This window comes from Streptomyces sp. NPDC048416 (assembly GCF_043200435.1).
Lineage (GTDB): Bacteria > Actinomycetota > Actinomycetes > Streptomycetales > Streptomycetaceae > Streptomyces.
This window is the reverse complement of record NZ_JBICXU010000026.1, coordinates 57,672-112,971: the sequence shown is the minus strand read 5'-3', so window position 1 is coordinate 112,971 and position 55,300 is coordinate 57,672. Positions and strand designations below refer to the sequence as shown.

At 71.8% G+C, this 55,300-nt stretch carries 50 protein-coding genes and 1 rRNA gene; 25 read left to right on the top strand and 26 right to left on the bottom strand.

From position 1 onward, the window contains the following. Nucleotides 1–85, top strand: a 5S ribosomal RNA gene (rrf, locus tag ACGFW5_RS27175); the annotation flags it as partial. Between the two features lie 185 nt (nt 86–270). On the opposite strand, the gene ACGFW5_RS27170 is transcribed toward rrf, so the two are convergent. Next, nucleotides 271–663, bottom strand: a complete 393-nt coding sequence (locus ACGFW5_RS27170; RefSeq protein WP_393836906.1) for a VOC family protein — start codon at nt 661–663, stop codon at nt 271–273. A 58-nt stretch (nt 664–721) separates the two neighbouring features. Here ACGFW5_RS27170 and ACGFW5_RS27165 point away from each other — a divergent pair, with 58 nt between their 5' ends. From ACGFW5_RS27165 to ACGFW5_RS27155, 3 genes are all read left to right on the top strand, one after another. After that, complete coding sequence (locus ACGFW5_RS27165; protein ID WP_393836905.1) at nt 722–1,354, top strand: nucleoside/nucleotide kinase family protein; 633 nt, start codon at nt 722–724, stop codon at nt 1,352–1,354. Between the two features lie 41 nt (nt 1,355–1,395). Further along, nucleotides 1,396–2,349: a hypothetical protein gene (locus ACGFW5_RS27160; protein WP_393836904.1), complete on the top strand. Its 954-nt coding sequence runs from the start codon at nt 1,396–1,398 to the stop codon at nt 2,347–2,349. 131 nt (nt 2,350–2,480) lie between these two features. Next, entirely contained in the window at nt 2,481–3,611 is a 1,131-nt protein-coding gene (locus ACGFW5_RS27155; RefSeq protein WP_393836903.1) for a M24 family metallopeptidase, read from the top strand. Nucleotides 3,612–3,648: 37 nt separating this feature from the next. On the opposite strand, the gene treZ is transcribed toward ACGFW5_RS27155, so the two are convergent. Together treZ and ACGFW5_RS27145 are read right to left on the bottom strand one after the other, a co-directional pair. Continuing rightward, entirely contained in the window at nt 3,649–5,388 is a 1,740-nt protein-coding gene (gene treZ / locus ACGFW5_RS27150) for a malto-oligosyltrehalose trehalohydrolase (RefSeq protein ID WP_393836902.1), read from the bottom strand. Nucleotides 5,389–5,461: 73 nt separating this feature from the next. Then, nucleotides 5,462–6,415, bottom strand: coding sequence for a GNAT family N-acetyltransferase (locus ACGFW5_RS27145; protein WP_393836901.1), 954 nt, complete (start codon nt 6,413–6,415; stop codon nt 5,462–5,464). A 187-nt stretch (nt 6,416–6,602) separates the two neighbouring features. On the opposite strand from ACGFW5_RS27145, the gene ACGFW5_RS27140 reads away from it, so the two are divergent. Further along, the gene (locus tag ACGFW5_RS27140; protein ID WP_393836900.1) at nt 6,603–7,157 is read left to right on the top strand and encodes an FHA domain-containing protein; all 555 of its coding nucleotides are present in this window, start codon (nt 6,603–6,605) and stop codon (nt 7,155–7,157) included. Between the two features lie 267 nt (nt 7,158–7,424). Here the strand turns inward: ACGFW5_RS27140 and lpdA are convergent, their stop codons facing one another. Next, the gene (gene lpdA / locus ACGFW5_RS27135; RefSeq protein WP_393836915.1) at nt 7,425–8,846 is read right to left on the bottom strand and encodes a dihydrolipoyl dehydrogenase; all 1,422 of its coding nucleotides are present in this window, start codon (nt 8,844–8,846) and stop codon (nt 7,425–7,427) included. A 246-nt stretch (nt 8,847–9,092) separates the two neighbouring features. Between lpdA and ACGFW5_RS27130 the strand changes: the two genes are divergently transcribed. Both ACGFW5_RS27130 and ACGFW5_RS27125 read left to right on the top strand, forming a co-directional pair. Then, nucleotides 9,093–10,025 carry a LysR substrate-binding domain-containing protein gene (locus ACGFW5_RS27130; RefSeq protein WP_393836914.1) on the top strand — a complete coding sequence of 311 codons (933 nt, stop codon included), beginning with the start codon at nt 9,093–9,095 and terminating at the stop codon, nt 10,023–10,025. 98 nt (nt 10,026–10,123) lie between these two features. Beyond that, nucleotides 10,124–11,155 carry a cytochrome P450 gene (locus ACGFW5_RS27125; RefSeq protein ID WP_393836899.1) on the top strand — a complete coding sequence of 344 codons (1,032 nt, stop codon included), beginning with the start codon at nt 10,124–10,126 and terminating at the stop codon, nt 11,153–11,155. Here the strand turns inward: ACGFW5_RS27125 and treY are convergent. Then, nucleotides 11,139–13,466: a malto-oligosyltrehalose synthase gene (gene treY / locus ACGFW5_RS27120; RefSeq protein WP_393836898.1), complete on the bottom strand. Its 2,328-nt coding sequence runs from the start codon at nt 13,464–13,466 to the stop codon at nt 11,139–11,141. The two genes, ACGFW5_RS27125 and treY, sit on opposite strands and share 17 nt — an antisense overlap. Before the next feature lie 81 nt (nt 13,467–13,547). Between treY and ACGFW5_RS27115 the strand changes: the two genes are divergently transcribed. Next, the gene (locus ACGFW5_RS27115) at nt 13,548–14,813 is read left to right on the top strand and encodes an MFS transporter (RefSeq protein WP_393836897.1); all 1,266 of its coding nucleotides are present in this window, start codon (nt 13,548–13,550) and stop codon (nt 14,811–14,813) included. A gap of 94 nt (nt 14,814–14,907) precedes the next feature. Here the strand turns inward: ACGFW5_RS27115 and glgX are convergent, their stop codons facing one another. Continuing rightward, complete coding sequence (glgX, locus tag ACGFW5_RS27110; protein ID WP_393836896.1) at nt 14,908–17,028, bottom strand: glycogen debranching protein GlgX; 2,121 nt, start codon at nt 17,026–17,028, stop codon at nt 14,908–14,910. A gap of 340 nt (nt 17,029–17,368) precedes the next feature. Between glgX and ACGFW5_RS27105 the strand changes: the two genes are divergently transcribed. Continuing rightward, entirely contained in the window at nt 17,369–18,604 is a 1,236-nt protein-coding gene (locus ACGFW5_RS27105; RefSeq protein ID WP_393836895.1) for an SAV2148 family HEPN domain-containing protein, read from the top strand. Between the two features lie 110 nt (nt 18,605–18,714). Continuing rightward, nucleotides 18,715–19,437 carry a 3'-5' exonuclease gene (locus tag ACGFW5_RS27100; protein WP_393836894.1) on the top strand — a complete coding sequence of 241 codons (723 nt, stop codon included), beginning with the start codon at nt 18,715–18,717 and terminating at the stop codon, nt 19,435–19,437. 38 nt (nt 19,438–19,475) lie between these two features. Here ACGFW5_RS27100 and ACGFW5_RS27095 read toward each other — a convergent pair whose 3' ends face one another. Beyond that, complete coding sequence (locus tag ACGFW5_RS27095; RefSeq protein ID WP_393836893.1) at nt 19,476–20,390, bottom strand: phosphotransferase enzyme family protein; 915 nt, start codon at nt 20,388–20,390, stop codon at nt 19,476–19,478. A gap of 144 nt (nt 20,391–20,534) precedes the next feature. On the opposite strand from ACGFW5_RS27095, the gene ACGFW5_RS27090 reads away from it, so the two are divergent. The 4 genes from ACGFW5_RS27090 to ACGFW5_RS27075 all read left to right on the top strand — a co-directional run bounded on the left by ACGFW5_RS27090 (nt 20,535) and on the right by ACGFW5_RS27075 (nt 24,602). Continuing rightward, nucleotides 20,535–21,440: a carbohydrate ABC transporter permease gene (locus ACGFW5_RS27090; RefSeq protein ID WP_393836913.1), complete on the top strand. Its 906-nt coding sequence runs from the start codon at nt 20,535–20,537 to the stop codon at nt 21,438–21,440. Next, nucleotides 21,437–22,276 (top strand): carbohydrate ABC transporter permease, encoded by an 840-nt coding sequence (locus tag ACGFW5_RS27085; protein WP_393836892.1) that lies wholly within the window; start codon nt 21,437–21,439, stop codon nt 22,274–22,276. The genes ACGFW5_RS27090 and ACGFW5_RS27085 overlap by 4 nt, the downstream gene beginning before the upstream one ends. Further along, nucleotides 22,276–23,586 (top strand): ABC transporter substrate-binding protein, encoded by a 1,311-nt coding sequence (locus ACGFW5_RS27080; protein WP_393836891.1) that lies wholly within the window; start codon nt 22,276–22,278, stop codon nt 23,584–23,586. Before ACGFW5_RS27085 ends, ACGFW5_RS27080 begins: the two co-directional genes overlap by 1 nt. Before the next feature lie 458 nt (nt 23,587–24,044). Then, nucleotides 24,045–24,602 (top strand): DUF1697 domain-containing protein, encoded by a 558-nt coding sequence (locus ACGFW5_RS27075; protein ID WP_393836890.1) that lies wholly within the window; start codon nt 24,045–24,047, stop codon nt 24,600–24,602. 26 nt (nt 24,603–24,628) lie between these two features. On the opposite strand, the gene ACGFW5_RS27070 is transcribed toward ACGFW5_RS27075, so the two are convergent. After that, nucleotides 24,629–25,480 carry an aldo/keto reductase gene (locus tag ACGFW5_RS27070; RefSeq protein WP_393836889.1) on the bottom strand — a complete coding sequence of 284 codons (852 nt, stop codon included), beginning with the start codon at nt 25,478–25,480 and terminating at the stop codon, nt 24,629–24,631. 172 nt (nt 25,481–25,652) lie between these two features. On the opposite strand from ACGFW5_RS27070, the gene ACGFW5_RS27065 reads away from it, so the two are divergent. Both ACGFW5_RS27065 and ACGFW5_RS27060 read left to right on the top strand, forming a co-directional pair. Beyond that, the gene (locus ACGFW5_RS27065; protein WP_393836888.1) at nt 25,653–26,285 is read left to right on the top strand and encodes a DsbA family protein; all 633 of its coding nucleotides are present in this window, start codon (nt 25,653–25,655) and stop codon (nt 26,283–26,285) included. 108 nt (nt 26,286–26,393) lie between these two features. After that, nucleotides 26,394–26,969 carry a TIGR03086 family metal-binding protein gene (locus tag ACGFW5_RS27060; RefSeq protein WP_393836887.1) on the top strand — a complete coding sequence of 192 codons (576 nt, stop codon included), beginning with the start codon at nt 26,394–26,396 and terminating at the stop codon, nt 26,967–26,969. A 163-nt stretch (nt 26,970–27,132) separates the two neighbouring features. Here the strand turns inward: ACGFW5_RS27060 and ACGFW5_RS27055 are convergent, their stop codons facing one another. From ACGFW5_RS27055 to ACGFW5_RS26990, 14 genes are all read right to left on the bottom strand, one after another. After that, a complete protein-coding gene (locus tag ACGFW5_RS27055; RefSeq protein ID WP_393836886.1) occupies nt 27,133–27,873 on the bottom strand; it encodes a sirohydrochlorin chelatase in 741 nt (246 codons plus the stop codon). A gap of 7 nt (nt 27,874–27,880) precedes the next feature. Further along, entirely contained in the window at nt 27,881–28,771 is an 891-nt protein-coding gene (locus tag ACGFW5_RS27050) for an ABC transporter permease (protein WP_393836885.1), read from the bottom strand. Further along, nucleotides 28,758–29,552, bottom strand: a complete 795-nt coding sequence (locus ACGFW5_RS27045; RefSeq protein WP_393836884.1) for an ABC transporter ATP-binding protein — start codon at nt 29,550–29,552, stop codon at nt 28,758–28,760. The genes ACGFW5_RS27050 and ACGFW5_RS27045 overlap by 14 nt, the downstream gene beginning before the upstream one ends. A gap of 45 nt (nt 29,553–29,597) precedes the next feature. Then, on the bottom strand, nt 29,598–30,710 hold the full coding sequence (locus ACGFW5_RS27040) for an aliphatic sulfonate ABC transporter substrate-binding protein (RefSeq protein ID WP_393836883.1): 1,113 nt from the start codon (nt 30,708–30,710) through the stop codon (nt 29,598–29,600). Between the two features lie 239 nt (nt 30,711–30,949). Beyond that, nucleotides 30,950–32,299 carry a sulfate adenylyltransferase subunit 1 gene (locus ACGFW5_RS27035; RefSeq protein ID WP_393836882.1) on the bottom strand — a complete coding sequence of 450 codons (1,350 nt, stop codon included), beginning with the start codon at nt 32,297–32,299 and terminating at the stop codon, nt 30,950–30,952. A gap of 1 nt (nt 32,300) precedes the next feature. Then, a complete protein-coding gene (cysD, locus tag ACGFW5_RS27030) occupies nt 32,301–33,236 on the bottom strand; it encodes a sulfate adenylyltransferase subunit CysD (protein WP_393836881.1) in 936 nt (311 codons plus the stop codon). Beyond that, complete coding sequence (cysC, locus tag ACGFW5_RS27025; protein WP_393836880.1) at nt 33,233–33,778, bottom strand: adenylyl-sulfate kinase; 546 nt, start codon at nt 33,776–33,778, stop codon at nt 33,233–33,235. Before cysC ends, cysD begins: the two co-directional genes overlap by 4 nt. Before the next feature lie 32 nt (nt 33,779–33,810). Continuing rightward, nucleotides 33,811–34,512, bottom strand: coding sequence for a phosphoadenylyl-sulfate reductase (locus ACGFW5_RS27020; protein ID WP_393836879.1), 702 nt, complete (start codon nt 34,510–34,512; stop codon nt 33,811–33,813). Then, nucleotides 34,509–34,688, bottom strand: a complete 180-nt coding sequence (locus ACGFW5_RS27015; protein WP_393836878.1) for a hypothetical protein — start codon at nt 34,686–34,688, stop codon at nt 34,509–34,511. Before ACGFW5_RS27015 ends, ACGFW5_RS27020 begins: the two co-directional genes overlap by 4 nt. Beyond that, the gene (locus ACGFW5_RS27010) at nt 34,685–36,382 is read right to left on the bottom strand and encodes a nitrite/sulfite reductase (protein WP_393836877.1); all 1,698 of its coding nucleotides are present in this window, start codon (nt 36,380–36,382) and stop codon (nt 34,685–34,687) included. Before ACGFW5_RS27010 ends, ACGFW5_RS27015 begins: the two co-directional genes overlap by 4 nt. Before the next feature lie 114 nt (nt 36,383–36,496). Continuing rightward, on the bottom strand, nt 36,497–36,580 hold the full coding sequence (locus ACGFW5_RS27005; RefSeq protein WP_310591794.1) for a putative leader peptide: 84 nt from the start codon (nt 36,578–36,580) through the stop codon (nt 36,497–36,499). A 179-nt stretch (nt 36,581–36,759) separates the two neighbouring features. After that, entirely contained in the window at nt 36,760–37,323 is a 564-nt protein-coding gene (locus tag ACGFW5_RS27000; RefSeq protein ID WP_393836876.1) for a GNAT family N-acetyltransferase, read from the bottom strand. A 42-nt stretch (nt 37,324–37,365) separates the two neighbouring features. Beyond that, entirely contained in the window at nt 37,366–38,658 is a 1,293-nt protein-coding gene (locus ACGFW5_RS26995) for a GAF domain-containing protein (protein WP_393836875.1), read from the bottom strand. Nucleotides 38,659–38,946: 288 nt separating this feature from the next. Continuing rightward, nucleotides 38,947–40,584 (bottom strand): acyl-CoA dehydrogenase family protein, encoded by a 1,638-nt coding sequence (locus tag ACGFW5_RS26990; protein ID WP_393836874.1) that lies wholly within the window; start codon nt 40,582–40,584, stop codon nt 38,947–38,949. Nucleotides 40,585–40,601: 17 nt separating this feature from the next. Here ACGFW5_RS26990 and ACGFW5_RS26985 point away from each other — a divergent pair, with 17 nt between their 5' ends. Continuing rightward, nucleotides 40,602–41,780, top strand: coding sequence for a YihY/virulence factor BrkB family protein (locus tag ACGFW5_RS26985; protein ID WP_393836873.1), 1,179 nt, complete (start codon nt 40,602–40,604; stop codon nt 41,778–41,780). Between the two features lie 101 nt (nt 41,781–41,881). On the opposite strand, the gene ACGFW5_RS26980 is transcribed toward ACGFW5_RS26985, so the two are convergent. Next, complete coding sequence (locus ACGFW5_RS26980; protein ID WP_393836872.1) at nt 41,882–43,060, bottom strand: cytochrome P450; 1,179 nt, start codon at nt 43,058–43,060, stop codon at nt 41,882–41,884. A gap of 220 nt (nt 43,061–43,280) precedes the next feature. On the opposite strand from ACGFW5_RS26980, the gene ACGFW5_RS26975 reads away from it, so the two are divergent. Beyond that, nucleotides 43,281–43,613, top strand: coding sequence for a hypothetical protein (locus ACGFW5_RS26975; protein ID WP_393836871.1), 333 nt, complete (start codon nt 43,281–43,283; stop codon nt 43,611–43,613). A gap of 83 nt (nt 43,614–43,696) precedes the next feature. On the opposite strand, the gene ACGFW5_RS26970 is transcribed toward ACGFW5_RS26975, so the two are convergent. Together ACGFW5_RS26970 and ACGFW5_RS26965 are read right to left on the bottom strand one after the other, a co-directional pair. Then, entirely contained in the window at nt 43,697–44,890 is a 1,194-nt protein-coding gene (locus tag ACGFW5_RS26970; RefSeq protein ID WP_393836870.1) for a PP2C family protein-serine/threonine phosphatase, read from the bottom strand. Beyond that, complete coding sequence (locus tag ACGFW5_RS26965; RefSeq protein WP_393836869.1) at nt 44,887–46,500, bottom strand: ATP-binding protein; 1,614 nt, start codon at nt 46,498–46,500, stop codon at nt 44,887–44,889. The genes ACGFW5_RS26970 and ACGFW5_RS26965 overlap by 4 nt, the downstream gene beginning before the upstream one ends. Before the next feature lie 109 nt (nt 46,501–46,609). On the opposite strand from ACGFW5_RS26965, the gene ACGFW5_RS26960 reads away from it, so the two are divergent. The 7 genes from ACGFW5_RS26960 (at nt 46,610) to asnB (ending at nt 54,857) form a co-directional block, all read left to right on the top strand. Further along, entirely contained in the window at nt 46,610–47,383 is a 774-nt protein-coding gene (locus ACGFW5_RS26960) for a response regulator (RefSeq protein ID WP_393836868.1), read from the top strand. 216 nt (nt 47,384–47,599) lie between these two features. Then, complete coding sequence (locus tag ACGFW5_RS26955) at nt 47,600–48,025, top strand: ATP-binding protein (RefSeq protein ID WP_393836867.1); 426 nt, start codon at nt 47,600–47,602, stop codon at nt 48,023–48,025. Nucleotides 48,026–48,212: 187 nt separating this feature from the next. Continuing rightward, nucleotides 48,213–48,449 carry a hypothetical protein gene (locus ACGFW5_RS26950; protein ID WP_393836866.1) on the top strand — a complete coding sequence of 79 codons (237 nt, stop codon included), beginning with the start codon at nt 48,213–48,215 and terminating at the stop codon, nt 48,447–48,449. A gap of 61 nt (nt 48,450–48,510) precedes the next feature. Further along, nucleotides 48,511–49,626, top strand: a complete 1,116-nt coding sequence (gene rsgA / locus ACGFW5_RS26945; RefSeq protein WP_393836865.1) for a ribosome small subunit-dependent GTPase A — start codon at nt 48,511–48,513, stop codon at nt 49,624–49,626. A 684-nt stretch (nt 49,627–50,310) separates the two neighbouring features. Further along, the gene (locus ACGFW5_RS26940) at nt 50,311–51,687 is read left to right on the top strand and encodes a bifunctional transcriptional activator/DNA repair enzyme AdaA (RefSeq protein WP_393836912.1); all 1,377 of its coding nucleotides are present in this window, start codon (nt 50,311–50,313) and stop codon (nt 51,685–51,687) included. 42 nt (nt 51,688–51,729) lie between these two features. After that, nucleotides 51,730–52,830, top strand: coding sequence for a calcium:proton antiporter (locus ACGFW5_RS26935; protein WP_393836864.1), 1,101 nt, complete (start codon nt 51,730–51,732; stop codon nt 52,828–52,830). 185 nt (nt 52,831–53,015) lie between these two features. After that, nucleotides 53,016–54,857 carry an asparagine synthase (glutamine-hydrolyzing) gene (gene asnB / locus ACGFW5_RS26930; protein WP_393836863.1) on the top strand — a complete coding sequence of 614 codons (1,842 nt, stop codon included), beginning with the start codon at nt 53,016–53,018 and terminating at the stop codon, nt 54,855–54,857. Here asnB and ACGFW5_RS26925 read toward each other — a convergent pair. Next, nucleotides 54,844–55,248, bottom strand: a complete 405-nt coding sequence (locus tag ACGFW5_RS26925; RefSeq protein WP_393836862.1) for a PPOX class F420-dependent oxidoreductase — start codon at nt 55,246–55,248, stop codon at nt 54,844–54,846. The two genes, asnB and ACGFW5_RS26925, sit on opposite strands and share 14 nt — an antisense overlap. Between the last annotated feature and the right edge of the window lie 52 nt (nt 55,249–55,300).

The following is a 55,300-nucleotide window of genomic DNA, read 5'->3' as shown; positions in this document are numbered from 1 at the left end:
TTACATTCCGAACCCGGAAGCTAAGCCTTTCAGCGCCGATGGTACTGCAGGGGGGACCCTGTGGGAGAGTAGGACGCCGCCGAACAAATTGTGGGGAAAGCCCCGCACCAGATCGTAGAAATACGGTCACGGTGCGGGGCTTTTTCGCGTTGACCGTCACACGCGTTGACCGCACACGCGTTGACCGCACACGCGTAGGCGGTCACACGCGTAGGCAGTCACGCGCATCAACGGTCACGCGCGTTGAGGCCGGGCACGCGCGGTGACCGCTCACGCCGGCTGGAGCAGGTCCCAGCGATTTCCGTACAGGTCCTCGAAGACCGCGACCGACCCGTACGGCTCGTGACGCGGCTCCTCCAGGAAGCGGACGCCGGCCGCCAGCATCCTGGCATGGTCGCCCGCGAAGTCCTCGGTGTGCAGGAAGAACCCGACGCGCCCACCGGTCTGCGCGCCCACGCTCGCCAACTGGGTTTCGTCCTTGGCTCGTGCCAACAGCAGCGAGGCCGCACCGGTCGTGGTGCCGCGCGGGCGGACCACCACCCAGCGCGAGCCGTCCCCTCGGTCGGTGTCCTCGGCCAGCTCGAAACCGAGGGCCCGGGTGTAGAAGTCGATGGCCTCGTCGTAGTCGCGCACGACGAGCGTGATCAGTGCAATGTGCGGCATGCGCACCAGGTTATACGTACTACCTGGTGCGGGGCCGTGGCGGTGGAACAATGCGGGGATGGATCTCGACCTCGACCGTCTCGTCGGCCGCGCCCGCTCCCTCGTCGCTCCCGGCCGGCGTCGTATCCTCGGCATCGCGGGCCCGCCGGGCGCTGGGAAGTCCACGCTGGCAGGGGAGTTGGTGGCGCGCCTGGACGGGCAGGCCGTGCTCGTGCCGATGGACGGATTCCACCTCGCCGGCCGGGAGCTGCGCCGGCTCGGACGTGCTGAGCGCAAGGGCGCGCCCGACACCTTCGACGCGGCCGGATTTGCCGCTCTGCTCGGCCGACTGCGCTCGCCCGAGCCGGGAACCGTCATCTACGCACCGGATTTCGACCGCTCGCTGGAGGAGGCGGTGGCCGGGAGCATCCCCGTGGACCCCGAGGTGCCGCTCGTCGTGACCGAGGGCAATTACCTGCTCCACGACGAAGGGGCGTGGGCAGGTGTCGCGGACCTCGTCGACGAGATCTGGTACGTCCAGGCCGATGACGAGGAGCGGGTGCGCGGGCTGGTCGAGCGGCATGTGCGGCACGGGAAGCCGCGGGACCGCGCCGAGCGATGGGTCAGGGAGAGCGACGAGGCCGACGCGCACCTCGTGGCCGCAGGCCGCATGCGGGCCGATCTTGTCATCACCCGGGCTCTGGCTGGGTAGGCTCGCAGCTCTGGCGACCGTGCGAGGGGAAGGCAGCAGACGTGGGGATATTCCGACGAGGGCCGAGGCGGGACGCGAGTGACGTTCCACGGGATTCCGAGTTCGGCTTCTTCTCGAACGACGAGGGCGCCCGGTTCCGCGCCGTGGTCAGGGAGGCGTTCGCCGAGCTGGGCCTTGAGGTCACCGTCTACGCGGACTCGGTCAAGGACAGCGGCGGCCGCCGGTTCGGGCTCGGCAACCTCGCGGCCGTCTGCCACAACGAGCCGCGCGGGCCGCGCGTGTGGCCGGAACTGATCCGCAGGCACGTCGGCATGGTGCTGCGCACCATGGACGCGCCCTCCGCGCTCGACACCATGGCGCCCGAGCAGATCCGCGCCCAGCTCTACCCCCGGGTCATCAGCGGCGACGGGCTCGATCCGCAGAGTTTCGGATATGCGCGCAGCGTGGCGCCCGGCCTCTACGAGATCCTTGCCCTCGACCTCCCCGAGAGCGTCATGATGCTGACCGATGAAGCTCTCGAACCTCTGGGCAAGGTCCCTGAGCTGCGGGAGCTGGCGCTGCGCAATCTGCGGGAGCTGCCGGTCGAGGGACATGAGACGGTCAAGGGCGACGACGGGATGCGCTTCGAGCTCGTCGTGGGTGATTCCTTCTACACGGCGAGCCGGGTGCTGGCCCTCGACGCGGTCGTCCGCCAGGTGACCGGAGCGGAGCTCCCCCCGGAAGGTGCGCTGGTGGCGATGCCTTTCCGCCATCAACTCGCCTTCCACGTCATCCGCGACTCCGGCATGGTCCTCGCCCTCAACGCCATGGCGTCGTTCGCCGCCTCCGGCTTCGAGGACACCCCGGGGTCGATCAGCCCGTACGTCTACTGGTGGCGCGGCGGCGTGCTCACCCAGCTCAGCGATCGCGACGGCGAAGGGCTGCGGATCGTCGTCGGTGAGGACTTCGGCGAGCTGCTTGAGCGACTTGTCGATGAGGAGATGGACGGGCTCTGACGCGGGAGCGCGGTGGCGGGACCCGGGGGCCGATTCCGGTGGCGGGACCCGGGGGCCCATTCCGATCGGGGGCGGTGCGATCGGCAGGCCGGGCCCTCGCGCCCGGGGGCGGGTGCGGGCAGGATGAGCCCATGTCCACGACACCTGTTCCCGCGTCCTTCACCGCCGACGACTACCGGGCCCGGATGGCCCGCGCCGCCGAGTCCGCCGCCGACGCCGGACTGGCCGGTGTGCTCGTCGCGCCCGGCCCCGACCTCGTGTATCTCACCGGCTACCAGCCGACCGCGATCACCGAACGGCTGACCGTCCTGGTGCTCGCGCCGGGCCGGGACCCGGTGCTGGTCGTGCCGACCCTGGAAGCGCCCGACGCGGCGCACGCCGCAGGCGCCGCCGCCCTGACCCTGCGGGACTGGACCGACGGCAATGACCCGTACGCCGTGACGGCTCCCCTCCTGGACGGCCGCGGCCGCTTCGGTGTGAGCGACAACGCCTGGGCGATGCACCTGCTCGGCCTGCAGAAGGAACTGCCCGGCACCTCATACGTCTCGCTGACCGAGGCGCTGCCCATGCTGCGGGCCGTCAAGGACGAGCACGAGCTGGCCCGTCTTGAGGCGGCGGGCGCGGCGGCCGACGCCGCGTACCAGGACATCGTGAAGGTGCGGTTCGCCGGCCGCAAGGAGACGGAGGTCGCCGCCGATCTGGCGGCCCTGCTCCTCAAGTACGGCCATGCACAAGTGGACTTCACGGTCGTCGGATCCGGGCCCAACGGAGCCAACCCGCACCACGAGGCGGGCGAGCGCACCATCGAGCACGGCGACATGGTCGTGCTCGACTTCGGCGGGCTCAAGCACGGGTACGGGTCCGACACCACCCGTACCGTCCATGTCGGCGAGCCCAGCGCCGAGGAGCAGCGCGTGCACGACGTGGTGCGCGAGGCGCAGGCCGCGGGCTTCGACGCGGTGCGGCCCGGCGCCGCCTGCCAGGACGTCGACCGTGCGGCGCGCGCGGTGATCACGGACGCCGGATACGGCGAGTACTTCATCCACCGCACCGGCCACGGCATCGGCGTGACCACCCACGAGCCGCCGTACATGATCGAGGGCGAGGAGCGGCCGCTGGTGCCCGGGATGTGTTTCTCCATCGAGCCGGGCATCTACCTGCCGGGCCGGTTCGGTGTGCGGATCGAGGACATCGTCACCGTGACGGATGACGGCGGCCGGCGCTTCAACACCACCGACCGCGCCATGGCGATCGTCGAGTAACAGGCCCTCAGGGTAAGGGGGTTGAGGTGCGGGGGCCTCAGCGGCCGAGGATCGCGCAGGATTCCGGTGGCATCAGCACGAGCCCGTCCGCGCCGGGTGCCTCGACCGGCTCCCACGCCGCGAGGACCCGGCCGCCGGTCCCGAGCCTGACCCTGACGGCCTCCTTCGAGAGGTTGACCACGACCCGCAGGTCACCGCGCCGATAGGTGAGCCAGCGCGCCTCCTCGTCGTACGCCACCTTGACGGCCGCGAGGTCGGGGTCGGTGAGGTCGGGACGGTCCCGGCGCAGTGCGATGAGTTCGCGGTACCAGGCCAGGAGCCGCGCGTGGGGTTCGCCCGACGGCTCCGTCCAGTCGAGGCACGAGCGCTGTCGTGTGGCCGGGTCCTGCGGGTCGGGGATGTCCTCGGCGGCCCAGCCGTGGGAGGTGAACTCCCGCCGCCTGCCCTCCCGTACGGCCCGCGCGAGGTCGGGGTCGGTGTGGTCGGTGAAGAACTGCCAGGGGGTACGGGCGCCCCACTCCTCGCCCATGAAGAGCATCGGCGGGAACGGGCTCGTCAGGGTCAGGGTCGCCGCGCAGGCCAGCAGGTTCGTCGATAGGGTGGCCGAGAGGCGGTCGCCCTGGGCCCGGTTGCCGACCTGGTCGTGGGTCTGGGCGTAGCCGAGGAAGCGGTGCGCGGGGGTGCGGACACGGTCCACGGGACGGCCGTGAACGCGGCCGCGGAAACTCGAATGCGTACCGTCGTGGAAGAACACGCGGGTCAGGGTCTTGGCGAGGGCGGCGAGCGGTGCGCGGGCGAAGTCGGCGTAGTAGCCCTGGGATTCGCCCGTGAGAGCGGTGTGCAACGCGTGGTGGAAGTCGTCGTTCCACTGGGCGTGCAGGCCGATGCCGCCCTCGTCGCGCGGTGTGGTGGTGCGCGGATCGCAGGTGTCGGACTCGGCGACGAGGAACAGGGGCCTGTCGAGCTCGGCCGCGAGCGCGTCGACGGCGGTCGCGAGCTCTTCCAGGAAGGTGTACGCACGGGTGTCGGCGAGCGCGTGCACCGCGTCCAGGCGCAGCCCGTCGAGGTGGTAGTCGCGCAGCCAGGCGAGAGCGCTCTCCAGGAGGAAGGCGCGGACCTCGTCGGAGCCCGGAGCGTCCAGATTGACGGCCGAGCCCCAGGGCGTGTGGTGGGTGTCCGTGAAGTACGGGCCGAAGGCGGGCAGGTGGTTGCCGGAGGGCCCCAGGTGGTTGTGCACGACGTCCAGGACCACGCCGAGGCCGTGGGCGTGCGCGGCGTCGACGAACCTCTTTAGGGCCTCGGGGCCGCCGTAGGGCTCGTGCACCGCCCAGAGACTGACACCTTCGTACCCCCAGCCGTGACGGCCCGGGAACGGGCACACCGGCATCAGCTCGATGTGGGTGATCCCCAACTCGGCCAGATGGAAAAGGTGTTGGGCCGCCGCGTCCAGGGTGCCTTCGGAGGTGAAGGTGCCGATGTGCAGCTCGTACAGGACGGCTCGTTGCAGCGGCCGGCCCCGCCAAGGATGCTGCCAGGCGAAGGTGTCGTGGACGACGACGGCGCTGAGGCCGTCCGGGCCGTCGGGCTGACGGCGTGAGCGCGGGTCGGGCAGGACGGGGCCGTCGTCCAGTACGTAGCCGTAGCGGTCGCCCGCGCGGCCCTCGGCCTCGGCCAGCCACCAGCCCGCGCGCACGGGATGGCGGCGCATGGGATGGTTCGCGCCCTCCAAAAGAAGGGCGGTCCCGTCGGCGTGCGGCGCCCACACTTCGAACAGCACTGGCGTGTCCCCCTGTCGTTACCGGTTGCGACCATGGTGCGACAGACGAGCGGGACACGCCCGCAATTCGGGACTACTTCCAGATCATGTTGATCGCGCGCTCGAAGACGACATAGCCCGCGCGGCTGAAGGCGTTCGCCATGGGCACGTTGGGCAGATCGGTGGCGGCGCGGATCCGGGGCACGTTCTGCGCGGCGAGGATCCGGGTGCCCTCGGCCAGGATGTCGTCGATGTAGCCGTGGCCCCGGTGCGCGGGCAGCACGCCGATGTAGGAGATGATCGGGTTGTAGCTGTTGCGGGCCGGGATCACGAAGCCGACGGGCCCGCCGCCGCCCGGGAGCTCGGCGATCCGCCACCACGCGCGCGGCGTGGTGTTCGTCTCGAACTCCTCCTCGTACATGAGCTCCGCGGACGCGCGCGGGGTCATCGTGAGCAGTTCCTCGCGCGTGTGCTCGTCCAGTGAGCCCTCCGCGACGAGCGCCATCAGCGCGATGAGTTCGTCGCGGTCGGTGGCGGGGCGGAACGTCAGGCGCGTGGACTCGGCGGGGAGCGGAGTGCCGGGCCGCCACTCCAGGCGCAGCCGTTCGACGAGCGGTGTCGCGCCGCAGGCGGCCATGACGGCCAGCCTGGTCTCGACGACCTCGCGGGCGGCGGGGTCCTCGCGCCAGTCGCCGGGAACGAAACGTCCGTACTCGGGGCGCGTCACGCCGGCGGGCACCACGGCGGCGGTCGCCGTGTTCACCAGACGCAGGCCGATCTCGTGGCGCTCGGGCGCCGGCAGGGAGTCGTCGACGTCGAAGAAGTCGAGACTGCGCGGCGCGGCGCCGCTCGTGCCGGTCCACCACGCGATGCGCGCCAGGACGCGGTCCCCGCGCAGGGCCACCCACATCCAGCCGGGGATGCGGCGGCCGGTGGCCAGATCGTCCGCCAACTCGTGGTCGAGGACATAGGAAAGCTGCTGGAAGAGCCCGAGTTCGCCGGGCCCTGCGAGCGGACGGATGGTGATGTCCGACGCGGAAGTCGTCAAGAGGTCCCCTTGGATGCTGAGAAGTCGGCAGACCCTAACAGCGCACCAGCACGGCCAGGCAAGGCAATTACGGCCACGGGTGTCGCTGCGGCGCAGGTCAGCGGTGGGGGCGGCGGTGCGCGAGAGCGTCCTGAGCAGGGCGCCCCGTGCTGGACACGTCCGGCCCCGTGGAAGGACAATCGGCGGTGTGACGCCCTCTTTCGAATTCCAGACCTCCTCGGCGCCCGCGCGATTGTCCGACGCGGAACGCGACCGGGTCCTGGACGTGCTGCGCGAGGGCGCGGCCGAGGGCAAGCTGTCGCACGACACGTTCCTGCGGCGCGTGGACATCGCGCTTGCCGCCCGCAGTCCGGACGAACTGAGCGCCTTGACCGCCGACTTGGAGAGCCGTGGCCGCTGGGCGAAGGCGGTGTTCGGCGCGGTGGGCCGGGTGTCGGAGTTCTCCGTCTCGCTGCGCAGGGCCTGGCAGTCGGAACGGCTGCCCAAGCTCCTGTTCCCCGTGCCCGGCCCCTATCCGCTGCGCATCGGCCGCGACCCGGCCAACGGGCTGCGGCTGAGCCACGAGACGGTGTCGCGGGTGCACGCCGAACTCGTCTTCCAGTCGGGGACGTGGCAGCTGCGCGACCTCGGCTCCACCAACGGGACCTGTGTCAACGGGCGTCGGGTGACGGGAGTGGTCGCCGTGGCCGACGGCGACCAGGTCAGCTTCGGCCGGATGGCCTTCCGGCTCGCCGCGCACTGAGCGGCGCGCGGGGACCGACCCGGGTGGGGTCCGGCGTCCTCGGGTGGGGCCGGCGTCCTCGGGTGGGGCCGGCGTCCCCGGGTGGGACCGGCGTCCCCGGGTGGGGACCGGCCCCCCGGCCGTGGAGACCATGGTTCCGGCCGTGGGGACCGACCTCCCGGCGTGGGGACCGGCGCCCCGGCCGTGGTGACCGGCGCCCCGGCCCGTGGGGACCGTGGTCCCGGCCGTCGGGACCGGCGTCCCCGCAGGCGCGCCGGGCCCGCGTTCTCACTGCTGGTGCAGGCCCCGCCCGGCCAGAGTGAGGAAGGTTTCGCCGACGGCCTCCGACAGCGTGGGGTGGGCGTGGATGTGACGGGCCACGTCCGAGGGCTCGGCGTCCCAGCCGACGATCAGCTGGCTCTCGGCGATCATCTCGGACACGTTCGGGCCGACCAGATGCACCCCGAGGACCTGCCCGCCGCGTTGGGCGACCACCTTCACCACCCCGCCCTGCCCGTGCACCATGCCCTTGGCGACGGCCGTCAGGGGCAGGGTGTTGACCACGACGTCATGTCCGCGGTTACGGGCGTCGGCCTCGGTCAGGCCCACCGACGCGGTCTGCGGCGAGGAGTACGTGACCCGGGGCACCGCCGCGTAGTCGACGGGCGCGGAAGCCACCCCGGCCAGCGTCTCGGCGACCAACAAGCCCTCCGCGAAGGAGGCATGGGCAAGGCCGAGCGAAGGCGGCGGCAGCAGATCGCCCACCACATGGATACCGGGGACCTCGGTTTCGAGCCGGGACCAGTCGGCCGGTGCGACGAAGCCCCGCTCGTCGGTGGCGAGCCCGGCCGCGGCCAGACCGAGTCCGTCGGTGACCGGCGCGCGGCCCACCGCGACCAGAAGCCGCTCCGCCTCGACGGTGCGGAGCTCGCCGCGCGCGGTGCGCACCGAGGCGCGGACGCCGTCCGGCAGCACGGTCGCGTCCTCGAAGCGCGCGCCGCTCTGCACGTCAATGCCGCGCTTCTTCAGCCCGCGGGTCAAATGCCGGCTGACGTCGGCGTCTTCGAGCGGCACCAGCCGGTCGGCGGCCTCGACCAGGGTGACCTCGGCGCCCATCGACCGGTGGAAGGACGCGTATTCGACACCGATCGCGCCACCGCCGAGCACCAGCACGGATCGCGGAAGCCCGGCGGCGAACAACGCGTCGTCGCTCGTCACCACGCGATGCCCGTCCGCCGAAAGGCCCGGCAGCATGCGGGGGCGCGAACCGGTGGCGAGCACGATGCCGCGTCGGGCGACGACGTTGCCATGGCCCTCGACGTAAACGCTGCGCGGCCCCGTCAACCGGGCGCCGCCGCGCAGCACTTCGACCCCCTGGTGCGACAGGTGACCCTCGACGCCCTTGTGGTTGCGCGAGACGATGTCGTCCCGGGTCGCCACCAGGGCCTGCCAGTCGATCGAGTCCAGGCTCGCCTTCACCCCCCAGCGCTCCCGCGCCTCGGCGATCCCGTCCACCAGCTCGGCGGCGTGCAGCATCGCCTTGCTGGGGATGCAGCCACGGTGCAGGCAGGTGCCGCCGATCTTGTCGCGTTCCGCGAGCACGACCTTCAGGCCGAGGCCGGCGGCGCGCAGCGCGGTGGAATAGCCGCCGGTGCCGCCGCCGATCACAATCACATCGGCCACGCGGTCCTGCGTCACGGAGCCGGCCATGGGGTGCGTCGTGCTGGGAGGCGTCAAGGAGTGCGTCATGGGTGCGGTCCCGTTCTCGGTCGAGGGCTCCGTCACGAGCTCAGCCGGGGGCGCGGCGTGCGGCCCGGTCATGAGGCAACCCTCCGCCCCAGCGCTGCCATGCGTCCAAGGCAATGTTCTTGTGAGAGCGATGCATGATGCTTATGGCGTGCCGGCCGCGGCACGTGCGGCCGACGGGAGAGGGGGCGCGGCGTGAGCCTGCGACAGATGGAGTACTTCGTCACGGTGGTCGAGGAGACCTCGTTCACCCGGGCCGCGGACCTGCTGCACGTCACCCAGCCCGCGCTCTCGCACCAGATCAAGGCACTGGAGAAGTCCGTCGGCGGCGAGCTCCTGGAGCGGCTGCCGCGCGGGGTGCGGCTCACCCCGATGGGCCGCGCCTTCCTGCCGCACGCACGGCTGGCGGTGCGCAGCGCCCTTCAGGCCCGGCGCGCCGCCCGTGCGGCGGCAGGAGCCGAGGGCGGCGAACTGCACATCGCCGCCGTGCACTCGGTCGCCGTCGGCGTGCTGCCCGATGCGTTCGCCCGCTGGCGGCGCGCTCACCCCGGTGTGCGGCTGCTGCTCCATGAGTACGCCGGCACCGAGGCCCTGGAGGAAGCGCTCGAACGCGGCGCCGCCGACCTCGCCGTCGGGCCGGCGCCGCTGCACTGGGAAGGGCCCGTCGTGTCCGTCGGCGAGGAGGAGATCGCGCTCGTCGTCGCCTTCGACGACCCCCTGGCGGGCCGTACCTCGGTGCGTCTGGAAGAGCTCGCGGACCACGCCTGGGTGCGGTGCGCCATGGAGCCCGTCATCGACGGGCTGCCCTTCCTCGACCTGGTCTGCGGGCGGGCGGGCTTCACCCCGCGCACCGTCGTGCGCACCGAGCACACCTCGACGGCGGTGCGGATGGCGGCCGCTGGGGTGGGCGTGGTCGCCGTGCCCACCCACGTCGTGCGCGGCGGGATCGGTGAGGACTGCGTGCTGCTCTCGGTCGAGCCGTCGTGGAAGCGCGGCCTGGCGGTGTTCTCACGGGTCGAGCTGGCCGGCGCCGCGGCCGCCTTCACCGAGCTGTTGCGCAGGTCAGCGCCGTACGGCACCGCCAAGCCCTCACCCGGACGGCCGAACGCGGATCGCGACCGCACGGCGGAGGTGGTCCGCTGAGAGCAGCCACCGGAGCCCGGCGGCCCTTTGAAACTACCCCGGGCCGCAGGGGCCGCGCCCCGCCGCCCCCGCCGGGTGCCGTGAGCGCGGAGGTGAGCGTGACGACCGTCGAACCGGCCGAGGCCGCCCCCCTTCCCTCCCCGACCCCGGCACTCTCGCTGCTCGGGCCCGCCGCCCGCCGCGACCCGTACGCCTTCTACCGGGCCCTGCGCGAGGAACACCCCCTGCTCTGGGACGCCAGGATCGGGGCGTGGCTGGTCAGCCGGTACGCGGATGTCGCCCCCGCGCTCGGCGACGATCACCTCGCCGGGCCTCGCCGCGGCCCCTGCTGCGGGCCGGGGACGGTGCGCTGCGCCCAGGAGTACGCGGCGCCCGAGAGCGCCTTCGCGCTGCTGCGCGAGGTGTGCGCCCGCACCGCGTACGTCCTGGCCCGCAGGCTCGCCGGACGCCAGGAGGCCGACCTCGTCGAGGAGTTCTGCCGCTGGCTGCCGACCGGCACCATCGCCGCCGCGACCGGACTCTCCTACGGGGCCGTCATGGGACGCTGCGGCGCGACGGCGGCCCGCAGCCGCCTGGAGGCACCGGCCGCCGTGGACGCGGGCTGCCACCGCGGTGGCACCAAAGTGGCGCTGCTCGCGGCCCGCTCCGCGGAACACGCGCTGCTCACCGGCCGGGCGCTCGCCTCGCTCATGGCCAACCTCCTCGACCATCCCGAGCAGTTGGAGCTGGTCAAAGCGGTCCCCGCGCTGATCGGGCAGGCGTGGGAGGAATCGCTGCGGCGCAATCCGCCCGTCCACGTGGTGCTGCGCAGGGCCGTGCGGGCACGCGCCCTGTCCGGCGGCACCGTACCGGCGGGGGACGCGGTCGCGCTGCTCGTCGGAGCCGCGAACCGCGACCCCGACCGGTTCACCGACCCCGACCGCTTCGACCTGCACCGCACCGCGCCCGGCCGGTCCGCCTTCGGGCCCGCGGGCTGCCCGGCCGCGCGCGTAGCCGAACTTGAGGCGGAGTGCGCAGTGAACGCCCTGCTCACCGCCATGCCCGGGCTGCGCAGGGCCGACGGCTTCGACGCGGCCGAGAGCGGACTGCTCACCCGGGCCCCTCGCATCCTCCTCATACGGCCCTCTTGAGCAGCGCCACGGGGCGCTCCCCGAACAGCTCCGCCAGGTCCACCGCGCCGGTGAAGCGGCGCCCGGCCGCGAGGACGTCCACCCACGCGCCGTCGGGAAGCCGCAGCTGGGTGTCCGCCCAGCCGCCCGCCTGTGCCAGGCGCAGCGAGAGCCGGGTCACCGCCGTCACCACCTCGCCCGAGCGGCAGAACGCCACACAGTGGGAGGCGCGCGGTCCGCGCGCCTCAAGCGCCAGGTAGCTCGACGACGCGCCGAACGCGGCAGGACGTTCCCGGCGCAGCCGCAACGCGGCCAGCGTGAGCCCCAGCTTGTCGCCGGGGTCGGCCTGCGCCGCCGGATCGAAGGGGACCGGACGCCGGTTGTCGGGGTCCACCAGCGCCGTGTACTCCGCCTCCGTCCCCTGGTAGAGGTCCGGCACACCTGGCATCGTCAGATGCAGCAGCGCGGCCCCGAGGCTGTTGGCCCGTGCGGCCTTTTCGGTCTCGCGCGCGAACTCCTGCACCCATGAGGCCAGTTGACCGCCGGGGCCCGCCGCGACGAAGTCGCCGACGGCCTTCTCGTACTCCGGGTCCTGCTCCGTCCAGGTCGTGTGCAGCCCGGCCTCGCGCACCGCCTTCAGGAGCGCCGCACCGATCCGCTCCGTCTTTGCCGCCCCGCCGAGCCCGACCGAGGTCTGCCACGCCGCCCAGGCGAGGTGCGCGTCGGGGGCCTTGGCTCCCGCGACCTGCTCCAGGAGCGCGGCCCACCGCTGCGGGCACTCCGACAGCACCGCGATCCTGGCTCGCACCTCCGCGCTGCGCTTGGTGTCGTGCGTGGACAGGACGGTGCCGGTGCTCGGCCAGTCACGGGCCAGATCGGAGCAGAACGCGTGGAACTCGCCGGGGTCCACCGATGGCCTGCCCGGGTCCCCGCCGACCTCGTTCACCGAAAGGAGCGGGGTGTACCGGTAGAAGGCGGTGTCCTCCACGGACTTGGCGTGCAGCGCCGAAGCCGTCTGCGCGAAGCGCGCACGGAACCGCTCCTGGTCCGGGCCGTCGCCGAGCCGGCCAAGTGCCAGGTCCCGCACCACGTCCACCGCGGCCGCCTCGTCCGGCACGAAGAACGCCGCCTTCGCCTCCTGGGCCGCCGATGCGGTCAGGACCAGCTCCGCCCCCGACCGGTAGGGGCGGTAGACCGGCACACGGACCAGGAGCTCCCGCACGGCGAGCCGCAGGGCCCAGGGGGCGTGGTCGCGCAGGCGCGGGCTGCCCGTGGCGCAGATGTGCTGGGCCAGGCGCACCAGGTGTCCGGTCTCGGCGGCCAGGTCGTGGGTGAGCACCCGGTACGCCGCCCGGCGGACCGTCGGCTCCCAGCGGCCTCCCCGGTCCTCGCTCAGGCCGGTGAACCGGGCGTACTGGGACTGGAGTTGGGCCGTCCCCGCCGGGTCGGTGAAGAGCCCGTCGATGTGCCGCAGGGCGTCGTAGCCGGTCGTCCCGGCGACGGGCCAGGTCGCCGGCAGCCGCTCGTCGCCGGTGAGGATCTTCTCGACGACCGTCCAGCGGCCGCCGGTCGCCTCGTTTAGGCGGCACAGATACCCCTCGGGGTCCGCGAGACCGTCCGGATGGTCGATCCGCAGGCCGTCCACCACCGAGTCCTCGACCAGTTCAAGGATCTTGGCGTGGGTCGCGGTGAAGACGCTCTCGTCCTCCACGCGAAGGGCGATCAGGTCGGAGATGGTGAAGAAACGCCGGTAGGTGAGCTCGGTCCTGGCCAGCCGCCACCAGCCGAGCCGGTACCACTGGGCGTCGAGCAACTGGGCCATCGGCAGGCCGCGGGTGCCCTCCCGCAGGGGGAAGCACGCCTCGCCGTAACGCAGTACGTCGCCGTCCACCGTCAGGCGGTCGAGCTCCGCGCCGAGGGGCGCTGCGAGGACCGGAAGCAGGACCCGGCCGTCTCCCGCCGCCCAGTCGATGTCGAACCACGGGGCGTACGGCGAGGCGGGTCCCGCGCGCAGCACGTCCCACAGCTGCCGGTTGTGGCGCGCGGATGCCGACATGTGGTTCGGCACGATGTCGAGGATCAGGCCGAGGCCCGACTCCCGTGCTCTGGCGGCCAGTCGGCGCAGGCCCGGCTCACCGCCGAGTTCCTGACGGACCGTCGCGTGATCGGTGACGTCGTATCCGTGCGTCGAACCCGGCACGGCTTCCAGGATCGGGGACAGATGCAGATGGGAGACTCCAAGACCCGCGAGGTAGGGAAGTGCCTCCTCGGCGGCGGCGAACGGGAACGCAGGCTGGAGCTGGAGCCGGTAAGTCGCGATGGGCTGGGTCATATGAACGTACGTACCCCGTTGGGCGGCTTCTGTGCCTTCGGCCCCTGCGTATGCCCCGGTCGGCGGCGCTAGCTTCGCCTGATGGCCGGATCCCTCCAGACCTACCGCAAGGTGCTCGCCCTGACCGGGCCGGTACTTCCCGTCCTTTCCTTCCTCGGGCGACTGCCGACCGCCATGTGCCAGCTCGGCAGTGTGCTCCTCGTCGCGGAAACCAGCGGGAGCCTGGCGACCGCCGGGCTCGCCGGCGGCGCGCTCGCCGCCGGGCAGACCGTCTCGGGACCGCTCCTGGGGCGCGCCGCCGACCGGTACGGACAGCGGCCCGTGGTGCTGGCGGCGGCGCTCGCCAATGCCGCCGCCGTGACCGGCCTGGTGCTGGCCGCCCTCTCCCACCTCGCGACCGGCCCGCTGGCCCTGCTGGGCGCCCTGGCGGGCGCGAGCGTCCCCCAGGTCGGCCCGCTCGCCCGGAGCAGGACCGTCGCGCTGGCACACCGCGCGGGCGCCGACGAGCGGACCGTGGCCGGCGCGCTGTCCTTCGAAGGCACCCTGGACGAGGTGTCGTTCGTCCTCGGGCCCGCCTTCGTGGGGCTCGCCGCCGCCCTCGCCCACCCGGCCGTGGCCCTGCTGCTCGCGGCGGCGCTGCTCGCCGTCTGCGGCACGGCCTTCGCCCTGCACCCGACGGCGCGTCAGGTGTCCACCGCGCGCCGCACAGGCGCCCCGCGCACCGGGCTGCCGGGCGCGGTGTACGCCCTGCGCGCCACGATGGTCCTCCAGGGCGCCATGTTCGGCGCCTCGCAGGCAGGCATCACCGCGCTGACCGAACAGCTCGGCCGGCCCTCGCAGACCGGGCTCGTCTACGCGGCCATGGGGGTGATGAGCGCGGCCGCGGGGCTCGCCATGGTCGCCGTGCCCGAACGGCTCGCCCTCGCGGCGCGGTGGCGGATCGCCACCACGGCGCTGATCGTTCTCTCCGTGCCGCTGCTGTTCGTCGACACCCTGGTGGGTCTGTACGCCACGGTGGTCGTGCTCGGCGTGGCCTATGCGCCGCACCTGATCACCGTGTTCGGCCTGACGGAGCGCCTTGTCCCGGCGGACCGGCTCGCGGAGTCGATGGCGTTCTTGACGAGCGGCATCGTGGGCGGTCAGGCGCTGGCGCTGGCCCTGTCGGGACGGCTCGCCCAGGACCACGGCGCGGTGGCCGCGTTCGCCGTCATGGTGGTGGCGGGGACGCTCTGCGCGGTGTGCTCCTGGTCCGTGCGCGGCCTCGGGGGCCGGCGGCCCGGCGCGGCCGCCACCGACGTCGTCACACGCGGCGGCGCGGCGGCCGCGAAGACCCCGGTCGACGGCTGACGGGTCGGTGGTCGCGTTCATGGTCCCCACTGTGCCGGAGCCCACTGACAAGTGAACTCCGGCGCAGGTCAGAGCCGTTGGGGCGGCCTTGGAGTCATGCGGGCCGCCGCAGCACCGTGAGGCTGCGTCCGATCAGCGTGATCCGCCCGCCGGCCGCCACCTTCGGGCCATCGCCCGGTGGCACCCCTTCGGGGCGGGCGGTGTCCACGACCACCTGCCACTGGCGGCCGTGGTTCACCGGCACCACGAAGTCCAGCGTCTCGGCGCTTGCGTTGAACATCAGCAGGAACGAGTCGTCGCTGATCCGCTCGCCGCGCGGCCCCGGCTCCGAGATCGCGTTCCCGTTGAGGAACACCGACAGCGCCTTCGCGTTCGCCGACTGCCAGTCCCGGTCCGCCATCTCCTCGCCCTCGGGGGTGAACCAGGCGATGTCGGAGAGCTCGTCGTGCGTGCCCTGGACCGGGCGGCCGTGGAAGAAGCGCCTGCGCCGGAAGACCGAATGGTCCCGGCGCAGCCACACCATGGCCCTGGTGAACTCCAGGAGCGTGCCCTGCGGATCGTCATCGGGGTCCGGCCAGTGCACCCAGGACAGCTCGTTGTCCTGGCAGTACGCGTTGTTGTTGCCGCCCTGGCTGCGGCCGAACTCGTCGCCGTGACTGATCATCGGCACGCCCTGGGACAGCATCAGGGTGGCGATGAAGTTGCGCATCTGCCGGGCGCGCAGCTCCCGCACCCCTTCGTCGTCGGTCGGGCCCTCCGTGCCGCAGTTCCAGGACCGGTTGTGGCTCTCGCCGTCGCGATTGCCCTCGCCGTTGGCGTCGTTGTGCTTGTCGTTGTACGAGACCAGGTCGTTGAGGGTGAACCCGTCGTGACAGGTGTGGAAGTTGATCGAGGCGAGCGGCCGCCTCCCGTCGTCCTGGTACAGGTCGGACGACCCGGTCAGCCGGCCCGCGAACTCGGCGAGCGTACGGGGCTCGCCGCGCCACAAGTCCCGTACGGTGTCACGGTACTTGCCGTTCCACTCGGTCCACAGCGGCGGGAAGTTGCCCACCTGGTAGCCGCCCTCGCCCACGTCCCACGGCTCCGCGATCAGCTTGACCTGGCTGACCACCGGGTCCTGCTGGACCAGGTCGAAGAACGACGAAAGCCGGTCCACCTCGTGGAACTGGCGGGCCAGGGTCGCGGCGAGATCGAAGCGGAAGCCGTCCACATGCATCTCGGTCACCCAGTAGCGCAGCGAATCCATGATGAGTTGCAGGACGTGCGGGGACCGCATCAGGAGGCTGTTGCCGGTGCCGGTGGTGTCCTCGTAATAGCGCTGGTCGTCGGCGAGACGGTAGTACTGCGCGTTGTCCAGGCCCCGGAAGGAGAGGGTGGGCCCGAGGTGGTTGCCCTCCGCCGTGTGGTTGTAGACGACGTCGAGGATGACCTCGATGCCCGCCTCGTGCAGCGCCCGCACCGCCTGCTTGAACTCCAGGACCTGCTGGCCCCGGTCGCCCCAGGACGCGTAGGCGTTGTGCGGCGCGAAGAAGCCGATGGTGTTGTAGCCCCAGTAGTTCGACATGCCGGCGTCCACCAGCCGGTGGTCGTTGACGAACTGGTGCACGGGCATCAACTCAAGAGCTGTCACCCCCAGTTGGCTGAGGTGTTCGATGACGGCGGGGTGGGCCAGGGCCGCGTAGGTGCCGCGCTGCTCCGGCGGGAGCTCCGGATGGAGCATGGTGAGGCCCTTGACGTGCGCCTCGTAAAAGACGGTGTGGTGGTAGTCGGTGCGGGGCGGCCGGTCGTCGCCCCAGTCGAAGAAGGGGTTGACCACCACCGAAGCCATGGCGTGCGGCGCCGAATCCAGGTCGTTGCGGCTGTCGGGGCGGCCGAAGTGGTAGCCGTAGACCGCCTCGTTCCATGCGATCGTCCCGCTCATGGCGCGCGCGTACGGGTCGAGCAGCAGCTTCGCCGAGTTGCAGCGATGACCCTCCTGCGGCTCGTACGGGCCGTGCACCCGAAAGCCGTACCGCTGTCCCGGCAGCACCCCGGGCAGATAGGCGTGGCGTACGAAAGCATCGGACTCGCGCAGTTCGACGGCGGTCTCCGAACCGTCGTCGTGCAGCAGACACAACTCGATCCGACGGGCGGCCTCGGAGAAGACCGCGAAATTGGTCCCGGCGCCGTCGTACGTGGCGCCGAGTGGGTAAGCCTGTCCCGGCCACACCTGCATGGGCAAGACTCTTCCACTTCCGCTCGGGGTACTGGGGGACTGTTCGGCCAGATCCTCCTGAAAGCCAGATCCTCCCTGAAAAGACGACGGTCACCCAGGACGTCCGCGTGCGCCAACGGGTGACCCGGCTCCGGCGACGCGGGCAAGCGCTATGAATCCGCTCACCCCGACAGATAGTGCCCACCAGAACAGGCCGTATCCTCCGGCGAGTTGGCAAACTCGACTCGGCATCGGGCTGCACCGCCTCCCGCTCCCGGAGTACCCTTCCTTGATCGTTGAAGGGTGCGCGGGGCGGGTTCGGCCCGCTCGGGTTTGCCGGGGGGCGGAAGGCGGTGCGCGGGTGAGCTCGGGAGGCCTTGAGCTGCCCCCTGGTGACACGGGTCATGAGGGGGAGTCCGGCGACATCCCACCCGGAGCGGTCTCCCTGGCGCGCCCGATGGAGATCGGCGCCGAGCTCGACTGGGGCGCCGACGCCTGGAGCGAGGTGCGTACGCGCGCGCAGCGGGCCGGGCGCGCCTACATCTGGCTGAACCTGGTGGAACAGCGGCTGCGTGCCGTGGTGGCCGCCGTGCTGCGGCCGATCTACGAGCCGGTCCACGGCGACGACTGGGTGGTCGCCGCAGCGGGACCGGCCGGCCAGGAGTGGGTGCAGCGGGCCGTCGCGGTGCGCGAGGTCTCACGCCGCAAGGGCTATCTGCTCGACCCCGCCGACGACAACGTGCTCAGCTTCCTCACGCTGCCTCAGCTGCGGGAGCTGATGGTGCAGCACTGGCCCTGCTTCGAGCCGTACGTGGACGACCGGCGCGATGTCGAACTCGCCCTGGACGAACTGGAAGTGGCGCGCAACGTCGTCTCCCGCAACCGCGCCCTGAACGAGGCGGTGCTGGCCCAGGCGGAACGCGCCTCGGCGCGGCTCCTGGACGTCCTCGGCGGCGGCAGCGGGGCCCCGGCCGCGCACCGCCTGCCCATCGACGCCGTGGAGGACCTGGTCGGGGACCGGTACGCCGACGTCGTCTCCGTCCACTCCGACCGGGTGCGCCTCCAGCGCCAGCTGCCCGCCGAGGACCTGTTCGGGAACGCCCGCCGCCTCGACGCGATAGGCATCGGCCTGAACCTGCTGGTGCAGAACTACTCGGGCCGGCGCCTGGTGCGGCTCGCCGAGTCGGGCTGCCGCATCCGGCTGCTCTTCCTGAACCCGGCGAGCAGCGCGGTCAAGCGGCGCGAGCGGGAACTCGGCCTGAAGAAGGGGGAGTTGAGCCGGTCGGTCGAGATGAACATCCTGCACATGCGGCGGGTGCGGGCCCGGCTGCGCGATCCGGGAGCCTTCGAGATCCAGGTCTTCGACGAGACGCCGCGCTTCACCGCCTATCTGGTGGACGGCGACGGGGCGGACGGTCTGGCGGTCGTCCAGTCCTATCTGCGCCGCGCGCGGGGGATGGAGGCGCCGGTGCTGGTGCTGCGCGGCGGCGGGCGGCGGGGGGTGGTGCGGCAGGGCCAGGACGTGGAGCACGGCCTCTTCGAGACCTACCGCGAGGAGTTCGAGTCGGTCTGGGTTGATTCGCGCCCTGTGTCCTGAAGGGCGAGGGTGCTTCCTCCGGCGCATTCCGGCCGCGCGGCCGATTGTCAGTGCCGCGTGCGAGGGTGGTCGTCAACTGGGGGAAAGCACCACGAAGGAGGGGCAGCAGCATGAGCTGGCACCTGGAGCCGCTGGTCGGCTTCGACCTGGAGACCACGGGCACCGAGCCGCGCGAAGCGCGCATTGTGACGGCCGCGATCGTCGAAGTGCGGGGCGGTGACGTGGTGCGCCGGCACAGCTGGCTCGCGGATCCGGGGATCAGGATCCCGGCCCAGGCCTCGGCGGTCCACGGCATCAGCAGCGAACGGGCGGCGGCGGAAGGACGGCCGGCCCCCGAGGTGGCCGACGAGATCGCCGACATCCTGACCGCCCACTGGCGCGGTGGCGTGCCGGTGGTGGCCTACAACGCGGCGTTCGATCTGACGCTGCTCGCCGCCGAGCTGCGCCGCCATCGACTGCCCTCGCTCACCGACCGGCTGGGCGGCGCGTCCGTGGGCCCCGTCGTCGACCCGTACACGATCGACCGCTCCGTGGACCGCTACCGCAAGGGCAAGCGCACCCTCGAAGCGGTGTGTGCCGAGTACGAAGTGGCCCTGGAGGCCGCGCACGACGCGGGGGCCGACGCGCTGGCGGCGGCCCTGCTCGCCGGGGCGATAGCCGAGCGCCACCCGCTGGTGGCGCGCCTCGAACCGGCGGAGCTGCATGAGCGTCAGATCCACTGGTACGCGCAGTGGGCTGCGGACTTCCAGCGCTTCCTGCGCGAGAAGGGCACCGCCGACGCGGTGATCGACGGAGCCTGGCCGCTGCGTGAGCTGACGCCCGCCCAGGGCTGAACTCCCGGACGCCGCACGGCCGCTCGGGCCCCGGCGCCTCAGAACGGGTACCAGCGCACCTCGGGGTCCTCGTCGCGCAGGGAGGCGACGCGGCGGCGGAACTCTTCGCGTGCCTTCGGGTTGGCCGGAGCGTGCTGGGCCACCCAGGCGCAGCTGGCCGTCTCCCGGGCGCCGCGCAGGACCGCGCAGCCCTCCCATGTACGCACGTCCCAGCCGTAGGCGGTCACGAACGCGTCGTACTGCTCGGCGGGCAGGCCGTAGCGGTCGCGGGACAGGGCCATGACGACCAGGTCGTGCTCGCGGAAGTCGAAGGAGAAGGTCTCCAGATCGACCAGGACGGGCCCTTCGGGCCCGATGTGCACATTGCGGGGGAGGGCGTCGCCATGGATGGGGCCGAGCGGCAGGCGCGGAGTGAGCGCGGCGGACGCGGACGCGAAGCCGTCCCTGCGGGCCCGCAGATAGGCCGCGTCGTCCGGGTCGATGGCCTCGCCCGCCAGGCGTAGCCACCGTTCGACACCGCCGAGCAGGTCACGTCGGGGCAGCGGGAAGCCGGGCGCCGGCAGGGCGTGGACATGGCGCAGCAGGGCGGCCAGATCGGCCGGCTCGGCCGGGCGTTCGGCGGCGGGCAGCCGGTGCCACACCGTCAGGGGGTGGCCCTCGACGAGCCGCGGCTTCGGCTCGGCGGCCCGCACCGCGGGCACGGACGCCTCGGCAAGCCAGGCCGCGATGGTCATTTCGCGTGCGGCGCGCTCAAGAAGCTCCGGATGGTGCGTGGCGTCGCGGCCCACCTTGACGACGAGGCCGCCTTCCGTCGAGTTCGCGGCGGCGCCGGGCAGGGCGAAGACCGCGTTCTCGCCGAGCGCGAGCAGTTCGGCCTCCGCGGCCCCGGGCAGCGCGCCGGGATCGTCGTGTGCCGCCGCGGCCAGCAGTCCGCGTGCCCGTGCCTCGTCCATGGTCGTCTCCCGGTGGTGATTCAGGTGCCGGTCAAGTCTCGCATTCACGCAGGTCGTCTTGACGAATGGATTGACCGTCAGCACGATGACGGGGGCTGTTCGGCCTTACTGGACAAAGGGGTGGAAAAAGTGACATCCGCGGTCGTGCGGGCACGGTCGACCACCACAGATCCGTCGAACAGACCCGCAGGCGGCGCCTGGTTCCTCGTGCTGCCCGCACTCATCCCCATTCTGGTGCTCAGCGTGGGCCCGCTCCTCTACGGCATCGCACTCGCCTTCACCGACGCCCAGTCCGGCCGCACCACCTCCACCCAGTGGACCGGCCTGCTCAACTTCCAGGACCTGGCGCACGACGGGCTGTTCTGGGAGTCGTTCAGAATCGGGCTGCTGTGGGCGGTCGGTGTCACCGTGCCGCAGTTCCTGCTGGCACTCGGGCTCGCCCTGCTCCTCAACCAGCCGCTACGGCTGCGGTGGCCGGCCCGGGCCCTCGCGATCATCCCGTGGGCCATGCCGGAGGTCGTGGTCGGCATCGTGTGGCGCCTCGTCTACCACCCGGACGCGGGCGTCCTCAACGAGACCGTCCGCGACCTGGGCCTCGGTGACGGACGGGACTGGCTGACCGGTCTTGCCACCGCGCTGCCCGCCGTCATCGTCGTCGGCGTCTGGGCGGGCATGCCGCAGACCACGGTCGCCCTCCTCGCCGGCCTCCAGAACACCCCGCGGGAGCTGCACGAGGCCGCGGCCATCGACGGGGCCGGTGCCTGGCGCCGCTTCCGCGCCGTGACCTGGCCCGCCCTGAAACCCGTGGCGCTCGCCATCACGGCCCTCAATCTGATCTGGAACTTCAATTCCTTCGCCCTGGTCTATGTGCTGACCAACGGCGGCCCCGGCGGCCGCACCCGGCTTCCCATGCTCTTCGCCTACGAAGAGGCCTTCCGCTACGGGCAGTTCGGATACGCGGCGGCCATGGGCTGCGTCATGGTCGCGGTGATCGCCGTCTGCCTCTCCCTCTTCCTCGTGGGACGCCTCAGGGAAGGGGGCGGCGCATGAGCACGCGGACCACGACATGGGGGCGCGCGGGACAGTACCTGGCGCTCCTCGCCTATCTGGTCTTCCTGGCCTTTCCCTTCCTGTGGCTGATCTCCACCGCCTTCAAACCGGCACGCGAACTGGGATCGCTCCACCCCACCTGGATCCCCAGGCATCCCACGCTCACCAACTTCCGCCAGGCCTTCGACGAACAGCCCCTGCTCCACGCCGGACTGAACAGCCTGATCGCCGCCGTCTCGGCCGCCCTCATCGCGGTGGTGATCGCCACGCCCCTGGCCCATGTGATGGCCCGCCACCGTGGCAGGCTCGCGGCCGCCGCCACCGGCTGGGTGGTGATCAGCCAGGCGTTCCCCTTCGTGCTGCTGATCATCCCGCTCTTCCTCGTCCTCAAGAACCTGCATGCGATCAACTCGCTGGGCGGTCTGGTCATGGTGTACGTGGTCTGGTCGCTGCCGTTCGCGCTGTGGATGCTGAGCGGTTACGTACGCGCCGTGCCCACGGAGCTGGAAGAGGCTGCCGCCGTCGACGGTGCGGGGCGGCTGCGCACCCTCGTGTCGGTCACCGCGCCCCTGCTCGCCCCCGGGATCGTGGCCACCGGCCTGTTCGCCTTCATCACGGCCTGGAACGAGTTCTTCTTCGCGCTCGTTCTCCTGAAGACCCCGGAGAAACAGACGCTGCCCGTCGTCCTCACCCACTTCCTCGGCGCGGAGGGAGCCGCCGACCTCGGCCCCCTCGCGGCCGCCGCCTTCCTCGCCACCCTGCCCTCCCTGCTGATCTTCGCGATCATCCAGAAGAGGATCACCGGCGGCATGCTGACCGGGGCGGTGAAGAGCTGATGCGCACCGGCCGGCCGTCCCGGCGCAGCCGCCTGCTGAGCGTGGCTGGCGCCCTGGCCCTGCTGGCGCCGCTGCTCGCCGGATGTGCGGGCGGCGGACCGGACGACGGGGGAGTGATCAGGCTCCGCTTCCAGTCCCTCGCCTGGCAGAAGGAGTCCGTCGCCGCCACCAAGAGCCTCGTGGCGCAGTGGAACACGGCGCATCCGGGCATTCAGGTCCAGTACGTACAGGGCAGTTGGGACACCGTCCACGACCAGCTGCTCACCGCCTTCGAGGGCGACGAAGCGCCGGACATCATCCACGACGCATCCGACGACCTGGCCGATTTCGCCCACGGCGGCTACCTCGCGGACCTGAGCGGCCTGCTGCCGCGGCGGCTCAAGGACGGCATCCCGGCCCGGAGCTGGGACACGGCCACCTTCGGTCCGGGCGTGTACGGAGTGCCGTTCCTCCAGGAACCGAGGGTGCTCATCGCCAACGCGAAGCTCCTCAAGTCCTCGGGGGTGCGCATCCCCACCCCTGAACAGCCGTGGAGCTGGGCCGAGTTCCGGCAGGTCACGAAGGAGCTGAGCGGCGAGGGGAGGTACGGAGTGGCCTGGCCGCTCAAGGAGCCCGTCTCGGCCACCCTCAACCTGAGCCTGTCCACGGGCGGCCGGCTCTTCACGCCCGAGGGCGACGGCAGGACGAAGGTGGAGTTCACGTCCGGCGACGCGACGGTCCCCGCCACCATCCGCGACCAGGTCAACACCGACAAGAGCGCCGCGCGCAGCGCCCTGGGCATGGGCGGCTCGGACACCCTTCCCGGCTTCTTCGGCGGCATGTACGCGATGGTGCCGCTCGGGTTCTCCTACCGTCAGCAGATCGTCCAGCAGGCGCCGCCCGGCTTCCAGTGGACGGTACTGCCGCCGCCGGCCGGGAGTGCCGGCCTCGATCAGGGCGTCAGCCCCCAGACGCTGTCGATCGCCCAGGACAGCCCGCATCGCAAGGAGGCCGCGGAGTTCATCGACTTCCTGCTGAGCCCGGCGAACATGGTCCGCCTGGCGAAGGGCGACTGGATGCTGCCGACGGGAACCGACGCCCTCAAGGACCCGGCGCTGCACACCCCGGACAACGGCTGGGCGACCGGTGCGGCGCTCGCCCCGCATCTGCGCTCGGCGCCGGCGCAGTCCGTGCGGGGCTATCCGGAGTGGAAGGACAAGGTCGCCACCCCGGCACTCCAGGAGTACTACAGCGGCGCCATCGACGCGGCCGCCCTGCGCAAGCGCCTGGTCCAGGACGGAAACCGAGTGCTCGCCCGCTACCAGCGCTGAGGGCACCACCGTCCCAAGGCTCCAGGAACCCTGCCCCGACAGGGCGGCGGATGCGCCGAGTTGACCCCCCGTGGCCGGTATCGCATGGCGGAAACCTGTTGGGTAGGTCACAGCTGCCGGAAGCCCTTGATCTGAGCGCGTCAATCCGCGAGGGTTTCGAACCAACCCCGGAGGGATCCCCTCCGGTAGGTGGCCCCCATCGAGGAGTGACGAGGAGACCCCTCTCCATGGCACCCCACCCAGCGCGCGACCACCGGCCGGCACTCCACCGCGCGTCAGGTCACCCCGGACAAGCTGTTGACGGTCGTCGAGCAGACACCGTTCGGCAGCATGGAGCGACGGCCCCCGCGCCCATCCCCCACGGGGGCGCGGGGGCCGTCCCAGGTTGCGTCCGCCCCGTCCCGCCCGGCCGGCGGGCGAACGACGCCTACGTCGAAGACACTCCCTAGGCTGGGCCCATGACGACGACGTACGCCGCTCTTCTGCGCGGCATCAATGTGGGCGGGGCCAAGAAGGTTCCCATGGCCGAGCTGCGGACGATCCTCGGCGACCTGGGCCACAGTGGCGTGAAGACGTATCTCAACAGCGGCAACGCCGTCTTCAGCAGCGACTCCCGCGACCAGGACGTGCTCGCCGCGGAACTGGAGGCCGCCATCGAGGCGCACTTCGGGTTCTCCGTGGCCTGCATGGTGCGCGACGGTGCCTATCTGCGCTCCGTCCTTGAGGCCTGCCCCTTCCCGGCCGAGAAGCTGGCGGGCAAGCAGCTGCACGCCACCTTCTTCGCGGGCCCGCCCGTCACCGCCGAACGCTTCTCCGCCATCGACCCGGCGGCCTACCTCCCCGAGGAGTTCCGGCTGGGCGACCAGGTGCTCTATCTGTACGCGCCCCAGGGTCTCGGCACGTCACAGCTCGCCGCCGCCCTCGCGCGGCCCGGGCTGCTCAAGGGGGTCTCCGCCACCTCCCGCAACTGGAACACCGTCAAGGCGCTGGTGGAGATGACGGCGGCGGGCGCCTGAGGAAGCGCCCCCGTGCGACGGCACGCTCAGGACGGTTCAAGCGCCTCCAGCTCACCCAACTCGGCGTCCGAGAGCCGGATGTGAGCGGCGTCCAGGTTCTCGTCCAGATGCTTCAGTGAACCCGTGCCCGGCGTCGGGCACAGGACGGGGGAGCGGTGCAGCAGCCAGGCCAGGGCGATCTGGCCTGCGCTCGCACCATGGCGGTGCGCGATCCGGCCGAGGGCGGCCGCACCGTCCCCCGCGAGGGCGCCGTTGGCCAGCGGGAACCAGGGCAGGAACGCCAGGCCGTGTGCCTCGCACAGGGCGAGGACCCCCTGCGCCTCCCGGTCCAGGAGGTTGAAGCGGTTCTGCACCGAGGCGATGGCGGTCAGTCGCAGTGCCTGCTCGACCTGGTCCACGCGGACGCTGTCAAGACCGATGTGCCGGATCTTGCCCTGCTGCCTCAACTCGTCGAGGGCGCCCAGCTGTTCGGCCATCGGGACGGCGGGGTCCAGCCGGTGCAGCTGGTAGAGGTCGATCGTCTCGACCCGCAGCCGGCGCAGGCTCGCCTCGCACATGGCCCGCAGCTGCTCGGGCCGCCCCGCGATGTGCCAGGAGCGCTCGTCCGTGCGTACGACACCGCCCTTGGTCGCGATCACCAGCCCGGCCGGATAGGGGTGCAGTGCCTCCGCGACCAGTTCCTCGGCCAGACCGGGGCCGTAGTTGTCGGCGGTGTCGATCAGTGTGACGCCTCGCTCGACGGCCCGCCGCAGCACGGCCGGCGCGTCCGCACAGTCGCCGCGCGGGCCCCAGTAGCCGGGACCGGTGAGCTGCGCGGTGCCGAATCCGAGGCGCCGCACGAGCTGTTGTCCGCCGAGCGGGAAGGTCTCAGAGATCATGGCGGGACCGTACCCGAGCAGCCATCGCCTTCCGGCCCCGCCGCCGCGCCGACCTGCGCGGAGACCGGGACGTCCGACGGATCGGCCGACGCCGCCCGACAGCGAAGTGGCCCAGTGGATACCGCCGCCAATGGCCCATGAGCGAGGGCCACTGCACGGATAGGCTCGGCGCATGACGTACACCACGAAGGACTCCGCACAGCGCACCACCGTCGACTTCTACTTCGACCCGGCCTGCCCGTTCGCCTGGATCACCTCGCGCTGGATCCTTGAGGTCGAACGCCACCGTGACATCGACCTGCGGTTCCGGCCGATGAGCCTCTACCTCCACAACATCGGCAACGACCTGCCCGACTGGTACCGGGACCTCATCGACCGGTCGATCGGCCCCGTCCGGGTCGCGGTCGCGGCCGCCGAGGCGCACGGCGAGGGCGTGCTGCGCGACCTTTACACGGCCTTCGGCACCCGCGTCCACCAGGAGAAGAACCAGGACTTCGACGAGGTGATCGCCCAGTCGCTCGCGGAGCTCGCGCTGCCCGCCGCGCTCGCCGACGCCGCCCACGACGCGGCGTACGACGAAGCCGTGCGGCGCAGCCACGACGCCGGCAAGGACCCGGCCGAGGACGGCTACATCGGTACGCCCACCCTGCACCTGGACGGCAATGTCTACTTCGGCCCGGTGCTCAGCTCGATCCCGCGCGGCGAAGAGGCGGCCCGGCTCTTCGACAGCGTGCGCACGCTCGCGGCGTACCCCGACTTCTTCGAGCTCAAGCGGGTCAGGACGGGGTCCCTCAGCTTCGACTGATGCCCGCCCGGCCGCCCGTCCGGCCGCGGCGGAGGCTGTCGCGTTTCTTCAATACCGGCACGGCGGCGACGGGGGAGGCTTGAGCACCTGAAGAGGGAGGCTTGAGCCATGAAGAACGAACACCGTGCCATGACCGAATGTGTGGCGGAGGCCGCCCGCATCGCGCGGGGCGTCACTCCCGGGCAGCTCGCCGGGCCCACCCCCTGCGGGCAGTGGGACGTGCGGACGCTGCTCAACCACTGGATCGTCTACACCTCGCACGGCCTGGAACACCGGGCCCTGCGCACGGCGCTCCCCGACGAGCTCACCGCACGCGACTTCACCGCCGACGCGGACTGGGCCGAGCAGTACGCGGCCCAGCTTGAGCGGGCCGTCGCCGCCTGGGCCGACCCGGCGGTGTGGGAGGGCGAGATCGACCTCGGCGGGACCGCGATGCCCGCCGTGGAGATCGCCGCCATGCTCATCGAGGAGCTGGCGCTGCACGGCTGGGACGTCGCGCGCGCCACCGGCCAGGAGATGCGCCTCTCGCCGGAGTCCGCCGATTTCGTGCTGCGGGCGGTCGAGCAGAACGCGGAGATCTACCGCCAGTACCAGGGCTTCGCCGACCCCGTGGAACTGCCGGCCGCCTCCACTGTGGAGCGCGCCCTTGCGGCATCGGGCCGCGACCCGCGCTGGACCGCGTGACCAGCAGGCCGCGAAGGGCATGTCCCGCGTGATCGGCGGCCTGTCCCCGGCGACGCCCCGCACCTCCTGCACCTTCACCGTCGCGGGGCCGTCACCGGGGCGGGCGACGGGCCGGAACGGCCGTCCGGGCCACCACGGACGGGAATTGACGGAGTGTCAGGTCTCAGGCGCTCAGCGCGGGCACGTTCGCCCGCATCCGGGCCTCGTCGTAGCGCAGAAGGAGGAGGCGCGCCAGCTCGGGCGCCGCGCCGAGCACGTCGGCCAGTACGTCGGCCCGCGCCGCGCCCCGGGCGATCCGGTCGGGCAGGAAGCCGGGCGCGACGACGTACGGGGCGACGGCGACGCGCCGCACGCCCATGGCCCGCAGTTCCCGTACGGCGTCTTCCGTACGGGGCAGAGCCGCGGAGGCGAACGCAGGCCGCACGGCGCACCAACCGGTGTGCCGCAGCTCCCGCGCGATTTCAGCGATCACTGCGATCGCCTCCGGGTCGGTGGAGCCCGCCGAGGCCAGGACGAGCCCGGTCGAGCTTTTGTCGGCGGGGTCGAGCCCCGCCTCGTACAGCCGCCGCTCCAGGGTGTCGAGCAGCAGCGGCGAGGGGCCAAGGACCTCCGCGAGCCTGATGTTCAGGCGCGCCGGAGCCCGGTGGAGCACCGCGGGGATGTCCGCCTTGGCGTGGAAGGCGCGGGTCAGGAGCAGCGGCAGGGCCACCACGTCCCGTACGCCTTCACCCGCGAGCCGGTCCAGGACCTGGGGGACCGACGGCGCGTTGAAGTCGAGGAAGCCGGTCTCCACGCGCAGGCCCGGCCTCGCCGCACGGACCCGCCGCACCAGGGCGTGCACGGTCGCGGCGTGCCGGGGATCGCGGCTGCCGTGGGCGATGACGAGGAGGACCGGACGGTTCACGGGCGGCTCAGCCCCTCACGAGCAGGCCGCGGCCGCGCAGCACGCGGCGCTCCAGCGGACTGAAGATCAGCAGGTCGATGGCGATGCCCACGACCAGGATCAGGAAGATCGCGAGGAAGATGCCGGGCATGTCGGAGTTGTTGCGGCCGTTCTCCAGCAACTGGCCGAGCCCCAGCCCGAGGTCGGGCGAGGAGGCGATGATCTCGGCGGCCATCAGCGAACGCCAGGAGAAGGCCCAGCCCTGCTTCAGACCGGCGAGATAGCCGGGCAGCGCGGCCGGCATCAGGATGTGCCAGGCGCCCCGCATCCCGGTCGCGCCGAGCGTGCGGCCGGCCCGCAGATACAGCGGGGGCACCTGGTCGACACCCGACACGAGCCCGTTGGCGATCGAGGGGACCGCGCCGAGCAGGATCACCGCGTACATCATCGAGTCGTTCAGGCCGAGCCACAGCACGGCCGGCGGGACCCAGGCCACTGACGGCAGCGACTGGAGCCCGGACAGGATCGGGCCGATGGCCGCGCGCACGAACGTGACCCGGGCCACCAGCAGACCCAGCGGCGTGCCGATGGCCAGGGCGAGCAGGAAGCCGAGCAGGCCGCGCGAGACGCTGGTCCACACGATGTCGAACAAGGTGCCCTGGAGCCACATGTCCCGCAGGCTCGACCACACCGCGGCCGGCGCCGGCAGCTTGTAGGAATCGGTGACCTTCGCCGAGACCAGGACCTGCCACACCACCAGGACGAGCGCGACCGCGGTGAGCGGGGGCAGGACCTTCTTGACCACCACCTCGCGCAGCGGGGTGCGGTGACTCTGCACGGTTTCGAGCGCGTCGAGCCCCGCTTCGAGGCTGCCGAGCCCGGGGGAGTCCTTGGCGTCGGTGGTCTCAGTGCTGGCCATGTCGGCGGATCTCCCCACGCAGTTGTTCAGTGATCTCGACGGAGAGTTCCGCCACTTCGGCGTCCTCGATACGGCGCGGCTGGTCGATGTCGACCGTCCACTCGTGGGCCACCCGGCCGGGCCGCGAGGAGAGCAGCACCACGCGCTGCGCGAGCCGGACCGCCTCGCGCACGTTGTGCGTCACGAACAGCACGGACAGGTTCGTCTCGCGCCAGATGCGGGTCAGCTCGTCGTGCAGTACGTCGCGCGTGATGGCGTCGAGCGCCGCGAACGGCTCGTCCATCAGGAGGAGTTGGGAGTCCTGGGCGATCGCCCGGGCCATCGCGACGCGCTGGCGCATGCCGCCGGACAGCTCGTGCACGCGCTTGCCGTACGCGCCCTGGAGGCGGACGAGCGCGAGCAGTTCATCCGCACGCCCGCGCCGCTCGTTCTTGGGCACCCCGCGCAGCCTGAGGGCGAGTTCGATGTTCTTGCCCGCGGTCAGCCACGGGAAGAGGGCGTGCTCCTGGAACATCAGGGCGGGCCGGCCGCCCGGTGTCTCGATGGTGCCCGCGGTCGGCGCGTCCAGGCCCGCCACCAGGTTGAGGAGCGTCGACTTCCCGCACCCGGAGGCGCCGAGCAGGGTCACGAACTCGCCCGGTGCGACATCGAGCGTGATGTCGTCGAGGACGAGCTGCGGCCCCGCGGGACCGTTGAAGGACTTCGAGACGTGCCCGATCCGGGCGGCGTGCTCGTGCGCCGCCGCCGTGCGGTCCGTGGCCTTGACGAGTGCGGTGGCCATGGTCGTCACCTCCTGGGAAACCTGTGGAACCGGCTGGATGGGGGACTACTTGACGCCGAGGCCGGCGTCGCCGACCTCGGGCCTGCCCAGGGACGTGAGGACCTTGTTGAGCGGGGCCAGGTCGTAGATGCCCTTGAGGTCGGGCTTCTTGAGGAGTCCGGCCTGCTCCGCGTGGTCGGCCTGCGCCTGGAGGCTGGCCGCCAGCGGGTCGTCCAGGGCCTTGATGGACTTCCAGGCCGGGTCGATGACGTCCGCCGGAAGCTCCTTGCCGGAGAGCTTCTTGAGCGCGGCGTTGGCCGAGGCCTTCGCCTGCTCGGAGTGGGAGTTGATCCACTCGTTGGTCTTCACCGAGCCGCGCAGGACCGCCTCGACGACGTCGGGGTGCGCCGTGAGGAACTTCTGCGACACGATGATGTTGGTGATCACGAACTGGTGGTCGGGCCACAGGTCGGACTCGTCGATCAGCACCTTGCCGCCCTCGGAGACCAGCTTGGACGCGGTCGGCTCGGGCACCCAGGCCCCGTCGATCGAACCCGATCTGAAGGCGTCCGGGGTGATCTTGTTGTCGCTGCGGACCACGTTGACGTCGCCCTTGCCGCTCTGCGGGTCGACCTTCCAGCCCTTGCCGGACAGCCAGTTGAGGAACGCCACGTCCTGGGTGTTGCCGAGCTGCGGCGTCGCGATGTTCTTGCCCTTGAGGTCGTCCAGCGTCTTGACCTTGTCCGGGTCGACCACCAGCTTCACCCCGCCGGACGCCGAGCCGCCGATGATGCGCAGGCTCTGTCCCTTGGACTTGGTGTAGCCGTTGATGGCGGGCGACGGGCCGATCCACCCGATGTCGATCGAGCCCGCGTTCAGGGCCTCGATCTCGGAGGGCCCCGCGTTGAACGTGGACGTCTTGAGAGCGGTTCCCCCCAGCTCCTTCTGGAACAGGCCCTCCTGGACCCCGACCAGCGCCGTGGCGTGGGTCAGGTTCGGGAAGTAGCCGATCTTCACCGAGTCGGCGGAGAGCTTCTTGCCGCCGGGGACGGGCGCGGCCCTGCCGGCGTCGTCCTTGGCCGCGGCGGAGCCGTAGCCGCACGCCGTGAGCGCCCCGAACAGCAGGGTCACACTGGCGGTGGCGGCGAGGCTGCGCCTCAGGAGGGAGCTGGCAGGCACGGGAGGGTTTCCTCTCACGGGCCCGGCGCTCACGTCCCGGGGAGTGTCAACTCCGGGACGGGGCCGGGCGGTCGGCGGGTCTTCGGTGCGGGGGCGGGTGCCGGTGGTGCATCCTGGCGCGCGAGCGGTGCGCGTACGTCATCGCGCACATCGGGCCACCCCGCCCTGGCCGCTGCCGAGGGCGCCGCTGCCGACGCGGCCGCCCTCCTTCGCGAAGGTCGAGTAGACGTCGTGGTTCATCAGAAGTCCCAGCCGTCCTCGTCCGCGACACTGGCGAGGGCCTTGTGGGTGGCGAACGACTCGCCCGCCATGCCGGCCGCGAGCGTGGTGCCGTCGGCCGGGTCGATCAGGAGGAACGATCCGGTGCGGCGCGAGTCGGCGTAGGAGTCGAGCGCGAGCGGTTCGGCGGTGCGGACCTTCACGCGGCCGATGTCGTTGGCGACGAGCTGGCCCGGGTCCGGGTGCTGGGAGAGGTCGTCCAGGGTGAGCCGGGACGGGATCTCCTTGACGATCGCCTTGACCGTGCGGGTGGTGTGCTTGAGCAGGACGCGCTGACCGACCGTCAGGGGCTGGTCGGCCACGTGGCAGACGGTCGCCTCGATGTCCTGGCTGGTCGCCGGGGCGTCCCCGCTCGGCACGATCAGGTCGCCGCGCGAGATGTCGATGTCGTCGGCGAGGAGAAGGGTGACGGACTGCGGCGTCCAGGCGATGTCGACGGACTCGCCCAGCAGGTCGATCCCGGCCACGGTGCTCGTACGCCCCGAAGGGAGCACGGTCACCGGCTCGCCGACCCGGAACGTACCGGCGGCGATCTGACCCGCGTAGCCCCGGTAGTCGGGCAGCTCGGGGGTCTGCGGGCGGATCACGTACTGCACGGGAAGCCGGGCGTGGCACGAGGTCAGGTCGTGGCTGACCGGGACCGTCTCCAGGTGCTCAAGGACGGTGGGTCCGCCGTACCAGTCCATGTTGGCGCTGGGCTCCACCACGTTGTCACCGGCGAGCGCCGAGATCGGGATCGCGGTGATCTCCGGAACGCCCAACTCGCTCGCGTACGCCGTGAATTGCTCGGCGATCGTCGCGAAGACCTTCTCCTCGTACGCCACCAGGTCCATCTTGTTGACGGCGAGGACCACGTGCGGCACGCGCAGCAGCGCGGCGACGGCGGCGTGCCGGCGGGTCTGCTCGATGACGCCGTTGCGGGCGTCGACCAGGACCACGGCGAGGTCGGCGGTGGAGGCGCCGGTCACCATGTTGCGGGTGTACTGCACGTGCCCGGGGGTGTCGGCGAGGATGAACCGGCGCCGGGGGGTGGCGAAGTAGCGGTAGGCCACGTCGATGGTGATGCCCTGCTCGCGCTCGGCCCGCAGGCCGTCGGTGAGCAGCGCGAGGTCGGGGGCTTCCTGGCCGCGCTTGAGCGAGGCGGCCTCCACGGCCTCCAGCTGGTCGGTGAGGACCGACTTGGAGTCGTGCAGCAGCCGGCCCACCAGGGTGGACTTGCCGTCGTCGACGGACCCGGCGGTCGCGAAGCGCAGCAGGGTGGTGGCCGACAGGCCGGCCAGCTGCTTGGCGTTTTCGGCGGTAGTGCTCACTTTAGAAGTACCCCTCGCGCTTGCGGTCTTCCATCGCGGCCTCGGACATCTTGTCGTCGGCCCGGGTCGCGCCCCGCTCGGTCAGCCGCGATGCGGCGATCTCGGTGATGACGGCGTCCAGCGTAGTGGCGTCGGAGTCCACGGCGCCGGTGCAGGACATGTCGCCCACGGTGCGGTAGCGCACCATGCGGGTCTCCACCGTCTCCTGGCCCTTGGGCCCGCCCCACTCGCCCGCGGTCAGCCACATCCCGGACCGCTTGAACACCTCGCGCTCATGGGCGAAGTAGATCCCCGGCAGGGCGATGTCCTCGCGGGCGATGTACTGCCACACGTCCAGCTCGGTCCAGTTGGACAGTGGGAACACCCGCACGTGCTCGCCCGGCGCGTGCCGGCCGTTGTAGAGCTGCCACAGCTCGGGGCGCTGACGGCGCGGGTCCCACTGCGAGAACTCGTCCCGCAGCGAGAACACCCGCTCCTTGGCGCGGGCCTTCTCCTCGTCGCGCCGGCCGCCGCCGAACACGGCGTCGAAGCGGTGCTGCTGGATGGCCTCGGTCAGCGGCACCGTCTGGAGCGGGTTGCGCACCCCGTCGGGCCGCTCGCGCAGCTTGCCCGCGTCGATGTACTCCTGCACCGAGGCCACGTGCAGCCGCAGTCCGTGCTCGGCCACCACCCGGTCGCGGTAGGCGAGGACTTCGGGGAAGTTGTGCCCGGTGTCCACGTGCAGCAGCGAGAAGGGAACGGACGCCGGGGCGAACGCCTTCAGCGCCAGGTGCAGCATCAGGATGGAGTCCTTGCCGCCGGAGAACAGGATCACCGGCCGCTCGAACTCACCCGCCACCTCACGGAAGATGTGCACCGCCTCGGACTCCAGGGCGTCCAGATGGCTGAGCGCGTACGGGCTGTCGATGCCCTCGGTCACAGTGACGGCTGACGTCATGCCAGGCCCCTCTCGGTGAGCAGCGCAAGAAGCGCGGCCGCGGACTCCTGCACGGTCTGGGTGTGCGACTCGATCCGCAGATCGGGCGACTCGGGCTCCTCGTACGGGTCGTCGACGCCGGTCAGGCCGCTGATCTCGCCGGCCGCCTGCTGGGCGTACAGGCCCTTCACATCGCGTACGGAGCACACCTCGACCGGGGTCGCGACGTGCACCTCCAGATAGGCGGTGCCCTCGCTCTTGTGGCGCCCCCGCACCGCCTCGCGGCTGTCGGCGTACGGCGCGATCACCGGGACCAGCGCCTTCACGCCGTTGGCCGCGAGCAGTTCGGCGACGAAGCCGATCCGCTGCACATTGGTGTGCCGGTCCTCACGGCTGAAGCCGAGGCCCGCCGAGAGGAACGTACGGATCTCGTCGCCGTCCAGCACCTCCACCCGGTGACCGGCCGCGCGCAGCCTGCCCGCCAGCTCATAGGCGATGGTCGTCTTGCCCGCGCTCGGCAGACCGGTCAGCCAGATGGTGGCTCCCGCCTCCGTCACGCTCATCGAAGTCTCCTGATCGTTTTCCTGACGAACCGTCATACGTGCAGCCCGCACTCGGTCTTGTTGCGTCCGGCCCAGCGCCCGGCGCGCGCGTCCTCGCCCTCGGCGACCCGGCGGGTGCAGGGAGCGCAGCCGATCGAGGGGTAGCCGTCCATGAGGAGGAGGTTGGTGATCACGCCGTGCTCCGCGACGTACGCGTCCACGTCGTCCTGCGTCCAGCGCGCGATCGGCGACACCTTGACCTTCTGCCGCTTCTCGTCCCAGCCGACGACCGGGGTGTCCGCCCGGGTCGGGGACTCGTCGCGGCGCAGGCCGGTGGCCCATGCGGCGTACGAACTCAGGCCCTCCTCAAGGGGCTTGACCTTCCGCAGCGCGCAGCACAGGTCGGGATCGCGGTCGTGCAGCGCGGGGCCGTACTCGGCGTCCTGCTCGGCGACGCTCTGGCGCGGGGTCAGGGTGATGAGGTTGACGTCCATCACCTCGGCGACCGCGTCCCGGGTGCCGATGGTCTCGGGGAAGTGGTAGCCGGTGTCGAGGAACACCACGTCCACGCCGGGCATGGCCCGCGAGGCGAGATGCGCGACGACCGCGTCCTCCATGGAGGAGGTGACGCAGAACCGCTTGCCGAAGGTGTCGGCCGCCCACCGCAGGATGTCCAGGGGTGAAGCGTCTTCCAGGTCACGGCCCGCCTGTTCGGCGAGCGCCTTGAGGTCTTCGGCGGTCCGGGTGGCCGTCATATCGCTTCCCCTGCCCTGTGGTCGCGCGTCACTCCCCGGGCCAGCAGCCCGAGGAACTTCAGCTGGAAGGCCCGGTTGCACGCCGCGCATTCCCACGCGCCGTGGCCGGTCTCGTTGGGACGCAGGTCCTCGTCCCCGCAGTACGGGCAGTGGAACGGCGCCGCTCGCTCGCTCATGACAGGGCCTCTTCGCTCGCGCGCGCGGCCCAGGCCGCGAACCGCTCGCCCTCGGTGCGCTCCGCCTGGAAGCGCTTGAGGACCCGCTCGACGTAGTCGGGCAGCTCGGCCGATGTGACCTTCAGGCCGCGGACCTTGCGGCCGAAGCCGGCTTCGAGGCCGAGCGCGCCGCCCAGGTGCACCTGGAAGCCCTCGACCTGGTTGCCCGCGTCGTCGAGGACCAGCTGGCCCTTGAGGCCGATGTCCGCGACCTGGATGCGGGCGCAGGAGTTGGGGCAGCCGTTGATGTTGATGGTGATCGGCTCGTCGAACTCCGGGATGCGGCGCTCCAGTTCGTCGATGAGCGAGGCGCCGCGCGCCTTGGTCTCGACGATGGCCAGCTTGCAGAACTCGATGCCGGTGCAGGCCATGGTGCCGCGCCGGAACGGCGAGGCGTTGACCTGGAGGCCGAGCGATTCGAGGCCGGACACCAGCGACTCGACGCGGCTCTCCTCGACGTCGAGCACGATCAGCTTCTGCTCGGTGGTGGTGCGCAGGCGGCCCGAGCCGTGCGTCTCGGCGAGCTCGGCGATCTTGCTGAGGGTGGCCCCGTCCACGCGTCCCACGCGCGGCGCGAAGCCGATGTAGAAACGGCCGTCGTTCTGGCGGTGCACGCCGAGGTGGTCGCGCCAGACGTCCTTGGGCAGCTCGGGCGCGGGCCCGTCGACGAGCTCGCGCTTGAGGTATTCGTCCTGGAGGACCTGGCGGAACTTCTCCGGGCCCCAGTCGGCGACCAGGAACTTCAGCCGGGCGCGGTTGCGCAGCCGCCGGTAGCCGTAGTCGCGGAAGATCGAGATGACGCCCTCGAAGACGTCCGGCACCTCCTCCACCGGCACCCACGCGCCGAGCCGCACACCCAGCTTGGGGTTGGTGGAGAGCCCGCCGCCGACCCACAGGTCGAAGCCGGGGCCGTGCTCGGGGTGCTCGACGCCGACGAACGCGACGTCGTTGATCTCGTGCGCGACGTCCAGCTGCGGGGAGCCGGAGATCGCCGTCTTGAACTTGCGGGGCAGGTTGGAGAAGGCCGGGTTGCCGATGAAGCGGCGGTGTATCTCGTCGACGGCGGGGGAGCCGTCGATGATCTCGTCCGCCGCGATCCCGGCGACCGGCGAGCCGAGGATGGTGCGCGGGGTGTCACCGCAGGCCTCGGTGGTGGACAGGCCGACCGCTTCGAGCCGGTTCCAGATCTCCGGGACGTCCTCGATGCGGATCCAGTGGTACTGGACGTTCTGCCGGTCGGTGAGGTCGGCGGTGCCGCGCGCGAACTCCTGCGAGATCTCGCCGATCACCCGCAGCTGCTCGGTGGTCAGCCGGCCGCCGTCGATGCGGACACGGAGCATGAAGTACTCGTCGTCCAGCTCCTCCGGCTCCAGGATCGCCGTCTTGCCGCCGTCGATGCCCTGTCGGCGCTGGGTGTAGAGCCCCCACCAGCGCATCCGCCCGCGCAGGTCGCTGGGGTCGATGGAGTCGAAGCCGCGCTTGGAGTAGATCGTCTCAATGCGTGTCCGCACATTGAGACCGTCGTCGTCCTTCTTCACCTGCTCGTTGCCGTTGAGGGGCGTGAAGTGGCCGACGGCCCACTGGCCTTCACCACGGTGACGGCCCGGTTTGCGGCGGGGCGTCGTGGGGGCAGGGTTCTCTGGGCTGGCAGCCATGGCATATGTCCTTCGGGACTGCAGGAGGGCGGCTCTGAGCTGCACACTCGCGCTTCGGCGCGGTGGTGCGCAGTCAGGGAAAGAGGGAGAGGGTTCGCGGCGCTGCTGGAGGCGTCAGCGTGCCGGACAGATGGCGCTGGACATGCGGCCGAGGTCGACGTGCCGCCGACTCACCAAGGCAATTCCAGTTCCAGACATGACGGAAGCGTGTCACGGGACTTTGGACCCAGTCCACCACTATCCAATATGTGGACAATAGTGTCCCGAATCGCGAGACGGTGTGTTCCGGGTCACGGAACGGGCCGGGTGTCCGGGCCTCTTGGGGAGCCGCCCACCGGACGCGGACGCCGGCTCGCCCGCGGGGTGCGGACACCGCCTCAGAACGCCCCCGGCCAGGGCCCCGGCGCCGAAGCGGGCTCGGCCTGCTCCTCCTTCGTGTCGAAGAGCTTGAAGCCGCGCCGCAGATAGTTGTCCATGGCGTGCTCGCCGTCCAGCGAGCAGGTGTGCAGCCACACCCGCTCGGTGGCGGGCAGCCCCGGCCAGCGCTCGGCCAGGTCCCAGGCGCGCCGGATCCCGTACGTCAGGAGGTGACCGCCGATCCGCCGGCCGCGGAAGGCAGGGATCAGGCCGAAATAGACGATCTCGACCGAGCCGCCGGGCTGCGCCGCCAGCTCGACGTAGCCCGCGGGCGTCCCCCGCTCGTAGGCGACCCAGGTCTCCGTGCCGGGCGTGCCCAGCTCCCGCTCCCACTCGGCGTACGTCATGCCGAGGCGGTCGGTCCACTGGATGTCGCCGCCGACCGCGGTATAGAGGAAGCGGCTGAACTCCGGCGAGGGGACCTCGGCGCGCACGACCGTGACATCGCGGGACGGCTCGGCCGCCGGGCGCAGATCCGCGGCCGATGTCTGCTCCAGGGACCAGGTGGTGAGGGTGATACTCATACGGCCAGGCAATCATGCGGCCATCGCGGCCTCCACCGCAGGTCAGGTACGCCCGTCCCGGGCCCTGACGACGGTGGGCGACGAGGAGTGGGCGAGCAGGTCCGCCGGATGGTCCGGCCGGATCACCTCCACGCTCACGTTGTCGCCGAAACGGTAGGGGCGATGGGCCAGCACCTCCGCGAGCCTGCGGCGCAGCCGCGACATCTCGGCCCGCACCGTCACCGTGCGCGTCGGGTCCCCGAAGATGTCCTGCGCGAGCTGCGCGGCGCTGCGGCCCTCGGGGTGCAGCGCGAGGACGAACAACAGCTCGGCGTGGCGCGGGCTGAGCTCCTGCGCCCAGCTGCCGGCGTCGCCCGTGACGGTCACCGGGCAGCGCCGTGGCCGGCTCAGGTCGAGCACGACCCGCAGCTGCGACGCGGCCGATGCGCCGCCCGCGTCGTCGGCGACCTGGACGAGCCTGCCCCCGGGCAGTGGTCCGACCGTGCACATCCCGAGCGAGGGAAGCCACACGCGGCCGCCACGGAGCGTTCCGGGCAGCGCGAGCCGGTCGATGGGCGGCATGCCGGTGACCGCGGCCACCCACCCGTTGGCGTCGACGGCCAGCGCGCGCCCGCCGACCCGGCAGAGCACGGGGGCGGCCGCCGTGCGCAGCCGTTCGAGGGCGGCGTGGTGCCGGTCGCGCAGCTCGGCCGCGGCGAGCCGGGCCACCGAGGTCACGAAGGACAGCGTGGCCGGGTGCAGGGTGGCGAGCGGGCCGCTGATGTCCACCACCCCGATCAGCCGCCCGTCGCGCGGATCGACCACGGGCGCGCCCGCACAGGTCCAGGCGTGATGGGCGGCGACGAAGTGCTCGGCCGAGAACACCTGAACCGGCCGGCCCGTCACGAGCGGGGTGCCCACCCCGTTGGTCCCCACGGCCGGCTCGCTCCAGTCGGCGCCCACCTCGAAGCCCAGGGCGTCGGCCAGTTTCAGGACGGCGGGATGGCCCTCGCGCCACAGCAGCCGCCCCTCGGCGTCCGAGACGACCATGATGTGCTGCGCGGCGTCGGCGACCGACACCAGGGCGTCCCTGAGGACCGGCAGGGCCTGCGTCAACGGCGAGTGCCGCCTGCGCCGTTCGACCTCGGCGGCCGGCAGCAGCCCCGGGTGGCTGTCGCCGTCCGGATCGAGCCCGCTGCGCAGCGCCCGCCGCCACGACTCCCCGATCTCCGTACGCGGCACGACCTCGGGGCGCCGCCCCGCGAGCGCGGCCGCACGCATGCCCTTCAGGAGCCGGGCCGCTTCCCGCGCGTCCATGGCGGCCAGCCGGCCCACGTCGAGGGGGTTGGTCTGCACGCGGTCCTCCTGGGTCGTCCCCTGCGACGCCGGGGCCCGGCGTCGGCGCCCGGGCGTCCTCAACTCATCCTGTCCGCCCGGTGGTTGACGTGCCGCCGCCTTCCTCGTTCGCCGCCCGGTTGCAACCCTGTGCAACTCTCGCGGCCGGTCCCACGGGTGGACGAAGGTGAGCATGCACCGGTTGGCCGGTCGTCATGCTCCCTCCCCGGAGGCATGGGCGCGCGGGGGTGGCGCCGTGTCGGCGCGGCACCACCCCCGTCGGGCCGCCCGGCCCACCGGCTCCCGCCCTCACACCTCGGCGCGCGCCCGCTCCACCACGGACGCCAGATCCAGCGAGTGCGGCAGCGTCCCGAACGCCGCCCCCCAGTCGCCGCCCAGCCGCGAGGCACAGAACGCGTCCGCGACTTCGGACGGCGCCCAGCGCACCAGCAGCGACCCCTGGAGCACCAGCGCCATGCGCTCCACCAGACGCCGCGCCCGCGCCTCGATGCCGTCCAGATCGGCGAGTTCGGTCAGCAGGTCCTTGATGGCCCCGTCCAGGCGGTGGTCCGCGCCGCGCGCCTTGCCGACCTCCTGGAGGAAGGCGTTGAGCGCGTGCGGCTCGCGCTGGAGCGCCCGCAGCACGTCCAGGGCCTGGACGTTGCCCGAGCCCTCCCAGATCGAGTTCAGCGGGGCCTCCCGCAGCAGCCGCGGCATCCCCGACTCCTCGACGTACCCGTTGCCGCCGAGACATTCCAGGGCCTCGCCCGCCACCGGCGTACACCGCTTGGTGACCCAGTACTTGGCGGCCGGCACCGCGAGCCGCAGGAACGCCCGCTCCTCGGCGTCGTCCGGGGCGTCATAGGCGGCCGCAAGGCGCAGCGCCAGCGTGGTGGCGGCCTCCGACTCCAGGGCGAGATCGGCCAGCACGTTGCGCATCAGCGGCTTCTCGACGAGCAGCCCGCCGAACGCCCTGCGGTACGAGGCGTGATGGACCGCCTGCGCCACCGCCTGCCGCATGATCGCCGCCGAGCCGATCACACAGTCGAGCCGGGTCGCCGCCACCATCTCGATGATGGTGCGCACCCCGCGCCCCTCCTCGCCGACCCGGCGCGCCCACGTGCCGTCGAACTCGACCTCGCTGGAGGCGTTCGACCTGTTGCCCAGCTTGTCCTTGAGACGCTGGATCGCGAACGTGTTGCGCGTGCCGTCGGCCAGGACCCGGGGCACCAGGAAGCAGGTGAGGCCCCCGGGAGCCTGCGCGAGGACGAGGAACCCGTCGCTCATCGGCGCCGAGCAGAACCACTTGTGCCCGCTCAGCACGTACTCGCCGTCGGCGCCGAGCGGCACGGCCGACGTCGTGTTCGCCCGTACGTCGCTGCCGCCCTGCTTCTCCGTCATGCCCATGCCGAAGATGACGCCGGCCTTCTCGGCGGCGGGCCGCAGCCCCTCCTCGTACACATGGGAGGTGAGCCGCGGCTTCCACTCGGCGGCGAGCGCCGGGTCGGTGCGCAGCGCGGGAACCGCCGCGTGCGTCATGGAGACCGGGCATCCGTGCCCGCCCTCCGCCTGCGTCCACACCAGGAATCCGGCCGCGCGCCGCACATGCCCGGCGGGCCGCCCCCAGGCGTCGGTGAGCCCCGAGGTCACCGCCTTGCCGAGCAGCCGGTGCCAGCTGGGATGGAACTCGACCTCGTCGATCCGGTTGCCGTAGCGGTCGTGGGTGCGCAGCTTCGGCGGATTGTCGTTGGCCAGCACACCCCACTCCTGCGCCTGGGCCGATCCCGCGCTCCTGCCGAGGCCCGCCAGCTCCTCGCGTACCTCATCGACGAGCTCCGGCGCGGTGTGCCGCTCGACGGCCTCGCTGAGGACCCGGTCGGCACTGAAGACGTCGTACCCCACCAGGGGCGGGGCCTGGTTGGTCACTGTGTGGGTGGTGGCTGCCATGCCGATACGGTAAGGACGTGCAGCCAGCAAATGAAACACCCGAGCGGACTTCCGGCCGCCTTCATCGGGCCCGCGTCGTCTACCGCAACGTCTCGAAGCGGAAATTGGGCTGGCTGCTCCTCAAGGACACCGTCAACTCCTGCGTCGAATACCGCATCCTGGGCCTGGCCGCCGAGGCCGCGTTCTTCACGCTGCTCTCCCTGCCCCCGCTGCTGCTCAGCGTCATCGCGCTGCTCGGCTACGTGGACGGCTGGACCAGCACCCACACCGTCGCCAGCATCGAGCAGAACATCCTCAACGCGGCCGGAACGGTCCTGTCCGACCGGGGGGTCCACGAGTTCGCCCAGCCGCTCCTCGAAGACGTCACCAAGGGCAAGCGCCCCGACATCGTCTCCATCGGCTTCGCCATCGCCCTGTGGTCGGGCTCGCGCGCGGTGAACGTCTTCATCGACACCATCACCGTGATGTACGGACTCGACGGGCAGCGCGGCATCGTCAAGACCCGGCTGCTCTCGCTGCTCCTGTACATCGTGGCGCTCCTGATCGGCGCGGTCGTGCTCCCCCTCGCGGTGGTCGGCCCCGACCGGGTGGTGGAGCTGGTCCCGTGGGGCACGGACGTGATCAGTTTCCTGTACTGGCCCACGATGATCCTGCTGTCGATCGCCTTCCTGACCACCCTCTTCCACGTCTCGGTCCCGGTCCGCTCGCCGTGGATCGAGGACGTGCCGGGTGCGCTCGTGGCCCTCGCGATGTGGGTGCTCGGCTCGTTCCTGCTGCGGATCTACCTGACCAGCACGGTCGAGGGCCCCACCATCTACGGCTCGCTCGCGGCGCCCATCGCGGTGCTGCTGTGGATCGGCATCTCGGCGTTCGCCGTGCTGGTGGGGGCGGCCGTCAACGCGGCCATCGACCGGGTGTGGCCGTCGGTGGCCACGGCCGCGGCGCGCGCCGCGGCCGACCGGGTGCGGGCCGCGCAGGCCGCCCAGCTGCTCCTCGCCCGCTCGCATCCCATCCAGCAGACGCTCTTCGGCCCGCCGGACGACGACCCCGAGGACGACCTGGAGGACGTCTACGACCCCGGGATGCCGTCGGAGTTCCCCGAACGCTGGTCGAAGTTCCTGCCTCCGGACGACGTGAAGTCCCGTCTGCACACCCCGAAGAAGCACGAGGAGAGGCCCCCGCGCGACGCCGAATGAGGGGGCGGGGACGGCGGGGCCGCTTCGGCGGGAGGGCCGCCGCGACCGGCCGTGCGCCCCGGCGGCGCGCTCCAGTGGGAGGAATTTCGGCCAACACTCGGCTACGTCATGACGGGAAGCGACGTCAGGGCGCGCAGGAGACGGGCGCGTCGCCATTGCAGCCGGTCGGGCGGTGCGGCGAGTCGGATGCCGGGGAACCGCGTCAGTACCGCTCGCAGGGCGATCTCCGCCTCGGCCATGGCCAGGGGGGCGCCGACACAGCGGTGGATGCCGTGGCCGAAGGCGAGATGGCCTGCGGCATCCCGGTCCAGGTCGAGCAGGTCCGGTGAGGGGAAGCGCTCCGGGTCGCGGTTGGCCGCTCCCAGGGCGACCAGGACCGGGGCCCCCGCCGGGATGTCCGTACCGCCGAGGGTGAGGGCCTGCGTGGTGTAGCGGAAGGTCGCCGTGCCGACGGGGGAGTCGAAGCGAAGCAGCTCGTCCAGGACCCGCGGCACATCCCCGGGATCGCGTCGCAGGCGGTCGAGTTCCGCGGGGTGCCGGAGCAGGGCAAGGGCGGCGTTGCCGAGGAAGTTGGTGGTGGTCTCGTGCCCGGCCACGAGGAGCAGCACCGCGAGGGAGACCAGCTCGGCCTCGCTCAGGCGGTCGTCGCCGTCGCGCGCCATGATGAGTCGGTCGAGGAGCGAGTCACCGGCGTTCAGGCGCTTCGCCGCGATCAGGCCCGTCATGCAGTCGGCCAAGGAGTGCGAGGCCGCGTCGATGACGTCGGGTCTGCCCGCCGCGAACAGCTCCCCGGACCAGCGCCGGACATCCGGCCGGTCACTCTCGGGGACCCCGAGCAGTTCGCAGATCACGATGACCGGCAGGGGGACCGCGAGGCCGGCCACGAAGTCGGTCCGCTCGCCGACGGGCCACTGGTCCAACAGCTCGTCGGTGACCCGCTCGATGAACGGACGCAGCCGCGCGACCGCCCTCGTCGTGAACGCCTTGGTCACCAGCCTTCGCAGCCTGGTGTGCCGGGGCGGATCGGCGGCCAGCATGGTGTGCGCCACCGCCGGATGCAGACGGCGTCGCGACTCCTTGCCCGCGAAGAACGCGGCCGTGTCCTTCGAGAGCCGGTCATCGGCGAGAGCTTCCCTGGCCTGCGCGTAGCCCGTGATCACGTAACCGGCGGGCCCGCCGGAGGCACTGGATACGGGCTGCACGGGGCACACCGAGCGCATGGCCGCGTACACGGGGTAGGGGTTCTGGAGGAAGCCGGGGTCCTGAGTCGGGTCGGTCATGCTGTCAGGCTCCAGCCGGGTCGAGTCGCGTCAAGTCGGGTCGGGTCGGGTCGAGGCGAGGCAGATCGGGTCGGGTCGGATCGGGCGGTTTTGGGACAAGCCGCCCCGCTCGGGAACTCCTCGTAAGGTTGCGGGGGTTGACCGCCTGGAGAGCCGGGTACCGGACGGCCCGGGACACGGGCGTTCGTCCCTCACGGAGAGTACGGAGAGTAGGACAGGAATGACGTACGAGCAGCCGTTGCAGGAGCCGGGCGAAGAGGCGAAGGGCCCCACGCAGGCGGAGCGGGCCGGGCGTCAGGCCGTTCGCCGTCAGGCGCAGGGGATGGGGCACCACGAAGCCGTCCACGCGTTCCGCGCGCTGGCGGCGGCCCCGGACAGCCCCTCGGAGGACGAGGCGGACGAGGGGGACGGCCCGGCCGCAACGACGGACGGCGGTCGCCGCCTTGCCGAACTCGCCGAGTGGGAGCGCATCGTGGAGCAGCTGTCCCTCCACGCGGGCACGTACGACATCGAATCGGATCCGTACGTCCAGGGAGAGCGCGCGGCGCACTGAGGGGCCTCGCCGCGTGCGGGGCCGGGCAGGTGCGCCGGTCGGCCGTGTGCGAGTCCCGGACGGCGTCCGTCGTGTCCGTCGGCTCAGCCGCTGCCCCAGTCCAGGCGGAGCACGGCGAGGTCGTCGGAGTGCCGTCCCGCGTTGAGCGCGTGGGTCTTCTTGATGAGGCGGTCCAGGTGGGCCGCCGGGTCCGCGGGCAGGAGCTGGTCGATCAGATCGAGCAGCCCCTCGACCCCGAGGCGGCCGTCCTCGGTGCCGTTGTGGCCTTCGGTGAGGCCGTCGGTGTACAGGGTCAGCGCCCCGGAGTCCGGCAGTGGGATCACCGTGGCGGGCCAGCTGCGCAGCTCGGGCGCGATACCCAGGGCGATCCCGTGGGCGGCGGCCACCTGACGGGTGCCCGCCGCCGTGGTGAGCAGGGGCTCGTGGTGGCCGGCCAGGTGAAGTGTGGCGGTGCGGGCCTTGTCGTCGAGGGTGAGCAGGGCGCAGGTGGCGAAGAGGGTGTGGCTGCCCCGTTCGGCGATCAGGATGCGTTCCATGAGGTGCAGGAGGTCGGGCCCGCGGTGCCCGCCGAGGACCAGGGAGCGCCAGGCGATGCGCAGGCAGACGCCGAGAGCGGCGGCGTCGGGACCGTGGCCGCTGACGTCGCCCACGACGGCCCGCAGCAGTCCGTCGTCGCCTTCCACCACGTCGAGGAAGTCCCCGCCGAGCAGCGCGAGTTCACCGCCGGGCAGATAGCGGGAGGTGACGCGGACGGTGGAGGTTTCCAGGATCGGATCGGGCAGCAGTCCCCGCTCAAGGCGGGCGTTCTCCTCGGCGCGCAGGCGGGCGGCCTGCGCTTCGGCGCCCGCGCGTTCGGTCTGGCTGCGGTAGACGGCGTACCGCACGGTGCGGTGCAGCAGGTCCGCCTCGACCTTGCCCTTGACCAGGTAGTCCTGGGCGCCGGCCGCCATGGCGTCGGTGCCCGCCCGGGCCTCGGACAGACCGGTCAGGACGATCACCGCGGTGTGCGGGGCGAGCGAGCGGACGGCGGCGACCGCGGCGGTGCCCGACACGTCCGGCAGGTGCAGATCGAGCAGGATGCAGTCGAGAGGGGCCACGGCCAGGTCGGCGCGCGCCTCGGCCAGGCTGGCCCGCGTGGTGAGCTCGAACCGCAGCCCCGTGTCATGGAGCAGCTCTTCGACCAGCAGGGCGTCGCCCTCGTCGTCCTCGATCAGAAGGACGCGGTAGACCGGCTCCGCCGGTCTCGCGCCGGGGCTGCTCGTCAGCGCTGTGGTCATGACGTCGGCTCCACGTGCTCGGGGAGGGGGACTTGCGGCGTCGTGGAGAGGTCGTCGCTGCCCGGCGGCGGCGCGCAGGCGAGAGTGAACGTGATGCGGGTGCCGCCGCTGTACTCCGAGTCGACGGAGATGGTGCCGCCGTGGAACTCGACGATCTTCTTGCACATCGCGAGACCGATGCCGCTGCCGCTGTAGACGTCCCTGGTGTGCAGCCGCTGGAAGATCACGAAGACCTTCTCCGCGTACTCGGGCGCGATGCCGATGCCGTCGTCGGTGACCGTGAACTGCCACAGCGTGTCCTGCTGGGCCGCCGTCACGTGGATGTGCGGCGCCTGCCCGGGGCGGCGGAACTTGACGGCGTTACCGATCAGGTTCTGCCACAGCATGCCCATCTGGGTGGGATCGGCGACCAGGGTCGGCAGCTCGTCGTGCGTGATCACCGCCCCCGCCTCCTCGATGCCGATGCTCAGCGCCGACAGGGTGTGCTCCATCACGGCGTCGAGGTCGACGCTCTGGTGGGTGTGGTGGACCCGGCCCACGCGGGAGAAGTCGAGCAGGTCGTTGATGAGTACCTGCATGCGGTTCGCACCGTCGACCGCGAAGGCGATGTACTGGTCGGCCTTGTCGTCCAACTGGCCCGCGTAGCGGCGCTGGAGCAGCTGGGTGAAGCTGGAGACCTTGCGCAGGGGCTCTTGCAGATCGTGCGAGGCCACGTAGGCGAACTGCTCCAACTCGGCGTTGGAACGTTCGAGATCCGCGGTCTTCGCGTCGAGCAGCCGGCGGGCCTCCTCGCTGACCTCCAGCTCGCGCACCAGGCGTTGGCGCATGGAGTCGATCTCCCCGCTGAGCCGCCTCAGGTCGGCGGGGCCGGTCGCGGTGATGGGGCGGGTGAAGTCGCCGCCGGAGATGGTGCGGGCGTCGGTGCCGAGCTGGTCGAGCGGCCTGGTGATGCCCCGGCGCAGCGCTTCGAAGGCCAGTCCCGCCAGAGCCACGATGACCAGGGCGATGGCGGTGAAGATCCAGTTCCGCAGCCGCATCGTGGCCGTCAGGTCCCTTCGGGACGTGGCCTGCTCGGCGCGCAGCCGTCCCTGCTGCTGGTCCAGGGCGGTCCGCAGGTGGTCGAAGGCCGTCTTGCCCTCCGCGGCGCGCTCGGTGGCCAGAGGGGAGGGCGACCCGGACGGTGACGCGGCGATCGGGCGGGCGATCCTCGTCTGCCATGTCTCCACCGCGTCCCGCACGGTGCGCAGATCGGCGAGGGCGCCGGTGTCGGCCCGCAGGAGGTGAGCGAGGCGTGCGGTGTCGGCTGTCTGCTCGGTGATCCCCTGGTGGTAGGGCTTGAGGAATTCCGCGTTGCCGGTGAGTCCGTAGCCGCGGATGCCGGTCTCCTGGTCGAGCAGCGCCGACTCCAGGTGGAGGGATGTGCTCAAGGCCTGCGACTTCACGTCCAGCAGATCGTCGCTGAGGGAGGCGGTCCGCCCCAGGACCCAGGCCCCGGTCGCGCCCAGCAGTGCCAGGACCGCCAGCGACGCGGCCACTCCCGCACGCAACCAGTGCAGGGTCGTCCATCTGGAGAACGCCTGCGTACGCGGCGGTGTCTCATCGCCGGTCATCTGTGAACCCCTCTACCTCTGCCGCTTCGAATCCGCGTCGCGCATACTGTAGAGGCCTCTCGACAACAAGTGTTGTCGAGGGGTCGGTTCGGGGCCTAGAGTGCCCGGTATGCCTGGCAAGAACTTCGTACTGCGGGATCTGCCGCAGGAGACGGCCAAAGCCACGGACGTGGCGGTCGACGACCTTGCGCGGCGTATCGCCGAAGAGCTGCTGGAAACCTCCGCGTTCGTGGAAGCGGGCGATTCGGCGCCCGCACTGGCTCTCCTGCACGTACTCGTCCAGCTTCAGCAGTCCGCCGAACGACTCCAGCGGTCCGCCGCCGAAGGCGCGGCACGTACAGGTGCCGGATACCCCCAGATCGGCGAAGCAAGCGGCATGACCCGACAGGGCGCCCGGCGCCGTTGGCCGGGCCTGTTCCACCACTCCCATGAAGCACTTACGGAGCAATCGATGTCTACCCCGCCCGCCCGTCCCCTCGACGTTCTGCTCGTCGAGGACGACATCGCCGACGCCATGCTCATCGAAGAGGCGCTGTCCGAGCGCGGGGCACGCAACCTCGTCCGGGTCACCGATGGAGTCGCCGCCCTGGAACACCTGCGCGCCCCGGACAGCGTGCGTCCCGACCTCATCGTGCTCGACCTCAACATGCCGCGCATGAACGGCCGGGAACTGCTCCGGGTCCTCAAGGCCGACGAGGACCTTCAGACCATCCCCGTCGTCGTCCTCACCACGTCCTCCGCCCCCGACGACGTCACCGGCGCGTACAGCAGCCACGCCAACGCCTATGTGACCAAGCCCGTCAACCTGGCGGAGTTCGAGCGAGCCGTCCAGAGCATCGACTCCTTCTACCTGGAGACCGCCACCCGGCCGCCGCACGCCTGAGCCGCGGCGTCACCGGCACCACCCATGCGGGATGCCCGTCCGCGTCCCCTCTCTGACGGGTGACGGGCGCATCCCGCATTGATGGTGCCGGGCGAGGAATGTGTGCGCGTTGCGGGGGTAAGCGCGCAACGTTACTGGTGGCGCTTCGGCAGTGAGGCGGACTGCGTGGAACTGGCTGGGCAGGATGAGGATCAGCGGCCTCGTGTGGGTCGCGGGATGACGGCTTCGGCCGTGTTCGAGGGGAGCGAGGGCATCGCGGAGGCCCGGGCCATGGCCCGGGATTTCCTCGCGTCGTTGCAGGCCGTGCACGGGGTGCCGGTGTGGGCGCGGGCGATGGGCATGGTCCAGCTGGTGGTGAGCGAGCTGGTGACCAACGCCCGTAAGTACGCGCCGGGGCCGTGTTCACTGACGCTGGCCGTCCATGACGGGGCGGTGGAAGTGACGGTGTGGGACAGCAGCACGACGCTGCCGCTGGTCCTGGCGCCCGACCCGGCGAGGGTCGGTCAGCACGGCCTGGAGATCGTCATGGCGGTGTGCCGCAGCTTCGAGGTGCACCGCGAGCCGGTCGGCAAACGCATCAAGGCGTCCATCGCCCTGGCGGACGACCCGGGCGGCGAGGTGGCCGGCCGCCAGCTGGCGTGACGGGACGGACAGGCCCGGGTCAACGAGCCGCATCCTGAGCGGAGTTGACCAAGCCGGGCGGCGCCGCGGCACCCTGGCCCCGGTCCGTGGCGCATGGCGCGTGACCGGGTCAAACGGATGCGGACAGACGCAGACGCCGCGTACGGACGGGACACGGAAGCCGTAGTGACGGAAGCCGTATTAATCGGTGGCGCCGCGCATCGGGGCGGGCCTATGGTTCTGCTCATCCGCCGCTCCTGAGCGGAGGATCCGACGCGATGGGCTCGTCAAGCTCATCGAGTTCGTCGAGCTCGTCGAGTTCGTCGAGAAGCGGCCGAGCAGAAGCAGGAAGAAACAGGGGGTGGGGACATTGATGACGCTCACGGTGACGGGCACTGCCCGCGTTCAGCAGTTCATCGTCCGCACTTCTGTGGTCTCCGGCTGACACCCACTCGATCCGCGCGCCTGGAGCGCGCCGCCGGGGCCACCCTTGTGAAGGGTTCCCCTTGTCTTCGACGTTCCTCCTTTCGTCCAACACCTCCACCTCCTCGCGCCCGCTCGCCGCATACGGCTGGGACGAGGACTGGGCCGCCGAGTTCGCCCCGTACGCCGAGCAGGGCCTGGTGCCCGGCCGGGTCGTACGTGTCGACCGTGGCCAGTGCGACGTGGTGACCGCGACCGGCACGCTGCGTGCGGACACCGCGTTCGTCACCCCGCACGATCCGATGCGGGTCATCTGCACCGGGGACTGGGCCGCCGTGGAGCCGGCCGGTGACCCCCGGTTCGTCCGGGCGTACCTGCCGCGCCGCGCCGCGTTCGTGCGCAGCACCTCCTCCAAGCGGTCCGAGGCGCAGATCCTCGCCGCCAACGTCGACCACGCGATCATCGCGGTGTCGCTGGCCGGCGAACTCGACCTCGGCCGCATCGAACGATTTCTGGCCCTGGCCTGGGAGTCGGGCGCCCAGCCGGTCGTCGTACTCACCAAAGCCGACCTGGTGCCGGACCCGGTCGGGCTCTCCTACCTCGTCCAGGACGCCGAGGCAGCCGCGCCCGGCGTCCTGGTCCTGCCCGTCAGCGCGACCACCGGCGAGGGCATCGAGATCCTGGGCGCGGTCGTGGCCGACGGCACCAGTGTGCTGCTCGGGCAGTCCGGCGCAGGCAAGTCCACGCTCGCCAACGCGCTGCTCGGCGAGGAGGTGATGGCGGTGCAGGCGGCCCGCGAGGTGGACGGCAAGGGCCGCCACACGACGACCACCCGCAACCTCCTGGTACTGCCCGGGGGCGGCGTCCTCATCGACACGCCCGGACTGCGTGGCGTCGGCCTGTACGACGCGGAGTCGGGCGTGGGACAGACCTTCTCCGAGATCGAGGAACTGGCCGCCGACTGCCGCTTCCACGACTGCGCGCACCTCGCCGAGCCGGGGTGCGCGGTGCTGGCCGCGCTGGAGGACGGCTCGCTCGCCGAACGCCGCCTGGACAGCTACCGCAAGCTGCTGCGCGAGAACCAGCGCATCGTGGCGAAGACGGACGCGCGGCTGCGGGCGGAGCTGCGGCGCGACTGGAAGGCGAAGGGGGCGGAGGGACGGGCGAATGGGGCGGCCAAGCGGGGTCGCTTGCGCTGAGCAGGGGGGGGGCGTGCAGCCGCCCGAGTGCGGGGGCCGCGCATGCCGTTTGCGCCCCCTCGACGGGCCGGTTGTCGCCTGCGGGCCGTGGGGGCTCGTTGCGCAGTTCCCCGCGCCCCTGGAAACCCGTTTTCGACCGCGGGTCGTGGGGGGTTGGTTGCGCAGTTCCCCGCGCCCCTTGAGGGGCTGGTTGTCGGCCGCGGGTTGTGGTCGCTTTTCGCGCAGTTCCTCGCCCCCCTGGAAGCCCGTTTTCGACCGCGGGTCGTGGGGGGCTGGTCGCGCAGTTCCTCGCGCCCCTGAAACCCGCCTTCGTCTGCCGACCGTGGTCGCTTTTCGCGCAGTTCCCCGCGCCCCTGGCAGGGTCGGTGCTGGCCAGGTCGAGCATCTTCAGCCTGTCCGGCGATTGAGGACGAGCGCCGTTCAGGCGCGTACGGGGGTGCAGGGGGCGGAGCCCCCGCGTGGGGTCTGGGGCGGAGCCCCAGGGGTCAGCCGGTTCAACCCCGCTGCGCGGGCGGGTGGGTGGGAAAACCCCCGGGGTCTGGGGCGCAGCCCCAGGGAGCTGCACCCTCAAGTAGCCGCACGGGCGGGCGGGTGGGAAAACCCCCAGGGGCACCCCCCCCGCGAGGCCCACGTCCGAAACCCGCCAGCCACCCCGCAGGCAAGGCCCCCACACTGGACACCGTGATGGACCCAGAGGTGCAGTACGAGGCAGTCAGCAGCAGGGACGCCCGTTTCGACGGGGAGTTCTTCTTCGCCGTGGCGACGACCGGCATCTACTGCCGCCCGAGCTGCCCGGCCGTCACCCCCCGCCGCAAAAACGTCCGGTTCTACCCGAGCGCCGCCGCCGCCCAGGGCAACGGCTTTCGCGCATGCCGCCGCTGCCGCCCCGACGCCGCCCCCGGTTCCGCCGCGTGGAACGCGCGGGCCGACGTCGTGGGCCGCGCCATGCGCATGATCGGGGACGGCGTGGTGGACCGCGAGGGCGTGCCCGGCCTCGCGGCCCGGCTCGGCTACAGCACCCGCCAGGTGCAGCGCCAGCTCACCGCGGAGGTGGGCGCGGGCCCGGTCGCGCTCGCCAGGGCCCAGCGCGCCCACACGGCACGGGTCCTGCTCCAGACCACCCCGCTGCCGGTCACCGAGATCGCCTTCGCCGCCGGGTTCGCCAGCGTGCGCCAGTTCAACGACACCATCCGGCAGATCTACGCCCGTACGCCCAGCGCCCTGCGCGACGAGGCCGGTACCCGGGCCTCCAGGTCCGGCCGCCCCGCGACGGCCGCCGGGATCGCGCTGCGGCTCGCCCACCGGGGCCCGTACGCGGTGAAGGAGACCTTCGACCTGCTGGCCGAAGAGGCCGTCGAGCACGTCGAGGAGGTCACGGGCGGGCCGGGCGGCCGCACCTACCGCCGTACGCTGCGGCTGCCCCACGGCACCGCGGTCGTGGCCGTCGACGAGGCCGTGCCCGCGCACACCACGGCCCGCCAGGGCTGGCTGGAGGCGCGGATCAACCTCACGGACCTGCGTGACCTCACCACCGCCGTACAGCGCCTGCGCCGCCTGTTCGACCTGGACGCCGACCCGTACGCCGTCGACGAACGGCTCGGCGCCGACCCCCGGCTGGCCCCGCTCGTCGCGCGGACCCCGGGCCTTCGCTCCCCGGGCGCGGCCGACCCCGAGGAGTGCGCGGTGCGGGCGCTGGCCGGACGGGACCTGGCGGCCACCCTCGTCGAGACGTACGGCAAACGCCTCGACGTGCCGTGCGGCACCCTCACCCACCTGTTCCCCGAGCCCGCGCCGCTGGCCGCCCACCCCGACCCGCAGCTCGCCGCCCTGGCGACCGCGCTCGCCGACACCACCCTGCGTCTGGATGCCGGAGCCGACCGCGACGAGGCCGAACGGGTCCTGCGTACGCTGCCCGGCATGGACGGGGCGACCGTCGCGGTGATCCGCACCCGGGCGCTCGGCGACCCGGACGTGGGGGCGGCGGCCGGCGAGGACGCCTGGCGCCCCTGGCGCTCCTACGCCCGGCGCCACCTCGCGCTCCACGCCGCCCGGGAGCGGTAGCCCGACGGGCGGGTCCCGGCCACTTCTGCGAACGTCGAAGGCATGATCCGTCTCGCGCGCCTGCCCCTTGACCGCTGGTCGGCGGTGCTGCCGCTGCTCGCCATCGTGCTGCTCGCGCTGACCTGGGGGCGCTCCCTGCCCGCCGGGCTCGTCGCGCTGGTCGCCTGCTTCCTGGCCGGTGCGGTGCTGGCGGCGGTGCACCACGCCGAAGTGGTCGCCCACCGGGTGGGCGAACCCTTCGGGTCGCTGGTGCTCGCGGTCGCGGTGACGGTGATCGAGGTCGCGCTGATCGTCACCCTGATGTCGGACGGGGGCGACAAGAGCGCGTCGCTGGCCCGTGACACCGTCTTCGCCGCCGTGATGATCACCTGCAACGGCATCGTCGGGGTGTGCCTCCTGGTCGGCGCGGTGCGCCGCCGGTTCGCCGTGTTCAACGCCGAGGGCACCGTCACGGCGTTCGCCACGGTCACCACGCTCGCCGGCCTCAGCCTCGCCCTGCCGACGTTCACCACCAGCAAACCGGGCCCGGAATTCTCGCCCGCCCAGCTGATCTTCGCCGCGATCGCCTCGGTCCTCCTGTACGGGCTCTTCGTCGCCACCCAGACCGTGCGCCACCGTGACTACTTCCTGCCGGTGACCCAGCAGGGCGAGGTGATGCGGGACGACGCCCACGCCAACCCGCCCTCCGCGCGCACCGCCTGGACCAGCGTCGCCCTGCTCGGGGTGGCGCTCGTCGCGGTCGTGGGCCTGGCCAAGGGCGTCTCGCCCACCATCGAGCGGGGCGTGGCCGCGGCCGGGCTTCCCGCCTCGGTCGTGGGCGTCGTGATCGCGCTGCTCGTGCTGCTGCCCGAGACCATCGCCGCGGTGCGGGCCGCCCGCCGCGACCGCGTACAGACCAGTCTGAACCTGGCGCTCGGCTCGGCGATGGCCAGTATCGGGCTCACGATTCCGGCCGTCGCGCTCGCCACGATCTGGCTGTCGGGGCCGCTGGTGCTCGGCCTCGGCGCCAGCCACATGGTGCTGCTCGCGCTGACCGTCGCGGTGGGGATCCTCACCGTCGTGCCGGGCCGCGCCACGTTGATGCAGGGCGGCGTGCACCTCTCGCTGTTCGCCGCGTACATCGTGCTCGCGGTCAGTCCGTAACCCCTGGCGCCCTCGCCGGACGTTCCCGGCCGGACAAGCGATGTTTTCAAGTCACGTGCGCCATGGGCGTATTGACGAGCTGCCCTGTCGCGTCACAGGATCGAAAGGAAGGTAGTTGCTCAATACATCCGATTCGGCCGGTGGCACGTCCCCCCTCCGGCCGGAGAGGCGAAGCAGGAGGCACCATGTGTGGCATCACCGGCTGGATCTCCTTCGACCGTGAACTGCGCGCCGAGCGGGACACCCTGGACGCGATGACCGAGACGATGGACTGCCGCGGTCCCGACGACCGCGGTGTCTGGGCCGAGGGGCCGGCCGCCCTCGGCCACCGCAGGCTCGCGATCATCGACCTTCCGGGCGGGCGCCAGCCCATGACCGTCGAAGCCGGCGGCACGACCGTCGCCCTCGTCTACTCCGGCGAGGCCTACAACTTCACCGAACTCAAGGCCGAACTCACCGCACGCGGACACCGGTTCACCACCGACTCCGACACCGAGGTCGTGCTGCACGGCTACCTCGAATGGGGCGAGGCCGTCGCCGAACGCCTCAACGGCATGTACGCCTTCGCGATCTGGGACGCACGCGTCCAGCGTCTCGTCATGATCCGCGACCGCATGGGCATCAAGCCCTTCTACTACTACGAGACCGCCGACGGCGTGCTCTTCGGCTCCGAGCCCAAGGCGATCCTCGCCAACCCGCTGGCCCGGCGCTCGGTCTCGCTCGACGGCCTGCGCGAGCTGTTCACCTTCGTCAAGACGCCCGGCCACGCGGTGTGGGACGGCATGAAGGAGGTCGAGCCCGGCACCGTCGTCACCGTCGACCGCGGCGGCCTGCGCACCCACACGTACTGGTCCCTCGAAACCCGCCCGCACGACGACGACCGCGCCACCAGCATCGCCCACGTCCGCGAACTGCTCGACGACATCGTGCGGCGCCAGCTCGTCGCCGACGTGCCGCGCTGCATGCTGCTCTCCGGCGGCCTCGACTCCTCGGCGCTCACCGCGATAGCCGCCCGCCAGCTCGGCGAGGTGGACGAGAAGGTACGCAGCTTCGCGGTCGACTTCGTCGGCCAGACCGAGAACTTCGTCGCCGACGACCTCCGCGCCACCCCCGACACGCCCTACGTCCACGACGTGGCCCGCACGTCCGGCACCGTCCACCAGGACATCGTCCTGGACGCGCAGGCGCTCGCCGACCCCGCGGTGCGGGCCAAGGTCATCCGCGCCCGCGACATCCCCATGGGCTTCGGCGACATGGACGCCTCGCTCTATCTGCTGTTCAAGGCGATACGCGAACACTCCACGGTCGCCCTGTCCGGCGAGTCCGCTGACGAGGTGTTCGGCGGCTACAAGCAGTTCTTCGACGAGGACGCCCGGGCCGCCGACACCTTCCCCTGGCTCGTCAAGTTCGCCGAGCAGTTCGGCGACGACTCGGGCCTGCTGCGCCCCGACCTGACCGCCGCGCTGAACGTGCCCGCCTACGTCAAGGACTCCTACGACACCGCCGTCGCCGGCATCCAACGCCTCGACGGCGAAAGCGACTTCGAGTACCGGATGCGCAAGATCTGCCACCTCCACCTGACCCGCTTCGTGCGCGTCCTGCTCGACCGCAAGGACCGCGCGAGCATGGCCGTCGGGCTCGAAGTGCGGGTGCCGTTCTGCGACCACCGTCTCGTCGAGTACGTCTACAACGCGCCCTGGTCGGTGAAGTCCTTCGACGGCCGCGAGAAGAGCCTGCTGCGCGAGGCGACCAAGGACGTCATCCCGCAGTCGGTGTACGACCGGGTCAAGAGCCCCTACCCCTCCACGCAGGACCCGAAGTACGCCACCGCTCTCCAGGGCCACGCCAAGGACCTGCTCGCACAGCCCTCCCACCCGGTCTTCGACCTCATCGACAGGAACGGGCTGCGCCGGGCCGCCGAGGTGAGCGCCCCGCAGATCCACCAGGCCTCGCGCCGGGGTCTGGAGCGCTCCCTCGACCTCGCGATCTGGCTCGACCTGTACAAGCCCGAGATCAAGTTGGCCTGACCGGCGCCCAGTTGGGGTCCTGGTTCTCCTCCAGGCCCCAGCTGTGGATCCTCTCCGGGTGGACGCGGATGAGCTCTTCGCTGAAGTGCGGACCCAACTCGTGCGGCCCGGTGAGGAGTTCGGCCCTCCCGCGGATCTCCACGCCGCGCACCTTCCACGGCCGTACGCTCACCACGTCGTCGACCACCAGGGCGGCCCTCGGGTTGCCCTGGAGGTTGCGCCACTTCTTCGTGGTGCCGAGGGCGTGTCCGCCGATGAGGATCGTCCCGTCGTCCTGCGGGAAGAACCCGACGGGGTTGGCCTGCGGCTGGCCCTTGGCGTCCACGGTGGCGAGCCTGCCGAGGCGCTGGCTCCTGAGGTAGGCACGCTCGGCCTCGCTGAATCCGGTCATGGGCCCACCCTCACACGCCCGGCGCCGCCCCGTCACCGGCACGCGGACCCGG

What these genes read in the sequence shown, in the direction of transcription:
- ACGFW5_RS27170 (WP_393836906.1), bottom strand. Translation starts at nt 663, where the DNA reads ATGCCGCACATTGCACTGATCACGCTCGTCGTGCGCGACTACGACGAG.
- ACGFW5_RS27165 (WP_393836905.1), top strand. Translation starts at nt 722, where the DNA reads ATGGATCTCGACCTCGACCGTCTCGTCGGCCGCGCCCGCTCCCTCGTC.
- ACGFW5_RS27155 (WP_393836903.1), top strand. Translation starts at nt 2,481, where the DNA reads ATGTCCACGACACCTGTTCCCGCGTCCTTCACCGCCGACGACTACCGG.
- lpdA (WP_393836915.1), bottom strand. Translation starts at nt 8,846, where the DNA reads ATGGCCGGCTCCGTGACGCAGGACCGCGTGGCCGATGTGATTGTGATC.
- ACGFW5_RS27130 (WP_393836914.1), top strand. Translation starts at nt 9,093, where the DNA reads ATGGAGTACTTCGTCACGGTGGTCGAGGAGACCTCGTTCACCCGGGCC.
- treY (WP_393836898.1), bottom strand. Translation starts at nt 13,466, where the DNA reads ATGACCCAGCCCATCGCGACTTACCGGCTCCAGCTCCAGCCTGCGTTC.
- ACGFW5_RS27115 (WP_393836897.1), top strand. Translation starts at nt 13,548, where the DNA reads ATGGCCGGATCCCTCCAGACCTACCGCAAGGTGCTCGCCCTGACCGGG.
- glgX (WP_393836896.1), bottom strand. Translation starts at nt 17,028, where the DNA reads ATGCAGGTGTGGCCGGGACAGGCTTACCCACTCGGCGCCACGTACGAC.
- ACGFW5_RS27100 (WP_393836894.1), top strand. Translation starts at nt 18,715, where the DNA reads ATGAGCTGGCACCTGGAGCCGCTGGTCGGCTTCGACCTGGAGACCACG.
- ACGFW5_RS27095 (WP_393836893.1), bottom strand. Translation starts at nt 20,390, where the DNA reads ATGGACGAGGCACGGGCACGCGGACTGCTGGCCGCGGCGGCACACGAC.
- ACGFW5_RS27085 (WP_393836892.1), top strand. Translation starts at nt 21,437, where the DNA reads ATGAGCACGCGGACCACGACATGGGGGCGCGCGGGACAGTACCTGGCG.
- ACGFW5_RS27080 (WP_393836891.1), top strand. Translation starts at nt 22,276, where the DNA reads ATGCGCACCGGCCGGCCGTCCCGGCGCAGCCGCCTGCTGAGCGTGGCT.
- ACGFW5_RS27075 (WP_393836890.1), top strand. Translation starts at nt 24,045, where the DNA reads ATGACGACGACGTACGCCGCTCTTCTGCGCGGCATCAATGTGGGCGGG.
- ACGFW5_RS27070 (WP_393836889.1), bottom strand. Translation starts at nt 25,480, where the DNA reads ATGATCTCTGAGACCTTCCCGCTCGGCGGACAACAGCTCGTGCGGCGC.
- ACGFW5_RS27065 (WP_393836888.1), top strand. Translation starts at nt 25,653, where the DNA reads ATGACGTACACCACGAAGGACTCCGCACAGCGCACCACCGTCGACTTC.
- ACGFW5_RS27060 (WP_393836887.1), top strand. Translation starts at nt 26,394, where the DNA reads ATGAAGAACGAACACCGTGCCATGACCGAATGTGTGGCGGAGGCCGCC.
- ACGFW5_RS27050 (WP_393836885.1), bottom strand. Translation starts at nt 28,771, where the DNA reads ATGGCCAGCACTGAGACCACCGACGCCAAGGACTCCCCCGGGCTCGGC.
- ACGFW5_RS27045 (WP_393836884.1), bottom strand. Translation starts at nt 29,552, where the DNA reads ATGGCCACCGCACTCGTCAAGGCCACGGACCGCACGGCGGCGGCGCAC.
- cysD (WP_393836881.1), bottom strand. Translation starts at nt 33,236, where the DNA reads ATGACGTCAGCCGTCACTGTGACCGAGGGCATCGACAGCCCGTACGCG.
- cysC (WP_393836880.1), bottom strand. Translation starts at nt 33,778, where the DNA reads ATGAGCGTGACGGAGGCGGGAGCCACCATCTGGCTGACCGGTCTGCCG.
- ACGFW5_RS27020 (WP_393836879.1), bottom strand. Translation starts at nt 34,512, where the DNA reads ATGACGGCCACCCGGACCGCCGAAGACCTCAAGGCGCTCGCCGAACAG.
- ACGFW5_RS27015 (WP_393836878.1), bottom strand. Translation starts at nt 34,688, where the DNA reads ATGAGCGAGCGAGCGGCGCCGTTCCACTGCCCGTACTGCGGGGACGAG.
- ACGFW5_RS27010 (WP_393836877.1), bottom strand. Translation starts at nt 36,382, where the DNA reads ATGGCTGCCAGCCCAGAGAACCCTGCCCCCACGACGCCCCGCCGCAAA.
- ACGFW5_RS27005 (WP_310591794.1), bottom strand. Translation starts at nt 36,580, where the DNA reads ATGTCTGGAACTGGAATTGCCTTGGTGAGTCGGCGGCACGTCGACCTC.
- ACGFW5_RS27000 (WP_393836876.1), bottom strand. Translation starts at nt 37,323, where the DNA reads ATGAGTATCACCCTCACCACCTGGTCCCTGGAGCAGACATCGGCCGCG.
- ACGFW5_RS26990 (WP_393836874.1), bottom strand. Translation starts at nt 40,584, where the DNA reads ATGGCAGCCACCACCCACACAGTGACCAACCAGGCCCCGCCCCTGGTG.
- ACGFW5_RS26980 (WP_393836872.1), bottom strand. Translation starts at nt 43,060, where the DNA reads ATGACCGACCCGACTCAGGACCCCGGCTTCCTCCAGAACCCCTACCCC.
- ACGFW5_RS26975 (WP_393836871.1), top strand. Translation starts at nt 43,281, where the DNA reads ATGACGTACGAGCAGCCGTTGCAGGAGCCGGGCGAAGAGGCGAAGGGC.
- ACGFW5_RS26970 (WP_393836870.1), bottom strand. Translation starts at nt 44,890, where the DNA reads ATGACCACAGCGCTGACGAGCAGCCCCGGCGCGAGACCGGCGGAGCCG.
- ACGFW5_RS26965 (WP_393836869.1), bottom strand. Translation starts at nt 46,500, where the DNA reads ATGACCGGCGATGAGACACCGCCGCGTACGCAGGCGTTCTCCAGATGG.
- ACGFW5_RS26960 (WP_393836868.1), top strand. Translation starts at nt 46,610, where the DNA reads ATGCCTGGCAAGAACTTCGTACTGCGGGATCTGCCGCAGGAGACGGCC.
- ACGFW5_RS26955 (WP_393836867.1), top strand. Translation starts at nt 47,600, where the DNA reads ATGACGGCTTCGGCCGTGTTCGAGGGGAGCGAGGGCATCGCGGAGGCC.
- ACGFW5_RS26940 (WP_393836912.1), top strand. Translation starts at nt 50,311, where the DNA reads ATGGACCCAGAGGTGCAGTACGAGGCAGTCAGCAGCAGGGACGCCCGT.
- ACGFW5_RS26935 (WP_393836864.1), top strand. Translation starts at nt 51,730, where the DNA reads ATGATCCGTCTCGCGCGCCTGCCCCTTGACCGCTGGTCGGCGGTGCTG.
- asnB (WP_393836863.1), top strand. Translation starts at nt 53,016, where the DNA reads ATGTGTGGCATCACCGGCTGGATCTCCTTCGACCGTGAACTGCGCGCC.
- ACGFW5_RS26925 (WP_393836862.1), bottom strand. Translation starts at nt 55,248, where the DNA reads ATGACCGGATTCAGCGAGGCCGAGCGTGCCTACCTCAGGAGCCAGCGC.